A 57,671-nucleotide genomic window follows, 5' to 3' on the forward strand; every position below is an offset into this window, starting at 1 on the left:
GGCATCTTGCAGCAAAGCACCGCCGATGGGCAGCAACAGCCTGTTCTGCTGTCAGTACGCTGCCGGCACGCGCCCGTGCAGTGGCAACAGCCCGGGCAGGCATTGCGGCCAACGTTGCAGCCGGTGGTCGTCGCCGTTGAACACCGTCTGGCGCGCACCGCGGTAGTGGCAGGCCGCCACGCGCCAGTCCAGCACCTCGTCGGCGGTGCCCAGCACCAGCCAGTAGTTGGCCGCATGCAGCCGCTCCGGGCGGATGGCCTGCAGCTCGGCCATGTGCTGTTCGGTCAGCACATAGTCTTCGCCGGTGTAGGGGTTGTGCTGCGGACCGAGAAAGCGCGCCAGATCGTGCTCCGGATAGATCGCCGGGTTGATCAGCACCGCCGGCAGCCGGAAGCGCTCGGCCAGATGGGTGGCATAGAAACCGCCCAGCGAACTGCCGATCAGCACCACCGGCTCGCGCACTGTCGTCAGCCAGCCGGCCAGCTGCGCGATGGCGGTGGCCGGATACGGCGACAGCTGCGGCGCGGAAAACGCATGCGACTGGCCGCAGCCGGCCAGAAAGTCGCGCGTCTCGCGCGCCTTCAGCGATTGCGGGCCGGACTGGAAACCGTGCAGATACAGGTAATGGGTCATGATGGCAACAGGCGGGAAAGATGGCGCAGTGTACGCCAGGCGCCGGCGCTCAGCGCGGCTTCCACTGGTAGCGTTGCAGGATGCGCAGCACCTCGCCCTTGCGCTCCAGCGCGGCAATGGCGCGGTTCAGCTGCGCCACGCTGTAGCGCGATCTGGGCGCCACCGCGCAGTAGGTCTGGTGGGTGGACACCAGCCACGGCTGCACCTTGATGCGCTGCGCCGCGGCGGCATTGTTGCGCGCCCAGCCGGCCAGCTCCAGCTCGGAGGTGATGGCGACATCCACCGCGCCCATGCCCAGCGCCTTGAGGGTGGAATCCAGCCGCGGATGGTCCACCCGCGCCGCCACGCCGTCCTGCCACAGCGGCTGCAGCGTCGGGTAGTGATAGCCGCGGATCACGCCGATGCGCAGCCCGGCCAGGTCCTGCTGCGCCACCACCTGCCGCGGCAGCGTGGTGCTGGTGACCACGCGCTCCACCTGCGGATAGAAGTCGCGGGTCCAGCCCAGCCGGTTGGCGTTGCCGAACCACGCCGGGTTGGCATTGCACACGATGTCCACCGTGCTGGCCTCCACCGCCGGCTCCACCCGGTTGCGCGACAGCAGCTGAAAACGCGCGCCGGTGGCCAGCTCCGCCGCCAGCGCCATGCCAAGATCATAGCTAAGACTGGGCGCCAACTCGCGCGCCGCATTCAGCACCACGATGGGCGGCGCATCCGATTCGGCCACCCCGATACGCAGCTCTGCCGCCTGGCTTGCGCCGATGGCAAAAAGCAGGGCCAACACCAGCGTGGTCGATTGCTGCGGCATATGCGGCTCCCGGTCTTTTTTATATTGTATTGTTCTAAAGAATGAGCTTATCCGATTGTTTCGCAATGATAAGATGAAGCTCTTTTGTCTACGTAGTTTTACCTAATAAAAGCAGCTTTCGCCATGTCCACACACGCTCCGCACCCTGTTTTCGACCTGCTGGCCCGCCGTATCCTGATTCTGGATGGCGGCATGGGCACCATGATCCAGCGCCACCGGCTGGAAGAAGCCGACTACCGGGGCGAGCGTTTCCAGGACTGGCCCCGCGATGTGAAAGGCAATAACGACCTGCTGGTGCTGACCCAGCCGCAGATCATTGCCGGCATCCACCAGGCCTATCTCGACGCCGGTGCCGACATCATCGAGACCAACAGCTTCAACGCCACCGCCATCGCCATGGCCGATTACGGCATGGAAGCATTGGTGTGGGAGCTGAACTTTGCTGCCGCCAAGCTGGTGAAAGAGCTGTGCGTGACGATGACTGCAGCCAACCCGGACAAGCCGCGCTTCTGTGCCGGCGTGCTCGGCCCCACCAGCCGCACCTGCAGCATCAGCCCGGACGTCAACGATCCGGGCTACCGCAACGTCACCTTCGACGAGCTGGTGGAAACCTACACCGAGGCCATCGACGGTCTGGTCAAGGGCGGCGCCGACTTCCTGCTGGTGGAAACCATTTTTGACACGCTGAACGCCAAGGCGGCGGTGTTCGCGATCCACAAGTATTTCGACGAGCGCCCGGACACGCTGCGGCTGCCGATCATGGTGTCCGGCACCATCACCGACCAGTCCGGCCGCACCCTCACCGGCCAGACCACCGAGGCGTTCTACAACAGCCTGTCGCACGCCAACGCGATGAGTTTCGGCCTGAACTGTGCGCTGGGTCCGGATTTGCTGCGGCCGTACGTGGAAGAAATGTCGCGCATTTCGTCCACTTTCGTGTCGGTGCACGCCAACGCCGGCCTGCCCAACCCGCTGGCGCCCACCGGCTACGACCTGACGCCGGAAGACATGGCGCCGCAGGTGCGCGAGTGGGCGGAAGCCGGGCTGGTGAACATCATCGGCGGCTGTTGCGGCACCACGCCGGAACACATCGCCGCCATCTACCAGGCGGTGAAAGACCTGCCGCCGCGGCCGCTGCCGCAGATCGAACCGAAGTGCCGGCTGTCCGGGCTGGAGCCGTTCAACATCGGCGACAAGGACCTGTTCGTCAACGTCGGTGAGCGCACCAACGTCACCGGCTCCAAGGCGTTTGCCAAGCTGATCCTCAACGGCGACTACGCCACCGCGCTGGACGTGGCGCGGCAGCAGGTGGAAAACGGCGCCCAGATCATCGACATCAACATGGACGAGGGCATGCTGGACGCCCACGCCGCCATGGTGCGCTTCCTCAACCTGATCGCCGCCGAGCCGGACATCAGCCGCGTGCCGATCATGATCGACTCGTCGAAATGGGAGGTGATCGAGGCCGGCCTGAAGTGCATCCAGGGCAAGGGCATCGTCAACTCCATCTCGATGAAGGAGGGCGTCGACAAGTTCATCGAGCAGGCACGCCTGCTGCGCCGCTACGGCGCGGCGGTAATCGTGATGGCCTTCGACGAGGTCGGCCAGGCCGATACCTACGCCCGCAAGATCGAGATCTGCGAGAAGAGCTACCGCATCCTGGTGGATGAAGTCGGCTTCCCGCCGGAAGACATCATCTTCGACCCCAACATCTTCGCGGTGGCCACCGGTATCGAGGAACACGCCCGCTACGGCCTGGACTTCATCGAGGCCACCGGCTGGATCAAGGACAATCTGCCGCACGCCAAGATTTCTGGCGGCGTGTCCAACGTGTCGTTCTCGTTCCGCGGCAACAACAAGGTGCGCGAGGCGATTCACGCCGTGTTCCTGTACCACGCCATCAAGCGCGGCATGACCATGGGCATCGTCAACGCCGGCGCGCTGGAAGTGTATGACGAGGTGGACGCCGAGCTGCGCGAGCGCATCGAGGACGTGGTGTTGATGCGGCCAACCGCTGACGGCGCCGACAGCACCGAAAACCTGATCGCGCTGGCGGAGAAGTTCAAGGGCGACGCGGTAGCCGGCAAGCAGGGCGAGGACCTGGCCTGGCGCGAGCTACCGGTGGAAAAACGCCTGGAACACGCGCTGATCAAGGGCATTACCAGCTACATCGAGCAGGATACCGAGGAAGTGCGCGCCAAGAGCGAGCGCCCGATCCACGTGATCGAAGGCCCGCTGATGGACGGCATGAACGTGGTGGGCGACCTGTTCGGCGCCGGCAAGATGTTCCTGCCGCAGGTGGTGAAATCGGCGCGGGTGATGAAGGCGGCGGTGGCCTATCTGGAGCCGTTCATCGAGGAAGAAAAAATCCGCCTCGGCCTGCAGGATGCACCGGCCAAGGGCGTGATCATCATGGCCACGGTGAAGGGCGACGTGCACGACATCGGCAAGAACATCGTCGGCGTGGTGCTGCGCTGTAACAACTACAAGGTGATCGACCTGGGCGTGATGGTGCCGTGCCAGAAGATTCTGGACGCCGCCATCGAGCACAAGGCCGACATCATCGGCCTGTCCGGCCTGATTACCCCCAGCCTGGAAGAAATGAGCCACGTCGCCAAGGAAATGCAGCGCCAGGGCTTCGATATTCCGCTGCTGATCGGCGGCGCCACCACCAGCCGCGTGCACACCGCGGTAAAGATCGCGCCGCATTACAGCGGCCCGGTGATCTACGTGCCGGACGCCAGCCGCGCGGTGGGGGTGTGCTCCAACCTGCTGTCCGACACCCTGCGCGATCCGTTCGTGAAAGAAGTGGCCGACGATTACGCCAAGGCGCGCGCCATTTTCGAAGGTCGTGGCGATGCCAAGCTGCTGCCGCTGGCCGAGGCGCGCGAGCAACGCCACCGCATCGACTGGGCCGGCTACACCCCGCCGACGCCGAAATGGCTGGGCGTGCGCCGCTTCGAACACTATGACCTGGCCGAGATTGCCCGCTTCATCGACTGGACGCCGTTCTTCCAGAGCTGGGAGCTGGCCGGCCGCTTCCCGGCGATTCTCGACGACGAGATTGTCGGCGAATCCGCCCGCGCGCTGTGGGCGGATGCGCAGGCGATGCTGCAACAGATCATCGACGAGAAATGGCTGGTGGCCAACGCGGTGATCGGCCTGTTCCCGGCGCGCAGTGTGGATGTGGACGATATCGAGATCCTGGACCCGGACACCCGCGCGCCGCTGATGACCTGGGTCGGCCTGCGCCAGCAGCTGGTGAAGACCGACAAGGACGGCAACAGGAACCCGGACTGGGCGCTAGCCGACTTCATCGCCCCGGCCGACAGCGGCGTGGACGACTACATCGGCGCCTTCGCCGTCACCGGCGGCCTGGGCATCGACCCGCACGTGGCGCGCTTCGAGGCGGCCAATGACGACTACTCGGCAATTCTGCTCAAGGCGCTGGCCGACCGCTTTGCCGAAGCCTTTGCCGAGCTGATGCACCACCGTGTGCGCACCGAGTTCTGGGGCTATGCCGCCGGCGAGGCGCTGGATAACGAGGCGCTGATCGACGAGAAGTACGTGGGCATCCGCCCGGCGCCGGGCTACCCGGCCTGCCCGGACCACACCGTGAAGCGCGAGCTGTTCGAGCTGATCAACGCCCCGGCCATCGGCATGACGCTGACCGAGGGCTACGCCATGCTGCCGACCGCGGCGGTGTCCGGCTTCTACTTCAGCCACCCGGACAGCCGCTATTTCGGCATCGGCAAGATCAGCCGCGATCAGGTGGAAAGCTACGCCCAGCGCCGCGGCGTCAGCCAGCAACAGGCCGAGCGCGACCTGGCGCCCAACCTGGGCTACAACGCCTGAGCCTCCTCTGCGGCCAACGTTGGCCGTAGCCACAAACGGCAGGCCGACTGGCCTGCCGTTTGTCATTTATCGCTACTATGTAAGCTGTTAGCCACTTACTTCACCCCTACCACGGCCGCGCCCCAGCCGGGCGCGCCGTCACCGACACAGGAAGCGTCAGCATGGGAAAAGGCCGACTGGAAGCATTCAGCGATGGCGTACTGGCCATCATCATCACCATCATGGTGCTGGAACTGAAAGTGCCGCACGGCAGCGACTGGGGCGCGCTGGCGCCGCTGCTGCCCAGTTTCTGGAGCTATGTGCTCAGCTTCATCTACGTCGGCATCTACTGGAACAATCACCACCACCTGCTGCATGCCGCCAGCCAGGTATCCGGCGGCGTGTTGTGGGCCAACCTGCACCTGCTGTTCTGGCTGTCGCTGCTGCCGTTTGCCACCGGCTGGATGGGGGAAAACCACTTTGCGCCGCTGCCCACCGCGCTATACGGCGTGGTGCTGCTGATGGCCGCCATCGCCTACTTCGGGCTGCAGCAATGCATCGTGGCACTCGATGGCAGCAACTCGCCGCTGCAGCGCGCGCTGGGGCGCGACTGGAAAGGCAAGCTGTCGCCGCTGCTGTACCTGAGCGCGATCCTGGCCTCGTTCTGGATGCACTGGCTGGCGCAGGGCATCTACGCGCTGGTGGCGCTGCTGTGGCTGATTCCCGACCGCCGCCTCGAGCATGTGGTCACCCGGCACTAGTCACGGCCGGGTTGGCGCGGCATCGGCGCCACACGCCACCCACACCGCCGCCGCACGGCACTTGATCTGGCACAGGTAAAGCAGGCATTGCCCGGCGCGACGGCGGCGCGAATTGATAAAGCTCGCTTACAATAGCTGTCATGCCTAATCGACTCTCTCGCCTGTGCCTGCTGCTGACCGTGCTGGCAGGGCAGCCGGCCAGCGCCCAAGCGGCACTGCAGCCGCTGCTGCTGGCCCTGGGTGAACACAAGCCGCCCTACATCCTGCAAGACAAGAATGCCGGTATCGAATACGAGCTGACCACCAGCGCCCTGCGCCTGGCCGGCTACGAGCCGCAGGTACTGTTCATGCCCAACCAGCGCGCGCAGCTGGCACTGGCCGACGGCCGGGTGGATGCCGCCATCTCGCGCAATGGCCCGTTCGTGTCCGTGCCCTACATCGCCTATCACAATATGGCGATCTCGCTGTGCACGCCGCGGCTGCGGCTGGACAATATCGCGGCGCTGGGGCGCTTCCGGGTGGCCGGCTTCCACAATGCGCAGCGCTTTCTCGGCGCGGAGTTCGCCGAGATGGCGCGCAACAATGCCGACTATGTCGAGGTGTCGCCACAGCCCATTCTGGGCAACCTGTTGTACAGCGGCCGCGCCGATGTGGTGATCTCCGATCTGTTCATCTTCTTGCAGCTGCCATTGCCGCCCAACTTGCCGACCAGCAGCCGGCAACAGCCAGTGTGCAGCCACGCGCTGTTTCCGCCGACGCTGTATTCGCTGTCGTTCCGTAACCCGGAAGCCCGGCAGCGCTTCAACAGCGCCATCCGCCAGCTGGCCCGCAGCGGTTTTTATGAACAGCTGGCGCAGCGCTACAAGCTGCAGGACAAGCAGGGCCGCGCGCTGTTCAGCCCGGACACCATTGTCCGCACCCCGCAAGGCGGCCAACCCTGGACGCTGTCCAGCGTCGCGCTGCTCAAATAAGCCACCGCGGCGCGGCCCCGCCCGCGCCGCCACTGTGGCGTCCACGCACCTCCCCCGCACCAGCCGTTGTGGCGCCGTGCCGACACTGGCGGCAGTTTCTGTCCGCAGCGGTGCGGCCAACTTGTTGCCTTTCCCCCACTTTCTATACTCCAGCTAAGCGCTGCTTTTCTGTCATGTTGTTGTCGCGAAAAGGATGCCAAACATGAAGAACAACACCATCCTGGCCTGCCTGCTGTGCGCCGCACTGGCAAGCCACGCCGCCGCACTGGATCTGTCGGTTGGCGCCGGCAGCAACGGTGAAGGCGCCAACTACTTCCGCCTCGGCGGGCAGCAGGCGTTCGATAACAGCTGGTGGCAAAGCCGCCATGGCCGGCTGACCGGCTACTGGGACGCCGCCGTCAGCTACTGGCAGGCACGGGAAAGCCAGGACAACCAGTCACTGTCGCTGTCGCCGGTGCTGGTCTACCAATTCCACGGCGACGGCATCCGCCCCTTCATCGAAGCCGGCATCGGCCTGGCCGCCTTCCGCCACACCCGGGTGGATGACCACCAGCTGGGCAGCGCGCTGCAGATGGAAGACCGCCTGGGTGTCGGCCTGCGGCTGGGCGACGGCCATACCCTGGGCCTGCGCGCCATCCATTATTCCAACGGCGGGCTGCAGCAGCCCAACGATGGCATCGAAGGCTATTCGCTGTACTACCAGTGGCAGTACTGAACGCCTGCGGCCAACCTTGGGGGGCCTGGGCCTGCGGCTGGCGTCATGCCGCGCCATAGGCGCGGCTATGGCGCGCAGCAGCGGTGGATCACCTGCGCCAGGGTGGCAAAGTGGCGGCCGATATCGGCCTCGTCCACGTGGGCGTAACCCAGCAGCAGGCCGGGCTGCGCATTGCTGCCGCGGTAGTACTGGCTGAGCGGCCGGGTGAGGATGCCGGCGGCCATCGCTGCCGCGCACACCGCCAGATCGTCGCTGCCCGGTGGCAGCCCCAGCACCAGGTGCAGGCCGGCGGCGCCGTCGTGGATCGGCAGCCGCTCGCCGAAATGCTGGCGGATGGCAGTCAGCAGCGCCTGCCGCCGCCGCGCGTACAGCTGGCGCATGCGGCGGATGTGGGCGACAAAGTGACCCTCGGCGATGAAGTCGGCCAGCACCGCCTGGGTCAGATACTGGCCGCCGCGGTACAGCTCGGATAGCCCGGTCTGGAAGCTTTCCACCAGCGCCTCCGGCACCACCATATAGGCCAGCCGCAGCCCCGGGTAGATCACCTTGGAAAAGGTAGCCAGGTAGATCACCCGCCCGTGCGGGTCCAGCCCCTGCAGCGACGGCAGCGGCGGGCGGCCGTAACGGAACTCGCTGTCGTAATCGTCTTCCACGATCCAGCTGTTGTGCCGCCGCGCATAGGCCAGCAGCCGGCGTCGCCGCGCCAGGCTCATCACCGCCCCCAGCGGATACTGGTGCGACGGCGAGGCGTAGATCAGCTTCGGTTCGCCCTGGCGCGCGCCCTCGTCCACCTTCAGCCCCTGCTCGTCCACCGCCACCGGTAGCGTCTCCAGCCCGGCGCTGCGCCACACGCTGTGCACCCCCCAGTAGCCCGGCTCCTCCACCCAGGCGCGCTCGCCGGCATCGGCCAGCAGCAGCGCCACCAGCTGCAAGGCGGCGTGGGCGCCATTGGTGACGATGATCTGCTCCGGCGAACAGCGCACCCCGCGCGAGCTGCGCAGGTAGTCGGCCAGTTGCTGCCGCAGCGCCGGCAGCCCCGGCCCCACCGCGTAGGTGAGCAGGTCCGGCTGCGGCTTGCGCCACTGGCGGTTGTGCAGCCGCATCCAGATGCGCGCCGGAAAGGTGCGCACCTCCGGCACCCCGGGCATGAACGCCCCCCATTGCCGCTCGCCGGCGCCGGCCTGCGCCACCAGCGCCTGGCCGCGCGCCGAGATCGCCGGCCGCAGCGCGCTGGGCGGCGCCGGCGGCTGCAGGCTGTCGCGGCCCACCAGCCGGTCCGGGCGGGTATCCAGCACGAAGGTGCCCTGGCCGACGCCGGCGCTGACATAGCCCTCTGCGGCCAACCTTTCGTACACGTGGATCACCGTGTTGCGCGCCACGCCCAGCTCGATCGCCAGCTGCCGCGACGACGGCAGCCGCAGCCCCGGCGGCAGCTGCTCCTGCAGCATGGCGTCGCGCAGCAGGCGGTACAGCTGCTGGTTGTTGGCCTCGCGGCTGTGCGGGTCGAACTGCTGCTGCACCAGGTCGCCCAGCAGTGGCGAACTGGCAGCCGCAGCGGGAAGCGGCAGCCATGTCATGGGTAATTGGCTCCATCAAAAAAACAGGATTGGGTCTAATTATATCGCCAATGGCCCCTTACACTGCCGCCCTGCATTCCCCCCGATGCAGCAATAACAACAAAACAACAAGGGCCGCCCCCGGCCTACCCTGGACCAATAGAGAGAAAGATTGATGAGCGCTCCCTCCTCCGGCTTGAGCCACGGGCTCAAGCAACGTCACGTCACCATGTTGTCGATTGCCGGCGTCATCGGCGCCGGCCTGTTCGTCGGCTCCGGTCACGCCATCGCCGAAGCCGGCCCGGCCGTGCTGCTGGCCTATGCCATCGCCGGCCTGCTGGTGGTGATGGTGATGCGCATGCTGGGTGAAATGGCGGTTGCCTCGCCCGATACCGGCTCGTTCTCCACCTATGCCGACCGTGCCATCGGCCACTGGGCCGGCTACATCATCGGCTGGCTGTACTGGTGGTTCTGGGTGCTAGTGATTCCGCTGGAAGCCAACGCCGCCGCCACCATCCTGCACACCTGGTTTGCCGGCGTGCCGATGTGGCTGTTCGCGCTGGGCATCACCATGCTGTTGACCATCACCAACCTGTTCAGCGTGAAGAACTACGGCGAGTTCGAGTTCTGGTTCGCGCTGGTAAAAGTGGTGGCCATCGTCGCCTTCCTGGCCATTGCCGGCGCCGCCATCTGCGGCCTGATTCCGGGCAGCCAGGTCAGCGGCGTGAGCAATCTGTTCAGCCACGGCGGCTTCATGCCCAACGGCTTCGGCGCGGTGCTGGGCGCCATGCTCACCACCATGTTCACCTTCCTCGGCACCGAGATCGTCACCATCGCCGCGGCGGAATCCGACAACCCGCAGCAGCAGATCACCAAGGCCACCAACTCGGTGGTATGGCGTATCTGCCTGTTCTACCTCGGCTCCATCTTCGTGGTCACCGCGCTGGTGGCGTGGAACGATCCGTCGCTGCCGCTGCAGGGCTCCTACCAGCGCACGCTGGAGCTGATCGGCATCCCCAACGCCAAGGCCATCGTCGACGTGGTGGTGCTGGTCTCGGTGGCAAGCTGCCTGAACTCGGCGCTGTATACCGCCTCGCGCATGCTGTACTCGCTGTCCAGCCGTGGCGATGCGCTGCGCCAGTTCGGCGCGGTGGCCAGCAACGGCACGCCGCAGAAAGCGGTGCTGGGCTCGATGGTGGTGGGCTTCCTCACCGTGATCGCCAACTACCTGATGCCGAAGGAAGTGTTCGACATCCTGCTGGCCACCTCCGGCACCATCGCCCTGCTGGTTTATCTGGTGATCGCCATCTCGCAGCTGCGCATGCGTAAACAGCTGATCGCCCGTGGCGAAACCCCGGCGTTCAAGATGTGGCTGTTCCCGTGGCTGACCTGGGCGGTGATCGTGTTCATCTGCGCCGTGGTCCTGCTGATGGCCTTCCGCCCGGACCACCAGATCGAAGTGATCGGCACCGGCGTGCTGACGCTGGCACTGCTGGTGGTGGGCTGGGTACGCTCCCGCCTGTTCGGCACCCCGTGGCGTCGCAGCAGCACGCTGCGCCCGGCCGCCAGCCGCGCCTGATTTGTTTGACCCTGCTGTGTCACAGCACTCGCCCGTCGCCGCTGCGACGGGCATTTTTTTGCTTACCGCCCGCTACTGCCGGGCGTTCCGCAGGCAAGGAACAAGGTTGGCCGCCAGCCGGCAGCAAATGACGGAACGCCCTGCGGGGCTTACGCGCTACCACAAGTAGCTTGGTGTCGAGCGCAGCGAGGGCCAACACTCAGCGTGCCGGGTTTTGTATCCGCTACGCGGATGTTGTTTGACGTCGCCGGTTCCGCCCGGCGGACGGGCCAGGGGGCGTGCCGCCGCCCCCTGACAACCCCGCTCGCCCTAGTGGTCCGCGAAACCCCGACCAAAACGGCATTCACCAGACGCCGGCAATTTGCCGTTTGCTAACGTCAAACAGCTCAGCTGCCGTCTTAACACCTGGCGAACACCATTTTGGCCGGCGCTCCCCGTAGGGCAATCTGGCGCCACACCACGTTGGCCGCATGCTTTTTAGGCTTGATCGCCAAGACGGTATCTGCATCTTCACGCCGCAGCATGAAAAAAGCCGCCCACCCGAAGGTGAGCGGCTTCACACAGCTCAGCCGGCTCAGCGTGCCGCCAGCCGCTGCAGGATGTTGGAAAATTCTTCCATGAACGAGTCGAAACGCCCGGCCAGGCGATCCACGTCGGCGGCGAAGCGGTTGTAGGCCACCACCGCCGGAATCGCCGCGAACAGGCCGATGGCGGTGGCGATCAGCGCCTCGGCAATGCCCGGCGCCACGGTGGCCAGCGTGGCCTGGCCGGCGTTACCCAGCCCGATGAAGGCGTGCATGATGCCCCACACCGTGCCGAACAGGCCGATATAGGGACTGACCGAGCCGACGGTGGCGAGAAAGCTGTTGTGGTGATCCAGCGCGTCCAGCTCGCGCTGCGCGGCGGCGCGCATGGCGCGGCGGGCGCCGTCCAGCTGCTCGGACGACTCCACCCCGGCCTGGCGGCGCAGCTTGAGGAATTCGGCGAAGCCGGCCTGGAACAGCTTCTCGCTGCCGGCGGCGTCGCTGTTGACGCGCGAAGTCTCGTACAGGCTGCTCAGATCCACGCCGCTCCAGAACTTCTGCTCGAAGTCCTGGGTGGCGCGGCGCGCACGGCGCAGCACCGCCAGCTTGTTGAAAATGATGCCCCACGACAACAGCGACAACAGCACCAGCCCGGCCATGACTAGTTGCACCGGCAGACTGGCATGAACGATCAGGCTGAAGATGGAAATTTCCTGCACATTGGCTCCTTGCGATCAACGCAGCACGCGGCCGCTGTCCAGATCGATGATGGTGGATGGTTTGCGGCGCTTGCCGATGCGGCCGGACAGCGTGTGCACGCGCTCGCCAAAGGCGGTGCGGCAGGCACGCGCGGTACGCAGTGATTTTTGCCCGGCGCGGTTGGCCGAGGTGGACACCAGCGGCGAACCCAGCGCCTGGCACAAGGCGGCGGCCGGGCCATGGCCGGTGACACGCACCGCGATCTTGTCATGGCGGCCGCGCAGCAGGTGCGGCACCCGGCGCGAGGCCGGCAGCAAAAAGGTATACGGTCCCGGCCAGTACTGGTTGACGACCGCCAGCTGCGCCGGTGTCAGCGGCCGGATCAGCGGCCGCAGTTGCGCCAGGTTGGCCGCAATCACGATCAGGCCCTTGTGATTGGGGCGCGCCTTGATCGCCAGGATGCGGCGGATGGCATGGACGTTGAACGGATCACAGCCAAGGCCAAAACAGGATTCGGTGGCATAGGCCAGCACCCCGCCATGGCGGAAGCGGGCGCGGGCGGTATGCAGCGCGGCGGCGCGGGGAAGTTGCGGCAACAGTTTTCTCACAGCGGGTAACAATAGGGACCACGGAAGACAGACCGCGCCGCAGCGCGCCGGGTTCCCGTTCAATCAGGCAGATAACGGGCGTTGATTTTAGCGACAGTACCGTCTTTCTGCATCTTGCGCAGCGTATCGTTGAGCTGGGACACCAGCTGGTCGCTCATACTGACATTGCAAGCCAAGTAGAGAAATGTGGTGTTGAAGGTGAGTACCGGACGAATATTGCTGATTTTCTCGCGTGCCAGCAGCAGAGCACCGCTGTATTTGCCGGTGGCCCAGTAGTCGATGCGCCCGGCCAGCAGCTTGCGCACATTGTGTTCGTCCTGCGTGGCCAGGTCGACGTCGAAGTTGCGCGCAATCAGGTACTGCGCCAGCGCATCGCCGGCATAGCCGCCCAGCCGGAAGCGACGCGCGTCTTCCAGATTGTTCAGCACCCGGAGATTGTCACTGCGCGCGTACAGCACCCAGGAAGTCTCCGCCACCGGGCCGATCCACTTGAACTGGCCCTCGCGCTGATCGGTACGGGTAGTGGCATACACACAGGTAGCCGGCTCCAGCACCGCGCGGTTGTAGGCGCGCAGCCACGGCAGCAGCTCAATGCTGTAGCGGATACCGCTGCGCTGCATCAGCTCGCGCACGATATCAGTGGCCGAACCGCTGATCTGCTTGGCCGGGGTCAGCATATTGAACGGCGGATAATCCTCGGTCAGCAACCGTAACTGCAGACTATCGGCAGCCTGGCTGCCGCCGACCAGCAGCAACAGGCCGAATAGTAGGCTGCGCATGGTGATCCCCCCCGACACTCTGTATTTTGAGTGTAGACAGCAAAACGGCGCCCGCAGGCGCCGTTGCAGCGACAGGCAACACCACTGATGCCGCACGGCCAGGTCCGGCAGCGGCGGCCCGTTCCGGCGACGCGACGGCTCCAGCGGCCTCCTGTTTATACGACAAAGCCCTTGCGCCAGGGGCAAGGGCTTTGTCTGCACTCAGTACGGCGCCCGCAGACGCCGTAGTTGCCGCCAGGTTGGCCGCTTACTTCTGGCGACCGATGGCGCGGTTGCCGATGTCGCGGCGCAGCTGCTTGCCGGCAAACTGGATCTGATCGGCCACGGCGTAGGCTTTCTGCTGTGCCATCTTCACGCTGTCGCCCAGCCCCACCACGCACAGCACGCGACCGCCGCTGGTCAGCAGCTGGCCGTCGGCATCGGCGCTGACGCCGGCATGGAAGGTCATGGTGTCGTCGCTATTGGCCGGGACGTTGCTGATCAAGTCGCCCTTGCGCGGCGCATCCGGGTAGCCATGCGCCGCCAGCACCACGCCCAGAGCCACGCGGCGGTCCCAGTCGGCCTCCACCGTGTTCAGCTTGCCGTTGACGCCGGCTTCCAGCAGCACGGTGAAGTCGGACTTCAGGCGCGCCATGATTGGCTGGGTTTCCGGATCGCCGAAGCGGCAGTTGAATTCGATGGTGAACGGGTTGCCATCGGCGTCGATCATCAGCCCGGCGTAGAGGAAGCCGGTGTAGGCGTGGCCGTCGGCCTTCATGCCGCGTACGGTCGGCAGAATGATTTCGCGCATCACGCGGGCGTGAATTTCCGGGGTCACCACCGGTGCCGGGCTGTAAGCACCCATGCCGCCGGTGTTGGGGCCCTGGTCGCCGTCTTTCAGCCGCTTGTGGTCCTGGCTGGTGGCCATCGCCAGTACGTGCTCGCCGTCCACCATCACGATGAAGCTGGCTTCCTCGCCCTGCAGGAAGTCCTCGATCACCACGCGGGCGCCGGCATCGCCCATCTTGTTGCCCACCAGCATGTCGTCGATGGCGGCATGCGCTTCGTCCAGCGTCATCGCCACCACCACGCCCTTGCCGGCGGCCAGGCCATCGGCCTTGATCACGATCGGCGCGCCCTTGCGGCCAACGTAGTCATGCGCGGCGGCGGCATCGCTGAAGGTCTCGTAGCCGGCAGTGGGAATGCCGTGGCGCTGCATGAAGGCCTTGGCAAAATCCTTAGAGCTTTCCAGCTGCGCGCAGTATTGCGTCGGGCCGAAGATCTTCAGCCCGGCGGCGCGGAAGGCGTCCACCACCCCGGCGGCCAGCGGCGCTTCCGGGCCAACCACGGTCAGTTCCACCTTCTCGGTGCGGGCAAAGGCCACCAGCTCGGCAATCGCGGTGATCGGCACATTGGTCAGATGCGGATCCAGTGCCGTGCCGGCATTGCCCGGCGCCACGAAGACTTTGGACACGCGGCGGGATTGCGCAATGCGCCAGGCCAGCGCGTGTTCGCGGCCACCAGAACCGATTACCAGGATTTTCATGCTGTGTGCTCTCCATCATGGCGGCAGCGGGCCCAGCCCTGGCTGCCGCCGCGTTGTGCTAACTCATCGCCCGGGCTTGTCGGAAAACTGCCAACGCGCCCAGGTAAACAATACGTTGCCGGCCCCTGCCGCCCCCGGAATATAGGTGGCCTGCAGCGAGAAGCGGCCATACTCCGCCGATACGGTCGGCAGGATCACCGGCAGCGGGACATAATGGTAATCGCTGCGCATGGTCACGCCGGCGGTGAAGCCGGCGCCCAGGCGCCAGTCGCCTTGCGGGCGCCACATCTTCTGGTAGCCATAGCCGACGATGGGTTCGACGTCGTGATGCGAGTCGAGAAACGCCATCGCGTACCAGGCATGCCAGTCGCCCTCGGCGTCGTAGTGATACTTGCCGACGCCCAGCCCCCACGGGTTTTCGTTGTAGCCGTCAATCTTGTCCGCGGCATACATGGCGCGGTTGTGCCAGGTATACAGCGGCACGTACAGCTCATACTGCGACGACTGCCAGGTGGCCGCCATGTTCGCCATTGCCTGATCGCTCAGCCGGCGGGTGCGATCCAGCACGCCGGACGAATCCTCCGGCGCCTCGGCCACCGCCATGGAGGCGTCACTGGCCACCGCCGGCACGCTGGCGGCCGACGCCAGCAACGCGAGGACAACAATACGACTTACTGCTTTCACTGCTTAACCTTTCCTCTCCGCCGCGGCTACGCGCGCGGCCGGGATCAATCGCAAACCCGGCATTTTACTGCACCGCAACATACGGACGGAATACAGTTAGGCAACAGTGTGTTAACAAAGGTTGGCCGCATGCGGCCAACCTTGATCACGCCAGCTTAGTGGCGGAAGTGGCGCACGCCGGTCAGCACCATGGCGATGCCGTGCTCGTCGGCGGCGGCGAACACTTCGTCGTCACGCATCGAGCCACCCGGCTGGATGATGGCCTTGATGCCCTGCTCGGCGATCACGTCGATGCCGTCGCGGAACGGGAAGAAGGCATCGGAAGACGCTACGGCACCCTGCAGGGTCAGGCCGGCATCCTGCGCCTTGCGCGCGGCGATACGGGTGGAGTCGACGCGGCTCATCTGGCCGGCGCCGATACCGGCGGTCTGGCCGTTTTTGCAGAACACGATGGCGTTGGACTTCACGTACTTGGCCACGCGCCAGGCGAACAGCAGGTCGGCCATTTCCTGTTCGGTCGGGGCACGCTTGGTCACCACGCGCAGCTCGTCGAGGCCGACGTTGCGGATGTCCGGGGTCTGCACCAGTACGCCGCCGCCGACGCGCTTCAGCTCGAAGCGGTTGGCACCGGCTTGCAGCGGAATCTCCAGCACGCGCACGTTTTTCTTGGCCGCGATCAGCGCCTTGGCTTCATCGGTAAACGCCGGCGCCAGCAGTACTTCCAGGAACTGGCCGGTAACCGCTTCCACGGTTTCGGCATCCACCGGGCGGTTGAAGGCGATGATGCCGCCGAAGGCGCTGGTAGTGTCGGTGGCGAACGCCAGCTTGTAGGCGCTCAGGGTGTCGGCGGCGATGGCCACGCCACACGGGTTGGCGTGCTTGACGATGACGCAGGCCGGCGCGTCGAAGGTCTTCACCGCTTCCCACGCCGCATCGGCGTCGGCGATGTTGTTGTAGGACAGTTCCTTGCCCTGCAGCTGGCGGTAGTTGGCGATGGAGCCGGCAGCCGGGTCCAGGTCGCGGTAGAAGGCGGCGGCCTGGTGCGGGTTCTCGCCGTAGCGCATGTCCTGCACCTTCACGAACTGGGCGTTGAGGCGGTTCGGGAAGGCAAAGCGTTCCGGCACGCCGCTGTCCACGCCTTCGGCCAGGCTGGTCAGGTAGTTGGAGATGGCGCCATCGTAGGCGGCGGTATGGGTGAACGCCTTCTTCGACAGGTTCAGGCGGGTGAGCTTGGACAGCTTGCCGCCATTGGCCTGCATCTCGTCCACCAGCGCCGTGTAGTCTTCGGCGTCGGTGACGATGGCCACGTGCTGCCAGTTCTTGGCGGCGGAGCGCACCATGGTCGGGCCGCCGATATCGATGTTCTCGATAGCGTCTTCCAGCGGGCAGTCATCCTTGGCGATGGTGGCTTCGAACGGGTAGAGGTTGACGCACACCAGATCGATGTTGCCGATGCCATGCTCTTTCATGGTAGCCACGTGTTCCGGCAGATCGCGACGGCCGAGAATGCCGCCGTGCACTTTCGGGTGCAGGGTTTTGACCCGGCCATCCAGCATTTCCGGGAACCCGGTGTAATCCGATACATCGATCACCGGCACGCCGGCATCGCGCAGCAGCTTGGAAGTGCCGCCGGTGGAGAGGATTTCGACACCAAAGCCAGCCAGTGCCTGGGCAAATGCCAGCACGCCGGTTTTGTCAGAAACGCTGATCAGCGCACGTTCGATCTTGGTCATGGTTTTCTACCGCCTTCAAAGTAAAACGTGGCAACGGGCGAGCCCGCGGCCAACTCAAATCTTGCTGTTTACCGGCCGGCGCCACGGCGCCTGCCAGTGCTGGTGATCCCGTCCCCCGCCCCTGCCTTGCAGGGGAGTTCGCTTGCCAAAATAAAAGCCACCCGGATGCACGGGTGGCTGCTAGGTCAGATCAGGTCGTACGCCTTCATTTTCTTGCGCAGGGTATTGCGATTGAGGCCGAGCAGTTCGGCGGCGCGCGTCTGGTTGCCCTGGGTGTGGGTCAGCACCACTTCCAGCAGCGGTTTCTCCACGCAGGCCAGCACCATGTCGTAGATGGCGGCCGGGGTTTCCCCGTCCAGATCGCGGAAATACTGTTCCATCGCCAGGCGCACGCTCAAGGAAATATCGTCATTGTTTTGCATGATGTTATCGACTATTCCGGGTTCTCAATCGGCCACCGCGTCAGCCTCGGCCACGCTGTCTGCCAGGTATTCCAGCCGCTCGGAATGCTCCGCCAGCCAGTTAAAGTAATCTGCCACCGCCACTTGCTGTTCGGCGGTGCTTTCCAGCCGGTACATCGCCTGGCGGAAGTCATTGCTGCCGCGCAGCCCCTTGGTGTACCAGGCAATATGCTTGCGCGCGATGCGGCAGCCGCTGTATTCGCCGTAGAAATCGTACAGCTCGCTCAAGTGCGCCTGCATCACCGCGCCGATCTCGGCGATACGCGGCGGCGGCAGGATGTCGCCGCTGTCCAGGTAATGCTGGATCTCGCGGAAGATCCACGGCCGGCCCTGCGCGGCGCGGCCGATCATGATGGCGTCGGCACCGGTGTAATCCAGCACGTACTTGGCTTTTTGCGGGCTGTCGATGTCACCGTTGGCCATCACCGGGATACGGATCGCCTGCTTCACTTCGGCAATGGTGTCGTACTCGGCGGCGCCGCGGTACATGTCCTCGCGGGTGCGGCCGTGCAGCGCCAGCGCGGCAATGCCGGCATCCTCGGCCATGCGCGCCACCTGCAGTGCGGTCTTCACGTCCGCGCTCCAGCCGGTGCGGGTCTTCAGCGTCACCGGCACATCCACTGCCTTTACCACTTGTTCCAGGATGCGGCCAACGTTGGCCAGGTCGCGCAGCAGCGCCGAGCCGGCGGCCACGTTGCACACCTTCTTCGCCGGGCAGCCCATATTGATGTCGATGATCTGCGCGCCGTGCTCCACGTTCAGCCGCGCGGCATCAGCCAGCATCTGCGGCTCGCCGCCGGCGATCTGCACCACGATGGGCTCCACTTCGCCTTCGTGATTGGCGCGGCGCAGGGTCTTGGGCGTGGTCCACAGCGCCTTGTTGGCGGTGATCATCTCAGACACCGCCATGCCGGCGCCCATCTGCTTGCACAGCATGCGGAACGGCCGGTCGGTGACGCCCGCCATCGGGGCCACGATCAGGCGGTTCTTGAGCTGGTATGGGCCGATTTGCATTGCAAAAGAAAGGGATGGCAGCGGAAAAGGGTCGCCATTGTACTGCCTTTTATCGCGACGGTAAAAAGCTTTTTGCCTATTTTTTAAGCTATGACAATCGCCAGCAACACTGCGCGCCGGCCGGAAAAGCGAAGCGCCCGTCACGGGCGCGATGGCCGCGCAGTGCGCAGCCGGAATGGAGGGTGGGAAGCCGGTCGATAAGCCGGGTTTTGTCGTTGGACAGTCATTCCTCTAGTCTTGCCGTTACCGACAAGCTCAAGCAACCTACCCGGGTACAGCGCGGGCCACGCCAATGTACCCCTATTTGGTCTTGCTCCGGATGGGGTTTAGCCTGCCGTCCGTATCACTACGTCCGCGGTGCGCTCTTACCGCACCTTTTCACCCTTACCTGTGCCGCTGTCCAGCGTGCTGGCGAACCAGCGCTAATACAAAACGTACGCTGCAAGCAGCGCGTATTCTGCCCTGAACAATGATGTTGCACCCTTGCGGGTGTCACATCCGGCCATCGGCGGTTCAGCTCTCTGTTCCACTTTCCGTCGCCTCACGACGCCTGGCCGTTAGCCAGCATCCTGCCCTGTGGAGCCCGGACTTTCCTCCCCGTGCAAGCACGCGGCGACTGCCTGGCCGACTTCCCGGCGCGGATTGTACCCCATGCGCTGTCATAAAGCTGCCGGCCCTGACAAATATCAACCGGCGGCGCTGGCGCCATTCCTATAATCGCCCCACCCACCCGCCACACAAGAAGCACACACATGCATCGCGCCCAGAACAAGCTGGCCCGCCTCCAGCTATTCGGCATGCTGGGAGCGGTCACGACCGTCGTCGTGCTGCTGGCCGGCTTTTTCTTCTACCAGCACTGGCAGGATTACCAGGCCAACCGTGCGGCCAACCTGCGCCAGGGCGAACTGCGCAGCCAGGCCTTCATGCGCGCCTGGGGCGAGCATGGCCGCCTGATGCTGGAAAGCCTGCACAGCCAGACCGACACCATCCTGCGCCAGCGCATCCGCGAACAGGTGGATACCGCCCACACGCTGGCCACCGCGCTGTACCAGCGGCAGAAAGACAGCCGCCCGCCCGCCCACATCCAGCGCGACATCATCGAGGCTCTGCGGCCGCTGCGCTATTTCGATGGCCGCGGCTATTTCTTTGTCGACAGCATGGCCGGCGACTGCCTGCTGCTGCCCACCGCGCCGGAGCGCGAAGGACAGTCGCTGCTGGACAACCGCGACGACCAGGGCACCTACATCATGCGCGCGCTGATCCAGGCGGCAGGCAGCCGGCAGCAGCGCGGCTTTGCCAGCTACCGCTGGTTCCGCCCGGGCGAGCGGGTGATGTCGGAAAAAATCGCCTACGTGCGCTACTTCGCCCCCTACCACTGGCTGATCGGCGGCGGCGAATACGTGCACAACGTGGACACCGACCTGCAGCAGCAGGGCCTGGCGCTGCTGGCGCGGCAGCACGTGGTTGGCCGCAGCGGCTTTGCCGTGTTCGACCAGCAGGGCAAGGTGCTGCTGAACTTCGACGGCAGCCCGCCGCGCCAGGACGGCAGCAGCATGCTGCAGGCGCTGGCCGCCAATGCCCGCAGCGGCAGCGTGTTCAGCTTCGAGCAACAGGAAGGCGCGCGCCGCGTCGCCTACACCGCCTACCTCACCGTGATGCCGCAGTGGCAATGGCGCGTGCTGGCGGTGGCGCCCACCGAGCTGCTGGCCGACAGCGGCAACCGCGACGACGCCAGCCTGCTGGCCGCCACCACCCGCAACCGCATCATCGCCACCAGCGCCATCTTCGCCATCACCCTGCTGCTGGCGCTGCTGTTCTCGCTGTACTACTCGCGCTGGATGCGCCGGCTGGCCAACGACTACCGCCTGCGGCTGGAAGAAAAACAGCGCCAGCTGGAAGCCGGCGCCCGCGACATCGAGCTGACCCGCCACATGAGCGACAGCGCCGCCGACATCATCGTGCTGCGCAACGCCCACGGCCAGGTGGTGTACCAGAACCAGCGCGCGCGCGACTGCTTTACCGCGCCGCATGCCCAGGCGCTGGAGCAGCTGTTCTCGGTACTGACCTGCGACCACCTGCAGCACGAACTGGTGCTGGACAGCCGCCACGGCCCGCTGAGCGTGGAGGTGCAGTACTCCAGCGTCAGCTTCGGCGGCGAGCGCTTCCACTGCGCCACCGCCCGCGACATCAGCGCCCGCGTGGCGCAGCAGCACGAGCTGCGGCTGGCCGCCAAGGTGTTCGAGGCCAGCACCGAGGCGATCCTGATCACCGACGCCACCAGCCACATCGTGGCCGTCAACCGCGCCTTCAGCACCATCACCGGCTACAGCGAGAGCGAGGCGCTGGGCCACACCCCGGCCATGTTCTCGTCCGGCCGTCACGACCGCCAGTTCTACGAAGACATGTGGAACCACCTGCGTGCCCGCGGCCAGTGGGCCGGCGAGATCTGGAACCGCCGCAAGAACGGCGAGGTGTACCCGGAATGGCTCACCATCAGCACCCTGCGCGACGAGCACGGCCAGCTCACCCACTACGTGGCGCTGTTCGCCGACATCAGCGAGCGCAAGGCCGCCGAGGCGCGGGTGCAGCACCTGGCCGAATACGACTACCTGACCGACCTGCCCAACCGCCTGCTGCTGTCCGACCGCCTGCAGCAATCGCTGCGCGTCGCCCAGCGCAGCAGCCACAAGGTGGCGGTGCTGTTCATGGACCTTGACCGCTTCAAGAACATCAACGATTCGCTGGGCCACGCTACCGGCGACGCGCTGCTCAAGGCGGTGGCGCAGCGCACCCGCGGCGAACTGCGCGACATGGACACCGTTGGCCGCACCGGCGGCGACGAGTTCGTCATCATCCTGCCGGAGCTGGCCGACAGCGCCCAGGCCGCCAGCGTGGCCGAGCGCATCCTGGAAGCGCTGCAGGCACCGTTCTCGCTGGACGGCCACCAGCTAGTGGTCAGCGCCAGCATCGGCATCGCCATCAGCCCGGACGACGGCAACAGCGCCGAACTGCTGCTGAAAAACGCCGACATGGCGATGTACGACGCCAAGGCCGGCGGCCGCAACAGCTTCCGCTTCTTCACCCGCCACATGACGCAGGAAGCCAACCAGCGCCTGCTGCTGGAAAGCCGCCTGCGCCAGGCGCTGAGCGGCGGCGAGCTGCACCTGGTGCTGCAGCCCAAGTACCGCATGCGCGACCGCCGCCTCACCGGCTTCGAGGCGCTGCTGCGCTGGACCGACCGGGACGGCCGCAGCACCCCGCCCAGCCGCTTCATCCCGGTGGCAGAAGACTCCGGCCTGATCGTGGACATCGGCCTGTGGGTGCTGCGCGAAGCCTGCCAGGTGGCGGCGCAGTGGCCGCGCGATGCGGCCGCGCCGCTGACCATCGCCGTCAACGCCTCGCCGCGGCAGCTGGCGCAGCCGGGCTTTGCCGCCGAGGTTGGCCGCATCCTGCACGACTGCGGCCTGCCGGCGGCGCAGCTGGAAATCGAGGTCACCGAGAATGCACTGCTGGAAAAAACCGGCGTGGTGCAGCAGACGCTGGCGCAGCTGAAACAGCTGGGCGTGCACCTGGCGGTGGACGATTTTGGCACCGGCTATTCCAGCCTGGCCTACTTGAAGAACTTCGCCCCCAACACGGTGAAGATCGACCGCTGCTTCGTCACCGACCTGCAGAGCCGCCACGACAACGCCGCCATCGTGCTGGCCATCATCACCCTGGCCAAGAGCCTGGGCATGGAAGCGCTGGCGGAAGGGGTGGAAACCGAGGAAGAGTTTGCCGCCCTGCTCACCCTGGGCTGCGACACGGTGCAGGGCTACCTCACCGGCAAGCCGCTGCCGCTGGACGTAGCGGCAGCGCTGGTGGCGGCAGAGGTGACCAGCGTCGAGTAGTCATGCCGGGAGGAGGTCACTCCGCCATCTAGTTGGCCGCATGTTGGCGGATCGCCCCTGCGGGAAAGCGGCCGATTCAAAGCGTAGCAAGCCTGCGGCCAACGTGGCGCGGCAGCAGCAGGCCCGACGCAGAGTGCCGGCGACGGCAAACAGCATCCGCGCAGCGGATACAAAGCCAGACGCGGCAAGCGCTGGGCTTGGCTAGGTGGCGCCTCCGCCCTACCAAGCTGCTGCCCACCTTCAATCAAACCGCAGCGTATAGCGCAACTCGCTGGATGCCTCGCGCCCGGCGCGGGCGATCAGCGACAGTTTCTGCGACAGCTGGTAGCTGATGCGCACCGCCTGCTCCGCGCTCTTCAGGCCGTATTCGTAGCCGACGTACAGCTCGCGCGTCAGCTGCTTGCCCAGCGTCACCACCTGCTCGGCCGGGTTCACCGTGCCGTCGCTGCTGGTGGCGGCGCGCGACTGCACCCCGACGTCGTCGAACAGCCCGACGCGGTCGTTGAGCATGCCGGCCAGCAGGCCGCCGGCCGAGGCGCCGCCCATGCCGTTGCTGCTGTCGCCCACCGTGGCGGCACGGCCCAGCACCAGCCACGACAGTTTGTCCTTCTCCGACATCGCCTCGTCCGCCACCAGCTTCACCGACGGCAGCAGCACCGAGCCGCTGATCTCCACCCCGGCGCCGACGCTGGAATTGCGCCGCGTGGCGCGGATGTCCAGCGACGGGTTATCCAGCGCGCCGTTGAAGGTGATCAGGCCCTTGTCAATATCCATGTCCTGGGCGTAGGCCTTGAAGCGGCCCTTGTCCACCCGCACCTGGCCGCGCGCCTGCAGCTCGCCGCCGGGTTCGGCCAGCAGCCGCACATTGCCGCCCAGCCAGGCATCCAGCCCATTGCCGCTGAAGCGGAAGTCATTGCCGAGGCCGATGTTCAGGTCCACGCCCAGTGGCAGCGTGGTGTTGCTATCGGCCACCACCTCGCGCCCGACCACGACCACATCGGACGACAGCCGCGGCCCGCCCAGCTTGGGCAGCTCCAGCCGCGCCTGGTCCACGCCCAGCTCGCCGCGCAGGAACACCTTGCCCTGCTCCAGGGTGATGCGGCTGTTGCCGGATACCGTCAGCCGCCGCCCCGGGCGCTCGATCAGCGCGAAGCGCGTCAGCCGCAGGTTGACGGCGGCACCCGGCTGGTCGCCATCCAGCGACAGGCTGCCGCTGGCCTGCAATTCACCACGCTTGCCGAAGCTCAGCTTGTCCACCAGCAGCGTGCGCTGCTGCAGCCGCGCCGCCAGCACGCCGTCTTCTAGGCGGATGCCGTTCTTGCGCTCGCTGAAACGCAGTTGCTGGCCAGTGATGTCGCCGTGGTACAGCGGCGCCAACAGCGGGCCGTTCAGGCGCACGTCGGCGCTCAGCGCGCCGTCCAGATCGTAGCCATTGCCCAGCCACTGCTGGAAGGCGCCCAGCGTCGGCACCGCCAGCTGCACGCGGGCGGCAATCTGCGCCGCGTCCAGCGTACCGCTGGCCGGCAGCTGCAAGGTGCCCTCGCCGCTGACGCGGCCGAAGCGGCTGTCCAGCTGCAGCCGCAGCGGCGCCGCCGGCCCCAGCCCCAGTTGCAGCTCGGCGCGCGTCAGACCCAGCGGCTGCGGGCTGCGCTGCGGCTGCGGCAGCAGCACGTCGCCGCGCTCGCGGCGCAGGTTGAGACGGCCCTGCGGCCAACCTTGCTGCCCGCTCAGCGCCCAGTCTGCGGCAAACACCAGATCCTGCTGCAGCAGCAGCTTCAGCCACGGCGACAGCGCCGCCAGCGCCAGGTTGTTCACCCGCCCGCTGCTGCGCCAGCCGCTGGCGCGTTGCCAGCTGCTGTCATCCAGCTGCCATTGCGTGCCCAGCGCCTGCCAGCGGCTGGCACCCAGCGAGACCGCATCGGCGGCCAGTTGCAGCGCAGTGGGCGCCTCCAGCCGCAGCGCCACGCCGCCGCCGGCCTGCAGGCTGTTGAGGCGGCCCTGCCAGCGCAGGGTTTGCGGCGCCAGCCCGCCGCTGAGCGCCAGCGCCAGCGTTTGCGGCTGGCCTTGCAGTTGGCCGCGGGCATCCAGTTGCAGCTGGTGCGCGGCGCGGTTGCCGCTGGCGCTCAGCTGCAGGCTGTCCAGCAGCTGGCCGCCACCACGCAGCTCGCGCCCGCTCAACTGCACGCGGAACGGGCTGTCCTGCTGCAAGCCGCTGCTGCCCTCGCCCTGCAGGCTGCCAATGCTGATCGCACCCGGCAGCCGCAGCGCGTGCGCCGCCAGTTTGGCGCTGATGTCCGGCTTGGCCGGGGTGCCGGCCAGTTGCAGGCTGGCGCTCAGCTCGCCGCCGAACGCCGGCCCCAGCAGCGATAGCTGCGGCGCCGTCAGCTGCAGCGCCAGCGTGTCGCCGGCGCGGCCGTAGGCGCCGCTGGCCTGCAGCCGGTTACGCCCCAGCGTCAGGTCGGCCAGCAGTTGCGCCACCCGTTGCGGCTGCCACTGCAGGCGGAACTGCCCGCCCAGTGGCGCGCCGCTGAGCTGGCTGCCGGCCAGTTGCAACGCCACATCCCCTTGTGGTGCCGCGGCCAGATTGGCATGGCTCGCCAGCGTGCCGTTGATGCTGCCATGCGGCCAACGGGCGTCGACCCGGGCCGGATCAAAACCCTGCAACTTGCCGCTAAAGGCCAATTGCCGGCGGTCGAACAGCCAGCTGCCCTCGCCCTGCAAGCGGCCCAGCCCGGTGCGCAGCGCCAGCTCCGCCACTTCCAGCCGGCGCGGCGCCTCCGCCAGCCGCAGGCGGCCGTCCAGCCCCAGCTCGCCGCTGCTTAATTTGATGCGGACTTGCGGCAAGCGCGCGCGGCCGGCGGCGTGCAGCTCGCCGTTGATCAGGTGCGATGGCAGCGATGCGTGCAGCTGGCGGCTGTCGATATTGCGCAGCTGGGCATCCAGCGCCAGTGCATCCGGCGCGGCGCTGCCGCTGACGGTCAGCTCGCCACCGGCCAGCTGCGCCTGCAGGCCGGGCAAACGCAGCGTGTCGCCATCGATGCGGAACTCGCCCCACAGCAGCGACAGCGGGATCTGCTGCGCCGACAGCGGCCCCGGCGCGCTGTTGAGCAGCGAAATGCCGCCGCGCACCGAATCGGCATCCTGCGGCACCACGCTGACCGCCAGTGCCAGCCGTGCCTGCGGCAGCCCCGGCAGCAGTGCCTGCGGGTTGACGCCGCCGACACGCGCCTCCAGCCGGCGCAGGCGCTGCAGCGGCACCGCAGCAAACGGCTGCAGTTCGCTGCTGAGCTTGATCAGCAGGCCTCGGGCGGCGATTTCACCCGCCAGCCGCGGCTGCAGCAGCGAACCGGCCAGCGCCAGCTCGCCGCGCGCGCGCACGCCCTCCAGCACGCCCTGGTAACGCAACTGGCCGGCCAGCTGGAATGGCGCCGCATCCAGCACGGTCAGGCCGACGGTGGCCCCGCCCCACGGCGTGTCCAGCTGGCGCAGGCTCAGCCGGTGGCGGCCGGCGTCATAACGGTAATCGGCACGCAGCGCCGACAGCAGCGGCTGCCCCGGCTGGCTGAAGCTGTCGATCGACAAGGCATCCAGCCGCACCGGCAGCGGCAGCGCCAGCGAGCGCGGCACCTGCGGCGGCGCGGCCGGTTTAGCGGCCGGCTTGCCGGCATAACGGATGTCGCCGATGGCCAGCTGGCGGATATGCAGTTGCCCGTGCCACAGCGCCGTCGGCTGCCAGGCCAGCTGCAGCCGGCTGATGTCCAGCCGCGTGCCAGCCCGCTGCCAGCGCACTTGCTGCAGGGTAAAGCCCTGCCACAGCGTGCCCTCGCTGCGGCCAACCTTGAGGCTGCCGCCGCTGAGGCTGTCGGCCCAGCGCCACAGGGTGGCAAAACCGGCCTGGCTGGTGGTGAGCCAGATCAGCAGCGCGGTGGTGCTCAGCAGCAACAGCAGCGGCGTGGCCAGCAGCCACGGCCACCAGCGGCGGCGGCGCGGCGCGGGCGGCACCGGTGGCGGTGCGGCGGCGGTAATGGAGTCGAGTTCGGGAGGCGTCATCTGCGGCATCAGAACGCCAAACCCAGGTTGAGGTTCCAGCGCCAGCGCTTGTCGCGGTTGCCGTGGGCGATGTCGAACGCCAGCGGCGCCAGCGGACTGAGCCAGCGCGCGCCCACGCCGTAGGCGGTGGCCAGGTTCAGCTTCTGCCACGACTGGGCGGCATCGCCGGCATCGACAAACACCGCCGCGCGCCAGTTCTGCGTCACCGGATACTGGTATTCCACACTGGCGGTGGTCAGCACGCGGCCGCCGCTGATGCTGCCGTCGCTCTCCTCCACCCCCAGGCTCTGGTATTCGTAACCGCGCACGCTGTTGACACCACCGGCCTTGAACAGCCGCGAGGTCGGCACTTCGGTGGTGTCGGCGGCAAACACCTGGCCGCCTTCCAGCCGCGACACCAGCGTGCCGCGCAGCCAGTTAGGTGACCAGTAATTGGCCAGCCGCACGTAGCCGCGCTGAAAGCGGGTGTCCGAGCCCAGATCGCCCACCGTGGCCGCCACTTGTGCCTCCAGCAGGTAGCCGCTGCTGGGACGCAGCAGGTTGTCGATGGCGCGCTGCGTCCAACCGTAGGAGGCAATCAGCGATTTGCTGTCGCGGGTGAGTACATTGTTTTCGTGCTCCTGTTCCAGCACGTATTCCAGCCCCAGCCGCGATTCGACATTGCCGTTCTGGCGGATGCGGAACACGCCCAGTTCGCGGCCGTCGGTCAGCACGCCGTTGCTGTCCTCATGGCTGGCGTGCAGGTTGATGGCGTGCGAATAGCCGCCCACCTGGCGCGGAAAACCCAGCCCCAGGTCCAGCTGCTGCTTGTCGCGCTTCCAGTCCAGCACCACCGAGCCGGTATAGCCACGGCGGAACAGGTTGTAGTGTTCGTAGCCCAGCCGCACGCCGGGGCCGTCGCCGGTGCTGTAGTTCAGGCCCAGGTCCAGTTTCTGCCGCTGCACCTCGCTGACGGTGACGCCGATCGGCACGCTGCCGTCCTGCAGCTGCTCCCACAGCGGCGCCACCACCACGCCGCTGTAGTGGCTGTCTTTTTCCAGGCTGCCCTGGTAATCGAGAATGTCCTGCTGGCGGAAATCGCTGCCCTCGCTGAAGTTGGCCTGGCCGCGGATCACGCTTTCCGGGTAGCGCTGCGCGCCGCTGACCTGCAGCGCGCCGTAGCGGATGCGCGGGCCGCTATCGATGGTGACGCTGAGCGTGGCGCGGCGGCTGGCCGGGTCGATCTCGGCGCGCGAGGCGGCGATGCGCGCCTGCGGAAAGCGCTCCAGCAGCAGGGGGCGCAGCGCGGCCTTCTTGCTGTCGTCCCAGTCGCCCTGGCGGAACACCGCACCCTGCGGCAGACTCCAGGCCGCCTCGGCGTCGGCCACGAAGCGCGCGTAGTCGGCCTCCTGCGTCACCGCGCCGCGGTACTGCAGCGTCACCTGCGTCACCGTTACCGGCAGCCCGGGGCGCACGCTCACCCGCACCCGGTTAGCGTCGCGGCGCACTCTGACTTCCGGTGCAAAATAACCCTCGGTTTCCAGCAGCGTTTTCACCTCGCCGGGCGTGGTTTCCAGCATCGCCGCCAGGTCGCGCTCCTGCAGCGTGTCGTCGGCACGCAGTTGCACCAGGTCGAGGTTCTCCTCCAGCAGCGGCTGCAGCAGCAGCGGTGCATCGATCTCGACCTGATAATCCAGTGCCAGGGCAGGCAGCGGCAGGCACAGCAGCAACAGGGGCAAATAGCGCATCAACAAATATCCGGGGTGAATCGCGCTATGGTAGTGCAGATGCGCAAGCAGCGTCAGCCACCGCCGGGGCGCCGCGCCGGCTAGACCCGGCCCACGCGGCCGGCGATCACCAGCGCGATGCCGCCCAGGATCGCCAGCGCCGCCAGCCCGGTGCGCCAGTCCAGCGCCTCGCCCAGCAACAGCCAGCCGGCCACGGCCGCCAGCAGCGGCACGCTCAGCTGCACCGTGGCCGCGGTGGCGGCGCCCAGGCCGCGCAGCGCGGTGTACCAGATGGCATAGCCGATGCCGGAGGCTAGCGCGCCGGAAGCCAGTGCGTAGGCGACGCCGTCCCACGCCGGCAGCTGCGCCGGCGGCCACAGCAGCATCGGCAGCAGCGCCAGCGGCACCGCGCGCAGGAAGTTGCCCGCCGTCAGCTGGGTGGGGTCGCCGCCACGGCGCCCCAGCAACGAGTACACGCCCCAGGCCACGCCGGCCAGCAGCATCAGCAGCATGCCGGCCAGCGGCGGCGCCGACACCCCCGGCAGCAGCAACAGCAGCAGGCCGCCCAACGCACAGCCAAAGCCCAGCCACTGCCGTGCGGCCAACCTTTCACCCTGCCACAGGCCGTAGCCGATCATGCTGGCCTGCACCGCGCCAAACAGACACAAGGCACCGGTGGCGGTGGGCAGGTGGCGATAGGCGAACGAGAACGCCGCCGCATACACAAACAGCGCGCCGGCGCCGGCCCAGCTGCCGCTTTTTGGCCACACCCGATCACGGCCGCGTACCAGCAACGCCAGCACCAGCGCGCCGCTGGCCAGCCGCAGCAGGGTGAAGCTGGCGGCATCGATGCGCGTGGTCGCCAGCGCCAGCCGGCACAGCAGCGAGTTACCGGCAAACGCCAGCATCGCGATCCAGGTCAGCAGCAGGGTGTGGGCGCGTGGCGACAGCGGCATGCTCGGCTCCGGTAATGACGATAGCGATGGCGCTACCATAGCGCATATTTCAGCGCCGGCATGGCGGCGGCGGGCAGCAGGCGGCTGCGACTTTGGTGCTAGCGCGCAAGCTGTTACTGCTTATAACAGGATAACCACCCGTCTTGTACCGGTACCCAGGCCCGGTTACGGTGGTGGCACTCAACCCCGCGGAGCCCCGCCATGCAAGCCCACCAGCAAGCCACTACCCAGCAGTTCGACCCGCAGGCGCAAGCCTATCTCAGCAGTGCCGTGCACGCCGCCGGCCCCGATCTGGCGCAGGCGCGGCAGCTGGTAGCGGCCAACGTGAGCGCACAGGCGCAGGCGCTGGATGTCGGCTGCGGCGCCGGCCACCTGGCCTTCAACCTGGCACCGCTGCTGGCACAGATCACCGCGCTGGACCCGGCCCCCGCCATGCTGGACACCGTGCGCGCCGCCGCCGTGGCCAACGGCCTGGGCAACCTCGTCACCCAGCCCGGCCACGCCGGCGCGCTGCCGTTTGCCGATGCCAGCTTCGAGCTGGTGGCCAGCCGCTACAGCGCCCACCACTGGCTGGATCTGGCCGCCGGTGTCGCCGACATGCGCCGCGTCACCCGCCGCGGCGGCCATGTGTTGATCATCGATGTGCAGGCGCCGGCAGACGCGCTGGCCGACACCCATCTGCAATGCTGGGAGCTGCTGCGCGACCGCTCGCACGTGCGCGACCGCAGCGACAGCGAGTGGCGCACGCTGCTGGACGACGCCGGCATCGAGCTGCTGGCGCATCACAGTTGGCCGCTGCGACTGGAGTTTGCCAGCTGGGTGACACGCATGCGCACGCCGCCGGAGAAGGTCGCCATGCTGCGCCAGCTGCAGCAGGAAGCGCCGCAGGAGGTGGCCAGCGCGTTGCAGCTGGAAGCCGATGGCAGCTTTACTGCCAGCACCGGGCTATGGTGGGGCCGCGTGCGCTAGCCGGCGCAGCCAGCGCGGACGCCATCGCCGGATACCCGGATAGCAGCTGGCACGCAGCCGGCTGGCATCGGCCACCGCGGCCCAGCGCTGGCACTGCCGGCAGCACACGCGTGGACGGCCAGCCCGATGGCACAACGTTGGCCGCAGGCCCTGGCGCCAGAAGGCCGCAGGCAGTGTGGCGCTAATGTCCGCCGCCCGGCAGGGCGACCCGCCAGCACAGCCCCGTGCCGTTGGCATCGGTCACCGTGGCAGTGACAAGCGACACCATCGCCGCATCTTTTTGCGCATAATTCGATGTAGCCGTCACCCGAGAGTAGCCGCCCATGAAACGCCGCCTGCTGCTTGCCCTGCTCCCGCTCAGCCTCGCCCATGCCGCGCCGTTGCCGGTGATGGTGGAAGACGCCGCCAGCCCGTGGTCCAACAGCAATGGCAGCGGCTACGCCAACGCCATCGTGCGCGCCGCCTTTGACGCCGCCGGTGTACCGATCAAGCTGATCGTGGTGCCCTATGCGCGCTGCAAGGCCAGCGTGCTGGCCGGCGAGGCGGCGGCCTGCTTCAACATGGCGTGGGAGCCGGCGCTGCGCGGCCAGGTGACGTTTTCCAGCCAGCCCATCTTCAGCTCCGAGGCTCGCGTCTACACGGCCAGCGGCAACACCCGCGCCGGCGCCGCCAGCCTGGACGAGATACCGGCGGGCAGCAGTATCGGGCTGGTCAACGGCTATGAGTACCCGCGCAGCCTCGACAGCATCGGCAGCCGGCTGCGCATCGACTACGCCAACAACGAAAGCATGCTGCTGCGAAAGCTGCTGGCCGGGCGCATCCAGTACGCGGTGCTGATCATCGACGCCAAAAAGACCGAACAGCGGCTGCTGACCGGTGCCGGCATCGCTCCGCAGCAGCTGCGCTACCTGTTCACTGCCGGCAGCCAGGGCTCCTACATCGGCTTCAGCAGCAAGCATCCGCAGGGCGAACGCGCCCGCCTGCGCTTTGAGCAAGGCATGCAGCAGATCCGTGCCCGCATCCCGCAGATCATCGCCGGCGATGGCGCGGCACCGTTAAGCGGCCACTAATCCTGGCCGCCTACAGTGCCGGCATCTCCACGCCGCACAGGAAGCCGCACCATGACCGCCATCCGCAACACCACCCGCCTGGGCCTGGCCCTGCTCGCCATCGCCTGTCTGGCCACCACCCCGGCCCGGGCCGGTGAAATCAAGACCGTAATGAAGGACATGAAGACCACCATGAAGGCCGCTCTGGCCAGCAGCAGCATGGCGGACTTCAACAAGTACTTCGCCCAGCTGCAGAACGACGTCAACAAGGCCGGCACGCTGCCGCTGAAAAAGAACCAGCCCAGCTACGACAAGGGTATCAAGGAGCTGCAACAGCAACTGGCCGCCGTCAGCCTGGCGGTAAAAGCCAACGACCTGCCCGCCGCCAAGGCCGCACTGCAGAAGACCGACCCGATCAAGAAGCACTATCACAAGCTGCTGAACTGAGCCGTGCGGCCAACGTTGGCCGCATGCCGGCGCGCTTAGCCGCCGCATAAGCAAACAGCCCCCGTCGCAACGGGGGCTGTTTGCTGGCGCCCCAGCGCCATCTGGCAGCGCCGGGCACGCTGGCGGCGGGGCCAGCTCAATGGCCGGAGGTTTTGGACATTGCCTGCAGCACCACCACACCGGCCACGATCAGGCCGATGCCGAGATAGGCCGGCCCATCCAGCATCTGCTTGTACAACACCTGCCCCACCAGGGCCACCGCCACGATGCCGACGCCGCACCAGATGGCGTACACCATGCCCACCGGCAGGGTTTTCATGATCTGCGGCAGCAGGTAGAACGAAATCACATAGCCCACCACCACCAGCACGCTGGGCAGCAAACGGCTAAAGCCGTCGCTGGCTTTCAGGCTGCTGGTTGCCACCACTTCGGCCACGATGGCAATCGCCAGCATCAGATAGCTGTTCATCCTGCACCTCCTTCCGGCCGGCACGACACAGCGGGGCCGCTACCCCGTCTGCCCGCAGACCAATTGCCGCCATCGTATATCTGATATTCAGGTACATTAAAGATAGAAACCATCTGAAAGACAGATAGATGAAATGGACGCTGGAACAACTGGCCACCTTCGTCGCCGCGGCCGAGGCGCCATCGTTTTCTGCCGCCGCCCGCCAGCTGGGGCGCGCCCAATCGGCAGTCAGCACCGCGATTGCGCTGTTGGAAGCCAGCCTGGACACCGAGCTGTTCGATCGCAGCGGGCGGCTGCCCACCCTGACCAGCGCCGGCAGCGTGCTACTGGCCGAAGCGCAGGAATTGCTGCGGCAATGCCGCCATTTCGATAACCGCGCGCTGACCCTGGCCACCCGCCGCCCCGAGCAGCTTACGCTGGCTCTGGACGAAGGCCTGCCCTACCCTGCGGAACTGGAGCTGGTACAGGCGCTGGACCAGGCCTTCCCGCAGCTGGAACTGACGCTGTGCCATGGCTCGGCGGCCAACATTGCCGAGTGGCTGCGCGCCGGCCACGCCGATGTCGGCCTGGCGTTCCGCCGCATCCCCGCCGACGCCACGCTGGCCTCGGAACCGGTGGGCGCGGTGCCGCGGGTGCTGGTGGTGGGCAGCAAGCACCCGCTGCTGCAAGAGCCGGCGCTCAACCGCCAGACGCTGGCACGCTACCGCCAGCTTCTGGTGACGCCGCGCTTTGTGCTGGACGACGCCGACGAACGCATCAGCCCGCAACTGTGGCGCACCGACAGCCTGTACGTGATTGCCGAACAGGCCGCCATGGGCCAGGGCTGGGCAGTGCTGCCGCTGAACATCGCGCGCTACCCGACGCTGAACGGCCAGCTGGTGGAAATCCACGCCCAGGACCTAGCCTTCCCGGCGCTGGAAGTGCACCTGTACTGGCGCGCCGGCCAGGAAGATGCCCCGCTGCTGCGCTGGCTGCGGCGCTATATGGCGAATGCGGTGTTTGCGCGCAGCGTGGGCTGAGGCGGGCGAAGCGTGGCCGCAAGGATGGCGGCGCAGTGGTCGCACATTAGCCTGCCGCCTTGCCGCCAACGTTGGCCGCAGGCCGCGCCGCACGACCAAGCAAAGCGCCAGGCCACGGTACACGGCCATCCGCCACCCCGGTAGCGCACGACAATTGCATGAGCGATGTATCATGCCATGGTCAAGTCATATCGATTCAAGGTGGGCAGCCATGCAGGACAGACAAATGACCACACAGGTGCAGTGCAGCTGCGGTCACACCTCGCACATCACCATGGCCGGCAAAACCGCCAGCTACTGTCCCAACTGCGGTTGCCGTGTTTTCTCGCCAGCCGCCAAGGGCGAGCCATCCCAATGGACCATCGGCAGGCTTGTGCCGTGGGCGCTGGGCGGCCTGGCCAGCATCTGGCTCCTGCAGCACTGGCCGCACAGCGCCATACCCGACCAGCCGCCAGCAGTAGTCGTGCCACCGCAAATCGCCCAAGTCATCCCCACCCCTGCGCCGCCGTTGCCGCCGCCTGTCGCCATCATGCAAGGCGATCAGGAAATGTGGACACCGGCGCCAAGGATTGCCCCGTTTACCGTCAAGACGCCTGATGGCAGCAACAGCTACTACCTGAAGCTGGTGGATGCCAATACCAACCAGCCGGTGATCAGCCTGTTCGTATTCCCGGCGCAGGAGTACCACACCACCGTGCCGCTGGGTGCCTACAAATTACGCTACGCCTACGGGCCTATCTGGTACGGCACCGAGCAATTCTTCGGTCCGCAAACCATCTTTAAGGAGGGAGATCGCGTGTTCAACTTCACCCAGGAAAACAACCAACTCAAGGGGCATATCGTCAGCCTAATCAATCAGCCGATGGGCAATATGTACCCACAGGAAATTTCGCGACAGGCGTTTTAGTAAGAATCTCAAGATAAACGGCAAGCGGCACCAGATGCGACAGATCGCCTGTCTTAGCTGAAAATGAAAAATGGCCTCCGAACTTGGAGGCCATTTGCTAAGCTGAGTACAGAGAGCAGAATCCCAAAAATCTAGAAAAGTGGAATATATCTAGATATTCGTGGGATCCTACACAATTACACGTCAATATTCCGTGCAATCAACGCGTTACGTTCGATGAATTCGCGACGTGGTTCCACGTTGTCGCCCATCAGGGTGGTGAATACATCGTCGGCGGCCATGGCGTCTTCGATTTTCACTTTCAGCAGGCGGCGCACGGTCGGGTCCATGGTGGTTTCCCACAGCTGGCCCGGGTTCATCTCGCCCAGACCCTTGTAGCGCTGGATGGACAGGCCCTTGCGCGCTTCGGCCAGCAGCCAGTCCAACGCATCGCCAAATTCGCTTACCGGCTTCACGGTTTCGCCGCGTTTTACTGTGGCGCCTTCGCGCAGCAGGCCCTGCAGCATGTCACCGGTTTTCACCAGCACTTCGTAGTCGGCGGTATCCAGGAAGTCCTGATCCAGCACCGTTACCTGCACGTTGCCGTGCAGTTTGCGGGTGATCTTGATCATCCATTCGTCGTTCTTTTCGTCGCGCAGCACGCTGAGCGCGATCAGTTCTTCCGGCAGCACGGCAGCCAGGGCGCTGCGGGCGGCATTGGCGACGGCTTCGCTGTCCAGCGCGATGCGGCCAACCTTCAGCAGCGCGTGCAGCACCAGCGGATCCACCACGCGGCTTTCGCGCTCGATGGCGGCGCGGGCCTGCAGGTACTGGCGCGCAATCTCGGCCAGGGTGTCGCCGGACAGTGCGGCTTCGCCTTCGGCCGGTACCAGTTCAGACTTGTCCAGCGCCAGTTGCAGCAGGTACTGGTTCAGTTCGAAGTCGTCCTTCAGATAGCGTTCCTGCTTGCCGTGCTTGGCCTTGTACAGCGGCGGCTGGGCGATGTAGATGTGGCCGCGCTCCACCAGCTCCGGGGTCTGGCGGTAGAAGAAGGTCAGCAGCAGGGTGCGGATATGCGCGCCGTCGACGTCGGCATCGGTCATGATGATGATGCGGTGGTAGCGCAGCTTGTCCGGGTTGTATTCGTCCTTGCCGATGCCGCAGCCCAGTGCGGTGATCAGGGTGGCCACTTCCTGGCTTTGCAGCATCTTGTCGAAGCGGGCGCGCTCGACGTTGAGGATCTTGCCCTTCAGCGGCAGGATGGCCTGGAACTTGCGGTCGCGGCCCTGCTTGGCGGAGCCGCCGGCGGAGTCACCCTCGACCAGGTACAGTTCGGACATCGCCGGATCTTTTTCCTGGCAGTCGGCCAGTTTGCCCGGCAGGCCCAGACCGTCCATCACCCCTTTGCGGCGGGTGATCTCGCGCGCCTTGCGCGCGGCTTCGCGGGCGCGGGCGGCTTCCACAATCTTGCCGGTGATGATCTTGGCTTCGTTGGGGTTTTCCAGCAGGAAGTTCTTCAGCGCTTCGCTGACCACTTCGTTGACCACCGGGCCGATTTCGCTGGACACCAGTTTGTCCTTGGTCTGGCTGGAGAACTTCGGATCCGGCAGCTTGACCGACAGCACGCAGGTCAGGCCTTCGCGCATGTCGTCACCAGTGGTGTCGACCTTGGCCTTCTTGGCCACTTCGCTCTCTTCGATGTAGCCGTTGAGGGTGCGGGTCATCACCTGACGTAGCGCGGTCAAATGGCTGCCGCCATCGCGCTGTGGGATGTTGTTGGTGAAACACTGCACGTTTTCCTGGTAGGAATCGTTCCACTGCATCGCCACTTCCACGGTCATACCGTCTTTTTCGCCAATGCCGTGGAACACTTTCGCGTGCAGCGGATTCTTGTTGCGGTTCATGTAGCCGACAAAACCGGCCACGCCGCCGGAGAAGGCGAAGTTCTCTTCCTTGCCGTTGCGCTCGTCGATCAGGGCGATGGCGACGCCATCGTTGAGGAAGGACAGTTCGCGGATGCGCTTGGCCAGGATGTCGAAATGGAATTCGATCTTGCCGAAAGTGGCTTCGCTGGCGTGGAAGGTCACCTGGGTGCCGCGGTGGTTGGTGTGGCCGGTCATGGTGAGCGGGGCCACGGCTTCACCGTGGTTGAACTCCATTTCGTGCACCTGGCCGTTGCGCCAGATCTTGAGCTTGAGCCAGTCGGACAGCGCATTCACCACCGATACGCCCACGCCGTGCAGGCCGCCGGAGATCTTGTAGCTGTTGCTGTCGAACTTACCGCCGGCGTGCAGGATGGTCATGATGACTTCTGCAGCGGAGCGGCCTTCTTCCGGGTGGATGTCGGTAGGGATGCCACGGCCGTTGTCTTCCACCGAGATGGATTCATCGGGGTGAATGGTGACTTTGATGGTGTCGGCGTGACCGGCCAGTGCTTCGTCAATGGCGTTGTCCAGCACTTCGAACACCATGTGGTGCAGACCGGTGCCGTCCTGGGTATCGCCAATGTACATGCCGGGGCGCTTGCGGACTGCGTCCAGTCCTTTAAGGACCTTGATGCTGTCTGCGCCGTATTCCTGTTCGCTCATAAAACCACTCTTGTCTTGATTCGTCCGGGGCTTGGTGCCCTACCGGCTGCGGCCAACGTTGGCCGCAACAGCGCGCGCGGGGCGGGCCCCACGCGCTTGCCCACGCATCAGATGCGCATCGGCATCACGATGTACTTGAAGTTGCTGTTGTCCGGGATGGTTACCAGCGCGGAGCGGGTGCCATCGCCGAAGGCCAGCTGCAGGGTGTCGGCCGGCAGGTTGGTCAGTACGTCCAGCAGGTAGTTGATGTTGAAGCCGATTTCCAGCTCGCCGCCCTGGAAGGCGATTTCCAGCTCTTCTTCCGCTTCTTCCTGCTCGCTGTTGGTGCACAGGATCGACATCGCGCCCGGCTTGAGTACCAGCCGCACGCCACGGAATTTCTCGTTGGCCAGAATGGCGGCACGCTGCAGCGCCTGCAGGAAGGTAACGCGCTCGATCAGGAAGATCTTGTCGTTATCCAGCGGGATCACGCGGTTGTAGTCCGGGAACTTGCCGTCCACCACCTTGCTGATGATCACGGTGCTGCCAAAGCTGAAACGCACCTGGTTGGACAGCAACTCGATGTTGATCTGCTCGTCGCTATCCTGCAGCAGCTTGTACAACTCCAGGATGGTCTTGCGCGGCAGGATCACTTCGCTCTTGGCCAGCGTGGCGTCGATGTCGGCGCAGGCAAATGCCAGGCGGTGGCCGTCGGTGGCGATCAGGCGCACCTGGTTGCCCTCGGTCTGCAGCAGCAGGCCGTTGAGGTAGTAGCGGATGTCCTGCACCGCCATCGCGTACTGCACCTGGGCGATCAGGCGTTTGAGGTCGCGCTGGCTCAGCTGGAAGCTGGCTTCGGCGGCGCTGCCGGCCGTCAGCAGCGGGAAATCGTCCGCCGGCAGGGTCTGCAGGTTGAAGCGGCTCTTGCCGGCTTTCAGCGTCAGGCGGCCGGCATCCTGCTGTTCCAGGGTCACGGTGGCGTTGCCCGGAATGGCGCGCAGGATATCCTGCAATTTCTTGGCCGAGGTGGTCAGGCGGAATGCCTCACCAGCCATGTCGTCCGGGCTGGCGGTGGTGATCTGGATCTCCAGGTCGGTGGCGAGGAAGCTCACCGCGTCGGCCTTTTTCTCGATCAGCACGTTGGACAGGATCGGCAGGGTGTGACGGCGCTCGACGATGCCGGTTACAGCCAGCAGGGGTTTGAGCAGCGCGTCGCGTTCGGCTTGCAGAATCAGCATGTGCAGACTCCCGGGGTTACGGTTCGTTTATCAGTATCAGTTACGCAGCATGGCCAGCAGCGTATCGTAATCGTGCGCTATGTCACCGTCACTACCGCGCATTTCGGCAATGGTCTTGCAGGCATGCAGCACGGTGGTGTGGTCGCGGCCGCCAAAGGCGTCGCCGATATTGGGCAGGCTCAGCGAAGTCAGCTCCTTGGCCAGCGCCATCGCCACCTGGCGCGGACGGGCGATGTCGCGGCTGCGTTTCTTGCTGTGCATGTCCGACAGCTTGATCTTGTAGTACTCGGCCACCGTTTTCTGGATGGCATCGATGGTGACCTGGCGGTTGCCGGCGGCCAGAATGTCCTTCAGCGCCTCTTTTACCAGCTCCATGGTGATCGGCTGACTGGTAAAGCGGGCATAGGCCACCACGCGCTTCAGCGCGCCTTCCAGCTCGCGCACGTTGCTGCGCACGTTCTGGGCGATGAAAAACGCCACGTTGTGATCCAGCTTGGTGTTGTCGGCCTCGGCCTTCTTCATCAGGATCGCGACGCGCATTTCCAGCTCCGGCGGCTGGATTTCCACGGTCAGGCCCCAGCTGAAGCGCGAGATCAGCCGCTCTTCCATGCCTTCGATCTGCTTGGGGTAGCTGTCGCAGGTCATGATCACCTGCTTGCCGCCCTCGATCAGCGCGTTGAAGGCGTAGAAGAACTCTTCCTGGGTGCGGTTCTTGCCGGCAAAAAACTGGATGTCGTCGATCAGCAGCAGGTCCAGCGAGTGGTAGTAGCGCTTGAACTCGTCGAACGCCTTGTGCTGATAGGCGCGCATGATGTCGGCCACGTAGCGCTCGGCATGGATGTAGCGGATGCGCGCCTGCGGGTTCTTGGCATACACGTGGTTGCCGATGGCCTGGATCAAGTGGGTCTTACCCAAGCCCACGCCGCCGTAGACGAACAGCGGGTTGTAGGCGGCATCGCCCGGGTTTTCGGCAATCTGCAGCGCGGCGGCGCGCGCCAGCTGGTTGCCCTTACCGGTCACCAGGGTGTCGAAGGTGAACGCCGGGTTGAGGCGGGTGCTTTCGTGGCCGCCGCCGATGGCCTTCAGCGCGGTCTGCTTGGGCGAGGCCGCCACCGCCGGCGTGGCCGATTTGTCGGCGCCGACATCGACTGCCGCCACGTTGGCCGCAGCCGCCGGGGCACTGCCGCCACGCGCGCTGGCCTTGGGCGGCGTCAGCGTGGCTGGCGCGGCGCCGGCCGGGGCGCCGATGCGCAGCTCCACCGGCAGTTCGCCCAACAGTTCAATCGCCAATGCCTCGATACGCGCCAGGAAGCGATCCTTGATGAACTGCAGGATGAAGCGGTTGGGCGCATACAACACCACCGCCTCCTCGGCCACTTCGGCAGCCAGAGGGCGGATCCAGGTGTTGAATTGCTGCGAGGAAAGCTCTTCCTCAAGCCGCGTCAGGCACAGGGGCCAGAATTGTTCCGGTTCGGTCATCAATGAGTCATTAAAAACAAAATCCCGCCGCAAACATTTTTTGAAGCGGCGGGAACAGCTGCCGGCTTGTGGCCGACAACATTTTATTTGGGGTTCTGCTGAGGGGGCCGGGCTGCTCGTTGCCAGTAGCAGGCAGCGGGGGACAGACTCGGCAGCAGAGCGGCATCTGCAAGAGGGGTAATTCTATAGTGTTTGATCAAAGTTATCCACAGCACTGCAAGCTTTTTACGCAACCCGCCGGCCAGACCAATGGCATTGATCGATAAAAATCAAACAATTGTTCTGTGGCGTGCCAGATCAAGCAAGCCGCGCCGCGGCGGGTCGCTGCCTCGACAAGGTTGACAAAAGGTGGTTTTATCTGTGTAATCACGCGTTTATTTCCGTTTCGAAACAGGAAAATCATCATGAAACGTACTTACCAGCCGTCCAATACCCGTCGCAAGCGCACCCACGGTTTCCTCGTTCGTTCCAAGACCCGCGGTGGTCGTGCCGTTCTGGCCGCCCGTCGTGCCAAGGGTCGTAAGCGTCTGGCTGTATAACGCTTGGATCACACCTTTCGCCGTGCGCACCGGCTTTTGAAAACGGATGAGTTCTCATCCGTTTTTCATTTGCGCAACGCACGCAGCAATACGCTGTTCCAGGTGTATGCCCGGCCCAACGGCCTGGATCACCCGCGGCTGGGGCTGGTAGTCGGCAAGAAGGTCGCCAAGCGCGCCAATCGCCGCAACTACATCAAGCGCACGGTACGCGAGTGGTTTCGCCTACACCGCGACACACTGCCGCCGATGGATTTTGTGGTGCGTTCACGCCAGGCATATCACCGTGACGAATACCATGACGCCATCGCAGCGTTGGCCGCACTCTTTGCTAAACTAGCGCGATGTCGCAACTCCTGATCCTGCTGGTGCGTTTTTACCAGCTGGCCATCAGCCCGTGGCTTGCGCCGCGGTGCCGCTACCAGCCGACCTGCTCCAGCTACGCCATCGAGGCCCTGAGAAAGCATGGCGCGCTCAAGGGCGGCCTGCTTGCGACACGACGGATTTGCCGTTGTCACCCCTGGGGCGGCAGCGGCTATGACCCGGTTCCCTGACCTTTCCGGTAAGTAAGATGGACTCCAAACGACTGATCATCTTCATCGCGCTGTCCTTCGGCATTCTGCTGCTGTGGCAGAACTACTTTGCGCCGAAGCCCACCGCCAAACCCGCCGTGCACCAACAGGCCAGCGCGGCAGCCTCCAGCAATGCCGACGTTCCGGCCACTGCAGCCACCCCGGCAACCGACAGCAGCAAGCTGGCGCGCGGCCAACGAGTGGTAGTGGACACCGACGTACTGCATGCCGAGATCGACACCAACGGTGGCGACCTGCGCAGCCTGCAGCTGAAAAAGCACAACGCTGCCGAGGACGCCAGCAAGCCGTTCGAGCTGTTCACCGACAAGGGTGAGCGCCTGTACGTGGCACAGACCGGCCTGATCGCCGCCGGCAACGCCGCGCTGCCGACCCACAAGACCGTATTCAGCGCCGCGCAGACCAGCTACACCCTGCAAGGCGACAAGGTGGAAGTGAAGCTGACCGCCCCTGACGCCAATGGCGTGAAGGTCAGCAAGGTCTACACCTTCAAGAAGGGCAGCTACCTGATCGACGTGCGTTACGACATTGCCAACGGCACTGCCGCACCGCTGTCCACCACCGCCTACTACCGCCTGCTGCGTGACGGCAAGGCACCGGAAGGCGAAGGCCGCTTTGCCCACACCTTTACCGGCCCGGCGGTGTACACCGCAGAAAACGCCTTCCAGAAAGTGGACTTCTCCGATCTGGACAAAGGCAAGGCCGAGTACACCAAGAATGCCGACAACGGCTGGGTGGCCATGATTCAGCATTACTTCATGAGCGCCTGGATTCTCAAGCCGTATGAAGGCAGTGCCGTGTGCGCCAACGCGCAGGCATGTACCTTCCAGCTGGAGCCGAAAAACGGCAGCTACTCCGCCGCCGTGATGGTGAATGTGGCCCCGATCGCCGCCGGCAAGACCGCGTCGTTCACCGTGCCGCTGTATGCCGGCCCGGAGGAATACAACATCATCACCAAAGTGGCCGACGGCATGGCCTACGCCAAAGACTTCGGCAAGGTGCATATCTTCGCCTCGCCGCTGTTCTGGCTGCTGACCAAGCTGCACGCCATGGTGCAGAACTGGGGCTGGGCCATCGTGTTCCTGACCCTGCTGGTGAAGGCCGCCTTCTACCCGCTGACCGCCGCTTCCTACCGTTCCATGGCCAAGATGAAGGCGCTGGCGCCGCGTCTGGAAACGCTGAAGCAGCAACATGGCGACGACCGCATGAAGTTCCAGCAGGCGGTGATGGAGATGTACAAGACCGAGAAGGTCAACCCGCTGGGTGGTTGCCTGCCGATGCTGATCCAGATTCCGGTGTTTATCGGTCTGTACTGGGCGCTGCTGGCTTCCGTCGAGCTGCGTCAGGCCTCCTGGATGTACATCGTCGATCTGGCCCGCCCGGACCCGTACTACATCCTGCCGGTGCTGATGGCAGTGAGCATGTTTGCGCAGACCTTCCTCAACCCGCCGCCGGCCGATCCGATGCAGGCGAAGATGATGAAGATCATGCCGCTGGCGTTCTCTGCCATGTTCTTCTTCTTCCCGGCCGGCCTGGTGCTGTACTGGGTAGTCAACAACCTGCTGTCCATCAGCCAGCAGTACTACGTGAACAAGAAGATCGAAAACGCCCGCAAGGCGGCACTGCAGTCGTAAGCTGCGGCCAACCTTGCAAGGTAGAATCCAAGCCCGGCCACATGGCCGGGCTTTTTGATGTATCAACAAAAGACCATCCTGCAAGCGCATCGCGTGTGTTTGCATGATGGCCTTACGCAGAAAGACAGCATGAATCTCGCCTACACCCCCAGCACCATCTGCGCCGTTGCCACCGCCCCCGGGCGTGGCGGCGTCGGCGTGGTGCGCATCTCCGGCCAGCAACTACTGCCGTTCGCGCAGGCCATCAGCGGCGGCAAGACACCCAAGCCGCGCTATGCCACCTACACCGATTTCTACGCCGCCGACGGCAGCGCCATCGACAACGGCCTGCTGCTGTACTTTCCCGGCCCGAACAGCTTTACCGGCGAGGACGTCATCGAGCTGCAGGGCCACGGCGGGCCGGTGGTGCTGAAGATGTTGATCAGCCGCTGCCTGCAGCTGGGCGCGCGCCTGGCCGAACCGGGCGAATTCACCAAGCGGGCCTTCCTCAACGACAAGCTGGACCTGGCGCAGGCGGAAAGCGTGGCCGACCTGATCGACGCTGCCAGCGAGAGCGCCGCCAGAAGCGCGCTGAAATCGCTGAAGGGCGCGTTCTCGCACGAAATCCACGTGCTGGTGGACGAGCTGATCAACCTGCGCATGCTGGTGGAAGCCACGCTGGACTTCCCCGAGGAAGACATCGACTTCCTGCAGAAGGCCGATGCGGTGGGCCGGTTGCGCAATCTGCGCGGCCAGTTGCAGACGGTACAACGCACCGCACGCCAGGGCGCGCTGCTGCGTGAAGGCATGCACGTGGTGCTGGTGGGCCAGCCCAACGTCGGCAAATCCAGCCTGATGAACGCGCTGGCCGGCGACGACATCGCCATCGTCACCGACATCGCCGGCACCACCCGCGACACCGTGCGCGAGGAAATCGTGATCGACGGCGTGCCGGTGCACATCATCGACACCGCCGGCCTGCGCGATACCGACGACGTGGTGGAGCGCATCGGCATCGAGCGCACCTGGCAGGCGGTGGAACGCGCCGATCTGGCGCTGGTGCTGATCGACAGCCGCGAAGGCATCGTCACCGAAACACAGGCCATCCTCGACAAACTGCCGCCGCGCCTGCCGCGCGTACACGTGTTCAACAAGGTGGACCTTGCCGGCGGCGAGGTTGGCCGCAGCGAAGAAGACGGCCACCCGGTAGTACGCCTGTCTGCCCGCACCCACGCCGGCGTGGACGACCTGCGGGCGCTGCTGCTGGAGATGATCGGTTACCAGGGCGAGGATGCCGGCGTGTTCCTGGCCCGCGAACGCCACCTGGACGCCATCGCCCGCGCCGCCGACCACCTGGCACTGGCCGAGCAGGACTGGCAGCTGGTGGAAATCTTCGCCGAGGAACTGCGCATGGCACAGAACGCGCTGTCGGAAATCACCGGCCGCTTCACCCCCGACGACCTGCTGGGCGTGATCTTTTCGCGCTTCTGCATCGGCAAGTAAGCCATGACCATCCTGGTAACCGGCGGCGCCGGCTTCATTGGCGGCAACTTCGTGCTGGACTGGCTGGCCGGCTGTGACGAGCCGGTGGTCAACCTGGACAAACTGACCTATGCCGGCAACCTGCTCACCCTGCAGTCGCTGCAGGGCGATGCGCGCCACCACTTCGTGCGCGGCGACATTGCCGACAGTGCGCTGTTGCGCCAGCTGCTGCAGCAATACCGCCCGCGCGCGGTGCTGAATTTTGCCGCCGAAAGCCATGTCGACCGCAGCATCCACGGCCCGGACGATTTCATCGCCACCAATATCGTCGGCAGCTACCGGCTGCTGGAAGCGGTGCGCGACTACTGGCAGCAGCTGCCAGCCGGCGAGCAGGCGGCGTTCCGCCTGCTGCAGATATCCACCGACGAGGTGTACGGCTCGCTGGCGCCCGGCGACGCCGGCTTCAGCGAACAGCACCGCTACCAGCCCAACAGCCCCTACGCCGCCAGCAAGGCAGCGGCGGACCACCTGGTGCGCGCCTGGCACCACACCTACGGTCTGCCGGTGCTCACCACCCACTGCAGCAACAACTACGGCCCGTACCAGTTCCCGGAAAAGCTCATCCCGCTGGTGCTGCACAATGCGCTGGCCGGCCAGCCGCTGCCGATCTACGGCGATGGCCTGCAGGTGCGCGACTGGCTGTACGTGGCCGACCACTGCGCCGCGCTGCGCATGGTGCTGGCGCACGGCCAGCCGGGCGAGCACTACAACATCGGCGGCAATGCCGAGCTGCGCAATCTGCAGCTGGTGCATACGCTGTGCGTGCTGCTGGACGAGCTGCGCCCCGACGCCGCGCCCTACGCGCGACTGATCCGCCATGTGGCGGACCGCCCCGGCCACGACCGCCGTTACGCGATAGACGCCGGCAAGCTGCAGCGCGAGCTGGGCTGGCAGCCGGCTGAAAGCTTCGCCAGCGGCATCCGCAAGACCGTGCAGTGGTACCTCGATAACGCCGAATGGGTACACAGCGTCAGCAGCGGCAGCTACCGCAACTGGACACAGCACCAGTATGGAGCCAGCTGATGCGCGCCCCTGCCCTGCGGCCAACCCTGCCAAGGTCACAGCCATGAACCAGCCCCGCAAAGGCATCATCCTGGCCGGCGGCTCCGGCACCCGGCTGTACCCGGCCACGCTGGCGGTGAGCAAGCAGCTGCTGCCGATCTACGACAAGCCGCTGATCTACTACCCGCTGTGCACGCTGCTGCAGGCCGGCATCCGCGACATATTGATCATCTCCACCCCGCAGGACACGCCGCGCTTTGCCCAGCTGCTGGGCGACGGCAGCCAGTGGGGCATCAGCCTGCAATACGCGGTGCAGCCCAGCCCGGGCGGCATCGCCCAGGCGCTGCTGATCGGCGAGACCTTCCTGGCCGGCGCGCCGGCCGCGCTGATCCTGGGAGACAACCTGTTCTACGGCGACCACCTGCCGGCCGTGCTGCAGGCTGCCAGCCAGCGCCACGATGGTGCCACGGTGTTCGCCTACCACGTGCACGACCCGGAACGCTACGGCGTGGTGAGCTTCGATGCCAGTGGCAAGGTGCTGGCGATTACCGAAAAGCCGTCACAGCCGGATTCGCGCTACGCGGTGACCGGGCTGTATTTCTACGATAGCCAGGCGGTGGATATTGCCCGCGGCATCACGCCATCGGCACGCGGCGAGCTGGAAATTACCGACGTGAACAATGCCTACCTGCAGCAGGGCCGGCTGGCGGTGCAGACGCTGGGCCGTGGCTACGCCTGGCTGGATACCGGCACCCACGATGCCATGCTGGAAGCCAGCCAGTTCATCGCCACCCTGGAAAAGCGCCAGGGGCTGAAAGTGGCCTGCCCGGAGGAAATCGCCTACCGCGCCGGCTGGATCGACGCCGTACAGGTGGCAATGTTGGCCGCAGCGCTGCAGCACAACGACTATGGCCGCTACCTGCTGGGCCTGCTGCAACACCGGGTGTTCTGACCATGCATGTGATCGATACCGCCATCGCCGATGTGAAACTCATCGAACCGGTCGTGCATGGCGACGCGCGCGGTTTTTTCTTCGAAAGCTTCAACCAGCGGCAATTCGACGCCGCCATCGGCCGGCAGGTGCACTTCGTGCAGGACAACCACAGCCGTTCGGCACGTGGCGTGCTGCGCGGCCTGCACTACCAGCTGCAACAGCCGCAGGGCAAGCTGGTGCGCGTGCTGCAGGGGGCGATTTTCGACGTGGCGGTGGACCTGCGCCGCGGCTCCGCCACCTTCGGCCACTGGCTGGGGTACGAGCTGTCCACCGACAACCGCCTGCAGCTGTGGCTGCCGGAAGGCTTCGCCCACGGTTTCATGGTGCTGGGCGACTACGCCGAGGTGCTGTACAAGACCACCGACTACTACGCGCCGCAGCACGAACGCTGCATCCGCTGGGACGACCCGGACCTGGCGATCCGCTGGCCGCTGGACACCGCCCCGGTGCTGTCCGCCCGCGATGCACAGGGCACAGCCCTGCGCGCTGCCGAGCTGTTTGCCTGAGCGATCCTCCTGCCAGGTTGGCCGCAACGCCGGCAACGGTGGCGTGATGCCGTGCTTGAAAGCCGGTGCCTCCGAACCCATTTCCCAGTCATTGCCTACGGGAGATCACCATGACCACCACCACCGCCCTGCACTTGGTCTGTCCACACTGCGCCACCACCAACCGCGTACCGGCCAGCCGCCTTGCCGACACCCCCAACTGCGGCCAGTGCCACCAGCCGCTGCTGACCGGCCAGCCGCTGGAGCTAACGGTGGACAACGCCGAGCAGCACATCTCGCGCAACGACATCCCGGTGGTGGTCGATTTCTGGGCACCGTGGTGCGGCCCGTGCCAGATGATGGCCCCGGCCTTCGCCCAGGCCGCCAGCGCCCTGCCGCAGGTGCGCTTCGCCAAGATCAACACCCAGAACGAAACCACCCTCGGCCAGCGCTTCAACATCCGCAGCATCCCGACTCTGATCCTGTTCATTGGCGGCCGCGAAATCCAGCGCCAGGCCGGCGCCATGGACACCGTCAGCATCCAGCGCTGGATTGCCGCCGGTTTGCAGCAGGCGGGGCGGTAAGCAAAAAAGGTTGGCCGCAGCACCGATGGGGTGTGCGGCCAACGTTTGGTGGTTGCCGGGAACTGCAGACAGCGTTTCAGCTTGCCTATGCTCGCTGACAGGACTTTCCCGAAACAAAACTCGGGGTTGCTGGCGCCTAGATATCCGCCATCTGTCCAACCGTATCCTTGATACTGCCAATCACTGTCGACTGTTGTTCGGTTGCCGCCACAGCATCCTGAATGATGCTGCGGATTGAAGTAATTTCGCTCATCACACTACCCAGCGACCCCGCAGCCTGCCCGAAGGTCTCGCGCGTGATCTGCGTTTTACCCTCCGCCGCGTTGATCTGCCTTGAATTCACCTCGATCAGCGATTGCACTTCGTTGATGGCGAGCGAGGCCTCCTCGGTAGCGCGTGCAGTCCGTTCCGACAACTTACGCACCTCGTCTGCCACCACCGCAAATCCACGCCCGGTTTCCCCGGCGCGCGCCGCCTCGATAGCGGCATTCAGTGCCAACAGATTGGTCTGATCGGCAATATCCTTGATCGTCGAAGTGATGTTGCCGATCGTCTTCGACTTATCCAACAGAAACCCGAGCTGGCTGTTGGTTTCGGACGTAATACCAGACAACTCCTGAATCTGCTGGTTTGCCGCCTCCACGATCTGCACCGTCGAACGGGTTTCGCTCAAGATGCCATCGGTCATCCGCGAAATCTGCAGGCTTTGTTCTGCCACTCCCTTGATGGCGGAGGCAGTTTCCACCAGGCTGCCGGACACGGACAACACTTGCTCATGCAAGGCTTCCCGCTGGGTCTGCACGGCTTTGGCGAGTTCAAACTTGCGCGACACATCCGAGGCAAACTTGATCACGAAGCTGACCTTGCCCTCGCGGTCCAGAATCGGATTGTAGGTCGCCTCCAAATGCAAGCACTGGCCGCTCGCCGTGACCCGCTCAATCTCTCCAGAAAAAAACTCTCCCGCCGACAGCTTGCTCCAGAATTGCTGATAGTCGCGACTAGCGACATAGTCTGCCGAGCAGAAAATGCGGTGATGCTTGCCAATAATGTCCTCACGCCGGTAGCCCATTGCCCGCAGAAACAAATCGTTGGCATCGATGATGGTGCCATCCGGGGTAAAGCGAATGCTCGCCATTGACTTGTTCAGCGCTGCGATGATGCCTTTGGCCTCCTGCAATTCTTTATTGACGCTGTCCAGCTCCCGCTTGGTTTTGCTGGTGAACATTTTTTTCTCTCCCTGAAGATAATCTCGTGTTGCGTCAACAACCAGTCCAGGCGGCGGCTAGAACCGCTCGGACAATCGCCAGCTCGTCATGTGGGCACCATGTGCCGGCACCACTCAAGACAGTTCCGGCCTACCACCGCACATAGCTTCCAGCCCGAATATCAAACAGCATCCTGCCCTAGCTGCATATCATTTCCTGTCTGACATATTGGATGTGCGCAGTATATTGCGCTTAACGTATCCATATTTGCCACATCGCACATCGCAACCAGCTGGCTACTGCCCGGAAATGACGTGGCAAGCAGAAAATATCGGCAGCGCTGCACTCAACCCGATCCACTTGTGTCCACTATCGGCAGATAGCAATACATTTCGTTAAGCCATAAAAAAGGGCAAGCCGTAAGGCTTGCCCTTGTCGTCTGCGCTGCGGCCAACCTTGGCCGCAGGCACACGTTTACTTCTTGCGTTGCGGCGGCAGATCGGTGCAGCTGCCGTGCGCCACTTCGGCGGCCATGCCGATGCTCTCGCCCAGGGTCGGGTGCGCATGGATGGTCTTGCCGATGTCGGTGGCGTCGCAGCCCATTTCGATGGCCAGGCAGATTTCACCCAGCATGTCGCCGGCGTGGGTGCCAACGATGGCGCCGCCGATCACCTGATGCGTCTCGGCGTCGAAGATCAGCTTGGTGAAGCCTTCGTCACGACCGTTGGCGATGGCGCGGCCGGAGGCGGCCCACGGGAACACCGCTTTTTCGATCTTGATGCCGTCACGCTTGGCCGACTCTTCGGTCACGCCGACCCACGCCACTTCCGGATCGGTGTAGGCCACGCCCGGAATCACGCGCGCGTCGAAGTAGGCTTTCTGCCCAGCGCAGTTTTCCGCCGCCACGTGTGCCTCGTGCACCGCCTTGTGCGCCAGCATCGGCTGGCCAACGATGTCGCCGATCGCGTAGATGTGCGGCACGTTGGTGCGCTGCTGCTTGTCGACTTCGATGAAGCCGCGGTCGGAGACGGCCACGCCGGCGTTTTCGGCGCCGATCAGCTTGCCGTTCGGCGCGCGGCCGGCGGCAACCAGTACTAGGTCGTAACGTTGCGGCTCGGACGGGGCCTTGGCGCCTTCAAAGGTGACGTAGATGCCGTCTTCGCGGGCGTCGACGGCCACGGTCTTGGTGCCGGTCATGATGTTGTCGAAGCGGTGGGCGTTGTACTTCTCCCATACCTTCACCAGATCACGGTCCGGACCCTGCATCAGGCCGTCCATCATCTCGACCACGTCCAGACGCGCGCCCAGCGTGGAATACACGGTGCCCATTTCCAGGCCGATGATGCCGCCGCCGATGACCAGCATCTTGTTCGGCACGGCTTTCAGTTCCAGCGCGCCGGTAGAATCCACGATGCGCGGATCCTGCGGGATGAACGGCAGGTTCACCACGCGGCTACCGGCGGCGATGATGGCGTTGTTGAACTTGATCACCTGCTTGGCGCCGGTCTTGTCCTGGCCTGTGCCGTCGGTGGTTTCCACCTGCAGGTGGTAGGGGTCGAGGAACTGGCCGACGCCGCGCACCACTTGCACCTTGCGGGCCTTGGCCATGCCGGCCAGACCGCCGGTCAGCTTGCCGATGACTTTTTCCTTGTAGCCACGCAGCATGTCGATGTCGATTTCCGGCGCGGCAAACTTGATGCCGTTGGCAGCCAGGTGTTTCACCTCGTCGATCACCGCGGCGTTGTGCAGCAGCGCCTTGGACGGGATGCAGCCAACGTTCAGGCACACGCCGCCGAGAGTGGCGTAGCGCTCGACCAGCACCACTTTCAGGCCCAGGTCGGCAGCACGGAAGGCGGCGGAGTAGCCGCCGGGGCCGGCACCCAGTACCAGCACGTCGCAGTCGATGTCGGCAGTGCCGGCATGGCTGGCGGCTACCGGTGCCGCCACAGGAGCGGCGGCGGGGGCAGCGGCTGGCGCAGCAGCAGCCGGGGCGGCCGCCGGCGCAGGGTTGGCCGCAGCGGCAGCGCCGGCAGCCTCGATCACCACGATCACGTCGCCTTCGGAGATCTTGCCACCGACGGCGGTGCGCACTTCCTTCACCACACCGGCCGCTTCGGCCGGCACTTCCATGGTGGCCTTGTCGGTTTCCAGCGTGATCAGGCTGTCGTCTTTGGCAACGCTGTCGCCGACTTTCACGAACACCTCGATCACGTCCACATTGCTGTGGCCGCCGATGTCCGGCACTTTCAGTTCAATCAGATTGCTCATGGCTTCTCATCCATAACGCTTCAGGGCAGCCAGCAGGCTGCCACTGGCAAGATTGGGCGGGCGCGTCGGCCCGCCGATGCAGCGCAGCAGCAAGGTTGGCCGCGGCCAACCTTGCCGGGTGCGGCCCGATTACAGGATCAGGCGACGCACGTCGGACAGCAGCTTGCCCAGATGCACGGTGAAGCGAGCGGCAGCGGCGCCGTCGATCACGCGGTGGTCGAAGGACAGGCTCAGCGGGCACATCAGGCGCGGCGCGAATTCCTTGCCGTTCCACACCGGCTTGATCTGCGACTTGCACACACCGAGGATGGCCACTTCCGGCGCATTCACGATCGGGGTGAAGCTGGTGCCGCCGATACCGCCCAGACTGGAGATGGTGAAGGTAGCGCCCTGCATGTCGGTCGGCTTGAGCTTGCCGTCACGCGCCAGCGCGGACAGGTCGGTCAGTTCCTTGGCGATCTGCTTGATGCCCTTCTGATCCACGTTCTTGATCACCGGTACCACCAGGCCGTTCGGCGTGTCGGCGGCAAAGCCGATGTGGTAGTACTGCTTCAGCACCAGGTTGTCGCCATCCAGCGAGCTGTTGAACGCCGGGAAGGCCTTCAACGCCTCGGCGGCGGCCTTGATGATGAAGGCCAGCGGGCTGATCTTCAGGCCGGACTTCTCCCATTCCTTGCCGATGGTCTTGCGGAAGTCTTCCAGCTCGGTGATGTCGCACTCGTCGTTGAACGTCACGTGCGGGATCATCACCCAGTTGCGGCTGAGGTTGGCACCGGACAGCTTCTGGATGCGGGTCAGCGGCTTGGTTTCGATCGGGCCGAACTTGGCGAAGTCCACCTTCGGCCACGGCAGCAGGTCCAGACCGCCACCATTTGCCGGCGCCGCGGCCGGGGCCAGTGCCGCCGGGTTCTGCATGACGGCCTTCACAAAGCCCTTCACGTCGGCATCGACGATGCGGCCCTTACGGCCGGAGCCGTTCACCTTGGACAGGTCCACGCCCAGCTCGCGCGCCAGCTTGCGCACCGACGGGCCGGCATGCGACTTGGCAAAGCCGGCTTCGTTGAAGGCGGCAGCCACGGCAGCGGCGACCGGAGCCACTACCGGTGCAGCGGCAGCGGCAGCAGGAGCCGGTGCCGCAGCCACCGGCGCAGGCGCGGCGGCCGGGGCCGGAGCGGCGGCAGCCGGGGCAGCGGCAGCGCCGGCACCTTCCACCACCACGATCAGATCGCCTTCGCTGATCTTGTCGCCGACTTTCACTTTCACTTCCACCACGCGGCCAGCGGCGGTGGCGGGCACTTCCATGGTGGCCTTGTCGGTTTCCAGCGTGATCAGGCTGTCGTCCAGCTTGATCTCGTCACCGACTTTTACCGCTACCTCGATCACGTCCACACCGCTGTGGCCGCCGATGTCCGGCACGCGGATTTCGCTGCGGCCAACGTTGGCCGCAGCCGCCGGGGCCGGCGCGCTGGCAACCGCAGCCGGGGCGGCCGCAGGCGCGGCAGCCGGCGCAGGCGCCGCAGCAGGTGCTACCGCGGCCGGAGCCGGAGCGGCGGCGCTGGCGCCCACTTCGATGATGGCGATCACATCGCCTTCGGAAATCTTGCCACCCAGCACGGCGCGTACTTCTTTCACCACACCGGCAGTTTCGGCCGGCACTTCCATGGTGGCCTTGTCGGTTTCCAGGGTGATCAGGGAATCATCCACCGCCACGGTCTGGCCCGGCTGGATGAATACTTCGATGATGTCTACATTGCTGTGACCGCCGATGTCGGGCACTTTCAGTTCGATCAGATTGCTCATGAGCTTTCCATTCGTAGGGCGGGCACCCGCTGGGGCACACCGCCGATATTCGGCTACACGCTGGCGCTGACGCCAGGTACGGCAGGGAAACAAGCAGGCGGTACGCGCCGCAACGGCGCGCCCGCCCGGGCTAGCGGCTTATACCTTCCAGCTCGGCAGCTTGTTCACGTTGATGCCGTACTTGGCGATGGCTTCCGCCACGCGGCTGGCGTCGATCTTGCCTTCACGTGCCAGGGCCGACAGTGCGGCCACGGCAACGTAACGGCGATCCACTTCGAAGAACTCGCGCAGCTTGGCGCGGCTGTCGGAGCGGCCGAAACCGTCAGTACCCAGCACCACGTAACGGCCAGGCACGTATTCACGAATCTGGTCGGCGTAGTTGCGGATGTAGTCGGTAGCGGCAATCACCGGGCCGGAACGGCCAGCCAGCTGCTGCTCGACGTAGGACACGCGCGACTCGCCCACCGGGTGCAGCAGGTTGTGGCGCGAGGCTTCCATGCCGTCACGACGCAGCTGGTTGAACGAGGTCACGCTCCAGATGTCGGAGGCGATGCCGAAGTCGTTGCGCAGCAGGTCGGCGGCGGCAATCACTTCGCGCAGGATGGTGCCGGAGCCCATCAGCTGTACTTTCACCGCCGCGTCGCCACCGTCCTTGAACAGATACATACCCTTCAGGATGCCTTCTTCGGCGCCCTGCGGCATCGCCGGGTGGGTGTAGTTCTCGTTCATCAGGGTGATGTAATAGAACACGTCTTCCTGTTCTACATACATGCGCTTCAGGCCGTCCTGCAGGATCACCGCCAGCTCGTAGGAGAAGGTCGGGTCGTAGCTGATGCAGTTCGGGATCAGCCCGGCCTGGATGTGGCTGTGGCCGTCTTCGTGCTGCAGGCCTTCACCGTTCAGGGTGGTACGGCCGGCGGTGCCGCCGAGCATGAAGCCACGGGCACGCATGTCACCCGCTGCCCACGCCAGATCGCCGATACGCTGGAAACCGAACATCGAGTAGTAGATGTAGAACGGAATCATCGGGATGCCGTGGTTGGCGTAGCTGGTGGCAGCTGCGATCCACGACGACATCGCGCCCGGCTCGTTGATGCCTTCCTGCAGCATCTGGCCGTCCTTGGATTCCTTGTAGAACATCAGCTGGTCGGCATCCTGCGGTACGTAGTTCTGACCCTGGGTGGACCAGATGCCGTACTGGCGGAACATGCCTTCCATACCGAAGGTGCGGGATTCGTCCGGCACGATCGGCACGATCTGCTTACCGATGTTCTTGTCTTTCAGCAGGATGCCCAGCTGACGCACGAAGGCCATGGTGGTGGAGTATTCGCGCTCGCCGGAATCGCCCAGCTGGCTGTCGAATACGTGCAGGCCCGGGATCGCCAGCGGTGCCTTCACCGGTTTGCGCGCCGGCAGGTAGCCGCCCAGCGCAGCGCGACGTTCGCGCATGTAGTTCATTTCCGGGCTGTCTTCTGCCGGCTTGTAGTACGGTACTTTTTCCAGATCTTCGTCGGACACCGGGATGCCGAAGCGGTCGCGGAACTTGCGCAGGTTGTCCAGTGCCATTTTCTTGGCCTGGTGGGCGACGTTCTGTGCCTCACCGCTGGAGCCCATGCCGTAACCCTTGATGGTCTTGGCCAGGATCACGGTCGGACGGCCGTTGGCGTTGTGGGTGGCTTCGTGATAGGCGGCGTACACCTTGTGCGGGTCGTGGCCGCCACGGTTCAGTGCCCAGATCTCGTCGTCGGACATGTTGGCCACCATCTCGCGCAGCTCCGGGTACTTGCCGAAGAAGTGTTCGCGAACGTAGGCGCCGTCCTTGGACTTGAAGGTCTGGTAGTCGCCGTCGACACACTCGTCCATGCGCTTTTTCAGCAGGCCCTTGGTGTCCATCGCCAGCAGCGGGTCCCAGCGCGAGCCCCATACCACTTTCAGCACGTTCCAGCCGGAACCGCGGAAGTCGCCTTCCAGTTCCTGGATGATCTTGCCGTTACCGCGTACCGGGCCGTCCAGACGCTGCAGGTTGCAGTTGATCACGAACACCAGGTTGTCGAGGCCTTCGCGCGCGGCCAGGGCGATCGCGCCCAGGGATTCCGGCTCATCCATCTCGCCGTCGCCGCAGAAGCACCACACCTTGCGGCCCGGGGTCTTGGCCAGACCGCGGCTTTCCAGGTACTTGAGGAAGCGCGCCTGGTAAATCGCCATCAACGGGCCGAGGCCCATGGACACGGTGGGGAACTGCCAGAAGTCTTCCATCAGCCATGGATGCGGATAGGAGGACAGACCGCCGCCGTCCACTTCCTGGCGGAAGCTGTCCATCTGCTGCTCGCTGATGCGGCCTTCCAGGAAGGCGCGGGAGTATACGCCCGGGGCAATGTGACCCTGGAAGTACACCAGATCGCCTTCCTGCTCGTCGTTGTGGGCGCGCCAGAAGTGGTTGAAGCCGACGTCGTACAGGGTGGCGGAAGACTGGAAGGAGGCAATGTGGCCACCCAGTTCCAGGTCTTTCTTGCCGGCGCGCAGCACCATGGCCATCGCGTTCCAGCGGTTGATCGAGCGGATGCGGTGCTCCATCTCGTGGTTGCCCGGCGACTTCTGCTCTTTGCCCACCGGGATGGTGTTCAGGTAAGCGGTGGTGGCTTCGAACGGCAGGTGAGCACCGCGACGGCGGGTGCGTTCTACCATTTTTTCCAGCAGGTAATGGGCGCGCTCGGCACCGTCATTGTCCAGTACCGATTCGACTGCCTCGGTCCATTCCTGCGTTTCAATCGGATCGATATCGTCAGGGTAGATTGCTGCCATCTCACATCCTCACTGTTATTTTCCTTGCCGCACCCGAGCGGGTGCGACAGGCGGACATTCATCGAAGCCCCCGGTCGAGGCTCCCATTACTGCTTGCGATTATAAACGAACAAAACCGCAAAAAAAATTTGCGAAATCGAAAACATTCTTACACGCGGCAAAGTGTATAGCTTGCCTCTTTCGCGACGGAATAGCCTATTAGGGTTTTCACTCGAAAACGGCTTTAAATACATGGATATTGCGACGCAACATGTTGTTTTTTTGCGATAGATCGGCATGAAGACAGCCACCGGCGATGGCTTTGGCATTGAGAGCGCGCGCAACGCCGCCGCCAGCTTGGCCGTAGTCGGCGCGCTACGATGCCTTGTTCAGCGGCGGGGGTTGCCCGGTTCCGGTTTCAGCTTAGTCGTTAATTCGTTGAGACGGGCTTCGATGGCGGAGCGCAGATAGAAGTCATCGCCGGGCGCCTGGCTGGCCAGTTGATACTGCAGGCGCGCGGATTCGAACTTTTGTTCGTAAAAGAACGCGTTACCCAGTGCCGCGTGATAACGCAGCGCATCGGCCTCGCCATAGCTGCGCGCGGCCAGGCGCCACAACGGCGGGCTGTCCTGATAACGCGCCAGCGCGGCATCGATCGCCTGCCGCGCTTCCGCCTGGCGATGGTCCTGCAGCAGGGTGTCGATCAGCGCCAGGCGCAGCGCGCGGCGGCCCGGATACACCTCCAGTGCCTGCTGCAGGGTTCTGGCCGCCGCCGCGCCATTGCCCGCGGCGCGCTGTAGCTCGCCCTCCAGCAGCGCCAGCGACGGGTGTGCCGGCAGAGCCGCCTGCAGCTGCGGCCACAGCGCCTGCGCCTCGCGCACATTGCCCTGCGCCAGCTGTGCGCGCAGCAGGCCGTACAAGGCGGCACCGCGATTGAGATAGCGGCCGGCGGCCAGCGCGGTGCGGTAGTAGCGCAGCGCCTCGTCGCCGGGCAGAGTCGCCACGCGCAGTTTTTCGCGCAGCAGCAGGAAATCGGTGCTGTCCAGCCGCATCCGCGGCGGGTAGGCCTGCGCCCGCGCCTGGCTCTCGCCAATGCGCTCCAGGGTCAGCGGGTGGGTACGCAGAAAGCCGAAGGCATTGTTGTCGCTGTGGCGCTGCACCTGCTGCAGGCGTTCGAAAAACGCCGGCATGCTGCGCGGGTCGAAGCCGGCGGCGGCCAGGTACTGCATCCCCAGGCGGTCGGCTTCGCGTTCGAAATCGCGGCTGTAGGACAGCTGCTGGCTGACCCCCGCCCCCACGCCGGCATTGATGGCACCAAACGCCACGTCGCTGTTGTTGCTGTGCGCGCCGGCGATGACCCCGGCCAGGATGGCGGCCAACACCCACAGCTGACTCTGGCTGTTGTTCTGGTACATGCGCGCCAGGTGACGCTGGGTGACGTGCGAGATTTCGTGCGCCAGCACCGAGGCCAGCTCGCTTTCGTTCTGCGTCGCCAGCAGCAGGCCGCTGTGCACACCGATCACCCCGCCGGGCAGGGCGAAGGCGTTGATGCTGTTGTCGCGCACCACGAAGAAATTGAACGGCGTGGCCACGCTTTGCGCCGCCGACACCAGCGCCCCGCCCAGGTCGCCCAGGTAGTCGTTCACCTCGGTGTCGTCGATCACGTCGCCGTCGTCCTGCAGCGAGCGCAGGATGTCACGGCCGACGCGGTTTTCCTCGGCCTGCGGCACGGCGGATTCCGCCACCGTACCCAGATTGGGCAGATTGTCGCTGGCCAGCGGCGCGTGCGCCGGCCAGGCCAGCAGCACGGCGGCCAACAGCGGAGAGAGGCGAATAAGCGGTTTCATGCCAGCTATGATAGCCAGATGCGCGGCAAGTTCGGGAACTGGCTGCCGTCAGCAGCACCCGCCGCGACCATCAGATATGAAAATCCGGCACCGGCTGCAGTCCCTGCCACGCCGCATAGGTGGACAGATGCACACGACCGGCAAAGCGCTCGGCCAGCCCGGCGCGGCCGAACACGTCCCACACCGGGCCTTTGACCTCGGCCAGCTGCAGACGGACGCCGCGCAGGCCCAGGGTGTCATCCAGCCGCTGCAGCATGGCCAGCCCGGTGATATCCACCCGGTTCACCGCGCTCATCACCAGCAGCAGGGTGTGCACCTGACCGGCGGCGGCCAACCTGGCCAGCAGCGCATCGCGCACGTGGCGGGCATTGCCGAAATACAGGCTTTCGTCGATGCGCAGGATCAGCACCCCCGGCAGCGTCTGGCACGGGTGGCGCTGCACATTGCGAAAATGGCTGCTGCCGGGCAGCAGCCCCAGCTCGGCCAGGTGCGGGCGGCTGCTTTTCATCAGCCACGCCGCCAGCGAGATCACCACCCCGGCAACGATGCCGCTGTCCACCCCCAGCCACAACACCAGCACAAAAGTCACGGCAAAGGCCACCGCATCGCTGCGCTCGGCGCGCCAGGCGTGCCACAACGGCGCCAGCCGCACCTGCGGCGCCACCGCGGCAATGATGGTGGCCGCCAGCGCCGTCAGTGGCAACGCCGCCAGGCTGCCGCTGCCCAGCCACAGCAGCAGGGCGATCAGCCCGGCGGTGATCAGCGACGCCAGCTGGGTATTGGCGCCGGCCTCGGCATTCACCACCGAGCGCGTCAGG

The 57,671-nt window shown here is 65.4% G+C and carries 45 protein-coding genes, 1 other RNA gene and 1 pseudogene (1 of these 47 running past the window's edge); 20 read left to right on the plus strand and 27 right to left on the minus strand.

What is annotated here, in order from left to right:
- Positions 1-51: 51 nt before the first annotated feature.
- Together ABNW52_RS11495 and ABNW52_RS11500 are read right to left on the minus strand one after the other, a co-directional pair.
- Positions 52-633 carry a YqiA/YcfP family alpha/beta fold hydrolase gene (locus ABNW52_RS11495; RefSeq protein WP_349587791.1) on the minus strand — a complete coding sequence of 194 codons (582 nt, stop codon included), beginning with the start codon at positions 631-633 and terminating at the stop codon, positions 52-54.
- A gap of 49 nt (positions 634-682) precedes the next feature.
- A complete protein-coding gene (locus tag ABNW52_RS11500; protein WP_349587794.1) occupies positions 683-1,438 on the minus strand; it encodes a substrate-binding periplasmic protein in 756 nt (251 codons plus the stop codon).
- A 123-nt stretch (positions 1,439-1,561) separates the two neighbouring features.
- Between ABNW52_RS11500 and metH the strand changes: the two genes are divergently transcribed.
- From metH to ABNW52_RS11520, 4 genes are all read left to right on the plus strand, one after another.
- On the plus strand, positions 1,562-5,293 hold the full coding sequence (gene metH / locus ABNW52_RS11505; RefSeq protein ID WP_349587796.1) for a methionine synthase: 3,732 nt from the start codon (positions 1,562-1,564) through the stop codon (positions 5,291-5,293).
- A 161-nt stretch (positions 5,294-5,454) separates the two neighbouring features.
- On the plus strand, positions 5,455-6,033 hold the full coding sequence (locus tag ABNW52_RS11510) for a TMEM175 family protein (RefSeq protein WP_349587798.1): 579 nt from the start codon (positions 5,455-5,457) through the stop codon (positions 6,031-6,033).
- A 140-nt stretch (positions 6,034-6,173) separates the two neighbouring features.
- Positions 6,174-7,004, plus strand: coding sequence for a substrate-binding periplasmic protein (locus tag ABNW52_RS11515; RefSeq protein ID WP_349587800.1), 831 nt, complete (start codon positions 6,174-6,176; stop codon positions 7,002-7,004).
- 202 nt (positions 7,005-7,206) lie between these two features.
- Entirely contained in the window at positions 7,207-7,719 is a 513-nt protein-coding gene (locus ABNW52_RS11520; protein WP_349587802.1) for an acyloxyacyl hydrolase, read from the plus strand.
- A 65-nt stretch (positions 7,720-7,784) separates the two neighbouring features.
- On the opposite strand, the gene pdxR is transcribed toward ABNW52_RS11520, so the two are convergent.
- A complete protein-coding gene (gene pdxR, locus ABNW52_RS11525) occupies positions 7,785-9,296 on the minus strand; it encodes a MocR-like pyridoxine biosynthesis transcription factor PdxR (protein ID WP_349587805.1) in 1,512 nt (503 codons plus the stop codon).
- 154 nt (positions 9,297-9,450) lie between these two features.
- Here pdxR and gabP point away from each other — a divergent pair, with 154 nt between their 5' ends.
- Positions 9,451-10,854, plus strand: a complete 1,404-nt coding sequence (gene gabP / locus ABNW52_RS11530; RefSeq protein WP_349587808.1) for a GABA permease — start codon at positions 9,451-9,453, stop codon at positions 10,852-10,854.
- 574 nt (positions 10,855-11,428) lie between these two features.
- Here the strand turns inward: gabP and tolQ are convergent.
- The 9 genes from tolQ to rnpB all read right to left on the minus strand — a co-directional run bounded on the left by tolQ (position 11,429) and on the right by rnpB (position 19,513).
- Positions 11,429-12,097 carry a protein TolQ gene (gene tolQ / locus ABNW52_RS11535; protein WP_349587810.1) on the minus strand — a complete coding sequence of 223 codons (669 nt, stop codon included), beginning with the start codon at positions 12,095-12,097 and terminating at the stop codon, positions 11,429-11,431.
- 15 nt (positions 12,098-12,112) lie between these two features.
- Positions 12,113-12,673, minus strand: a complete 561-nt coding sequence (gene tsaC / locus ABNW52_RS11540) for an L-threonylcarbamoyladenylate synthase type 1 TsaC (RefSeq protein ID WP_349587812.1) — start codon at positions 12,671-12,673, stop codon at positions 12,113-12,115.
- A gap of 71 nt (positions 12,674-12,744) precedes the next feature.
- On the minus strand, positions 12,745-13,464 hold the full coding sequence (locus ABNW52_RS11545) for a substrate-binding periplasmic protein (protein WP_349587815.1): 720 nt from the start codon (positions 13,462-13,464) through the stop codon (positions 12,745-12,747).
- A gap of 247 nt (positions 13,465-13,711) precedes the next feature.
- On the minus strand, positions 13,712-14,989 hold the full coding sequence (gene purD / locus ABNW52_RS11550) for a phosphoribosylamine--glycine ligase (RefSeq protein WP_349587817.1): 1,278 nt from the start codon (positions 14,987-14,989) through the stop codon (positions 13,712-13,714).
- Positions 14,990-15,052: 63 nt separating this feature from the next.
- On the minus strand, positions 15,053-15,673 hold the full coding sequence (gene pagP / locus ABNW52_RS11555) for a lipid IV(A) palmitoyltransferase PagP (RefSeq protein ID WP_349587819.1): 621 nt from the start codon (positions 15,671-15,673) through the stop codon (positions 15,053-15,055).
- Between the two features lie 155 nt (positions 15,674-15,828).
- The gene (gene purH, locus ABNW52_RS11560; protein WP_349587822.1) at positions 15,829-17,406 is read right to left on the minus strand and encodes a bifunctional phosphoribosylaminoimidazolecarboxamide formyltransferase/IMP cyclohydrolase; all 1,578 of its coding nucleotides are present in this window, start codon (positions 17,404-17,406) and stop codon (positions 15,829-15,831) included.
- Positions 17,407-17,591: 185 nt separating this feature from the next.
- Positions 17,592-17,828, minus strand: coding sequence for a helix-turn-helix domain-containing protein (locus tag ABNW52_RS11565; protein ID WP_174873430.1), 237 nt, complete (start codon positions 17,826-17,828; stop codon positions 17,592-17,594).
- A gap of 24 nt (positions 17,829-17,852) precedes the next feature.
- The gene (gene dusB / locus ABNW52_RS11570; protein WP_349587824.1) at positions 17,853-18,881 is read right to left on the minus strand and encodes a tRNA dihydrouridine synthase DusB; all 1,029 of its coding nucleotides are present in this window, start codon (positions 18,879-18,881) and stop codon (positions 17,853-17,855) included.
- A gap of 182 nt (positions 18,882-19,063) precedes the next feature.
- Positions 19,064-19,513, minus strand: an RNA gene (rnpB, locus tag ABNW52_RS11575) — RNase P RNA component class A.
- A gap of 120 nt (positions 19,514-19,633) precedes the next feature.
- On the opposite strand from rnpB, the gene ABNW52_RS11580 reads away from it, so the two are divergent.
- Positions 19,634-22,771, plus strand: coding sequence for a bifunctional diguanylate cyclase/phosphodiesterase (locus tag ABNW52_RS11580; RefSeq protein WP_349587827.1), 3,138 nt, complete (start codon positions 19,634-19,636; stop codon positions 22,769-22,771).
- Positions 22,772-23,011: 240 nt separating this feature from the next.
- Here the strand turns inward: ABNW52_RS11580 and ABNW52_RS11585 are convergent, their stop codons facing one another.
- The 3 genes from ABNW52_RS11585 to ABNW52_RS11595 all read right to left on the minus strand — a co-directional run bounded on the left by ABNW52_RS11585 (position 23,012) and on the right by ABNW52_RS11595 (position 29,483).
- The gene (locus tag ABNW52_RS11585) at positions 23,012-26,821 is read right to left on the minus strand and encodes a translocation/assembly module TamB domain-containing protein (protein WP_349587830.1); all 3,810 of its coding nucleotides are present in this window, start codon (positions 26,819-26,821) and stop codon (positions 23,012-23,014) included.
- Between the two features lie 8 nt (positions 26,822-26,829).
- Positions 26,830-28,548, minus strand: a complete 1,719-nt coding sequence (locus ABNW52_RS11590) for an autotransporter assembly complex protein TamA (protein WP_349587833.1) — start codon at positions 28,546-28,548, stop codon at positions 26,830-26,832.
- A gap of 80 nt (positions 28,549-28,628) precedes the next feature.
- A complete protein-coding gene (locus tag ABNW52_RS11595; protein WP_349587835.1) occupies positions 28,629-29,483 on the minus strand; it encodes a DMT family transporter in 855 nt (284 codons plus the stop codon).
- A gap of 201 nt (positions 29,484-29,684) precedes the next feature.
- On the opposite strand from ABNW52_RS11595, the gene ABNW52_RS11600 reads away from it, so the two are divergent.
- The 3 genes from ABNW52_RS11600 to ABNW52_RS11610 all read left to right on the plus strand — a co-directional run bounded on the left by ABNW52_RS11600 (position 29,685) and on the right by ABNW52_RS11610 (position 31,948).
- Complete coding sequence (locus ABNW52_RS11600) at positions 29,685-30,452, plus strand: class I SAM-dependent methyltransferase (RefSeq protein WP_349587838.1); 768 nt, start codon at positions 29,685-29,687, stop codon at positions 30,450-30,452.
- Between the two features lie 323 nt (positions 30,453-30,775).
- Complete coding sequence (locus ABNW52_RS11605; RefSeq protein ID WP_349587840.1) at positions 30,776-31,522, plus strand: substrate-binding periplasmic protein; 747 nt, start codon at positions 30,776-30,778, stop codon at positions 31,520-31,522.
- A 51-nt stretch (positions 31,523-31,573) separates the two neighbouring features.
- Positions 31,574-31,948, plus strand: a complete 375-nt coding sequence (locus ABNW52_RS11610) for a cytochrome b562 (protein ID WP_349587843.1) — start codon at positions 31,574-31,576, stop codon at positions 31,946-31,948.
- Positions 31,949-32,084: 136 nt separating this feature from the next.
- Here ABNW52_RS11610 and ABNW52_RS11615 read toward each other — a convergent pair whose 3' ends face one another.
- Positions 32,085-32,417 carry a DMT family transporter gene (locus ABNW52_RS11615; protein ID WP_349587846.1) on the minus strand — a complete coding sequence of 111 codons (333 nt, stop codon included), beginning with the start codon at positions 32,415-32,417 and terminating at the stop codon, positions 32,085-32,087.
- Positions 32,418-32,545: 128 nt separating this feature from the next.
- Here ABNW52_RS11615 and ABNW52_RS11620 point away from each other — a divergent pair, with 128 nt between their 5' ends.
- Positions 32,546-33,436, plus strand: coding sequence for a LysR family transcriptional regulator (locus tag ABNW52_RS11620; protein ID WP_349587848.1), 891 nt, complete (start codon positions 32,546-32,548; stop codon positions 33,434-33,436).
- A 226-nt stretch (positions 33,437-33,662) separates the two neighbouring features.
- Positions 33,663-34,343 carry a hypothetical protein gene (locus ABNW52_RS11625; protein ID WP_349587851.1) on the plus strand — a complete coding sequence of 227 codons (681 nt, stop codon included), beginning with the start codon at positions 33,663-33,665 and terminating at the stop codon, positions 34,341-34,343.
- A gap of 176 nt (positions 34,344-34,519) precedes the next feature.
- On the opposite strand, the gene gyrB is transcribed toward ABNW52_RS11625, so the two are convergent.
- From gyrB to ABNW52_RS11645, 4 genes are all read right to left on the minus strand, one after another.
- Positions 34,520-36,910 carry a DNA topoisomerase (ATP-hydrolyzing) subunit B gene (gene gyrB / locus ABNW52_RS11630; RefSeq protein ID WP_349587853.1) on the minus strand — a complete coding sequence of 797 codons (2,391 nt, stop codon included), beginning with the start codon at positions 36,908-36,910 and terminating at the stop codon, positions 34,520-34,522.
- Positions 36,911-37,017: 107 nt separating this feature from the next.
- Positions 37,018-38,127, minus strand: a complete 1,110-nt coding sequence (dnaN, locus tag ABNW52_RS11635) for a DNA polymerase III subunit beta (protein WP_349587855.1) — start codon at positions 38,125-38,127, stop codon at positions 37,018-37,020.
- A 36-nt stretch (positions 38,128-38,163) separates the two neighbouring features.
- Positions 38,164-39,606, minus strand: a complete 1,443-nt coding sequence (gene dnaA / locus ABNW52_RS11640) for a chromosomal replication initiator protein DnaA (RefSeq protein ID WP_349587857.1) — start codon at positions 39,604-39,606, stop codon at positions 38,164-38,166.
- A gap of 202 nt (positions 39,607-39,808) precedes the next feature.
- Positions 39,809-40,012 (minus strand): hypothetical protein, encoded by a 204-nt coding sequence (locus ABNW52_RS11645; RefSeq protein WP_349587859.1) that lies wholly within the window; start codon positions 40,010-40,012, stop codon positions 39,809-39,811.
- Here ABNW52_RS11645 and rpmH point away from each other — a divergent pair.
- From rpmH to trxC, 9 genes are all read left to right on the plus strand, one after another.
- Positions 40,011-40,145, plus strand: a complete 135-nt coding sequence (gene rpmH, locus ABNW52_RS11650) for a 50S ribosomal protein L34 (RefSeq protein WP_088965802.1) — start codon at positions 40,011-40,013, stop codon at positions 40,143-40,145. The genes ABNW52_RS11645 and rpmH overlap by 2 nt on opposite strands.
- Before the next feature lie 3 nt (positions 40,146-40,148).
- Positions 40,149-40,502, plus strand: a complete 354-nt coding sequence (gene rnpA, locus ABNW52_RS11655) for a ribonuclease P protein component (RefSeq protein WP_349587861.1) — start codon at positions 40,149-40,151, stop codon at positions 40,500-40,502.
- A complete protein-coding gene (yidD, locus tag ABNW52_RS11660) occupies positions 40,487-40,696 on the plus strand; it encodes a membrane protein insertion efficiency factor YidD (RefSeq protein WP_349587864.1) in 210 nt (69 codons plus the stop codon). Before rnpA ends, yidD begins: the two co-directional genes overlap by 16 nt.
- A gap of 17 nt (positions 40,697-40,713) precedes the next feature.
- A complete protein-coding gene (yidC, locus tag ABNW52_RS11665) occupies positions 40,714-42,366 on the plus strand; it encodes a membrane protein insertase YidC (protein WP_349587866.1) in 1,653 nt (550 codons plus the stop codon).
- 129 nt (positions 42,367-42,495) lie between these two features.
- Positions 42,496-43,848, plus strand: a complete 1,353-nt coding sequence (mnmE, locus tag ABNW52_RS11670) for a tRNA uridine-5-carboxymethylaminomethyl(34) synthesis GTPase MnmE (protein WP_349587868.1) — start codon at positions 42,496-42,498, stop codon at positions 43,846-43,848.
- A gap of 3 nt (positions 43,849-43,851) precedes the next feature.
- Positions 43,852-44,910, plus strand: coding sequence for a dTDP-glucose 4,6-dehydratase (gene rfbB / locus ABNW52_RS11675; protein WP_349587871.1), 1,059 nt, complete (start codon positions 43,852-43,854; stop codon positions 44,908-44,910).
- Between the two features lie 43 nt (positions 44,911-44,953).
- Positions 44,954-45,841, plus strand: a complete 888-nt coding sequence (rfbA, locus tag ABNW52_RS11680; RefSeq protein WP_349587873.1) for a glucose-1-phosphate thymidylyltransferase RfbA — start codon at positions 44,954-44,956, stop codon at positions 45,839-45,841.
- A gap of 2 nt (positions 45,842-45,843) precedes the next feature.
- Complete coding sequence (gene rfbC, locus ABNW52_RS11685; RefSeq protein WP_349587876.1) at positions 45,844-46,389, plus strand: dTDP-4-dehydrorhamnose 3,5-epimerase; 546 nt, start codon at positions 45,844-45,846, stop codon at positions 46,387-46,389.
- 110 nt (positions 46,390-46,499) lie between these two features.
- Positions 46,500-46,952, plus strand: coding sequence for a thioredoxin TrxC (trxC, locus tag ABNW52_RS11690; protein ID WP_349587878.1), 453 nt, complete (start codon positions 46,500-46,502; stop codon positions 46,950-46,952).
- Positions 46,953-47,088: 136 nt separating this feature from the next.
- On the opposite strand, the gene ABNW52_RS18610 is transcribed toward trxC, so the two are convergent.
- From ABNW52_RS18610 to ABNW52_RS11720, 7 genes and pseudogenes are all read right to left on the minus strand, one after another.
- The gene (locus tag ABNW52_RS18610; RefSeq protein WP_386107808.1) at positions 47,089-47,640 is read right to left on the minus strand and encodes a methyl-accepting chemotaxis protein; all 552 of its coding nucleotides are present in this window, start codon (positions 47,638-47,640) and stop codon (positions 47,089-47,091) included.
- A 135-nt stretch (positions 47,641-47,775) separates the two neighbouring features.
- Positions 47,776-48,177 (minus strand): annotated as a pseudogene (locus ABNW52_RS18615) (PAS domain-containing protein); the annotation flags it as partial.
- Between the two features lie 454 nt (positions 48,178-48,631).
- Positions 48,632-50,425 (minus strand): dihydrolipoyl dehydrogenase, encoded by a 1,794-nt coding sequence (lpdA, locus tag ABNW52_RS11700; RefSeq protein ID WP_349587882.1) that lies wholly within the window; start codon positions 50,423-50,425, stop codon positions 48,632-48,634.
- A gap of 129 nt (positions 50,426-50,554) precedes the next feature.
- Positions 50,555-52,225 carry a dihydrolipoyllysine-residue acetyltransferase gene (gene aceF, locus ABNW52_RS11705; RefSeq protein ID WP_349587884.1) on the minus strand — a complete coding sequence of 557 codons (1,671 nt, stop codon included), beginning with the start codon at positions 52,223-52,225 and terminating at the stop codon, positions 50,555-50,557.
- A 138-nt stretch (positions 52,226-52,363) separates the two neighbouring features.
- Positions 52,364-55,027: a pyruvate dehydrogenase (acetyl-transferring), homodimeric type gene (gene aceE / locus ABNW52_RS11710; RefSeq protein ID WP_349587887.1), complete on the minus strand. Its 2,664-nt coding sequence runs from the start codon at positions 55,025-55,027 to the stop codon at positions 52,364-52,366.
- Positions 55,028-55,395: 368 nt separating this feature from the next.
- On the minus strand, positions 55,396-56,853 hold the full coding sequence (locus ABNW52_RS11715) for a M48 family metalloprotease (protein ID WP_349587889.1): 1,458 nt from the start codon (positions 56,851-56,853) through the stop codon (positions 55,396-55,398).
- A gap of 70 nt (positions 56,854-56,923) precedes the next feature.
- A protein-coding gene (locus ABNW52_RS11720; protein ID WP_349587891.1) for a SulP family inorganic anion transporter crosses the window boundary here: on the minus strand, positions 56,924-57,671 show its 3' end. It continues 962 nt past the right edge of the window; only the last 748 of its 1,710 coding nucleotides appear in the window; its start codon lies off the right edge, out of view; its stop codon occupies positions 56,924-56,926.

Origin of the sequence: Vogesella oryzagri, assembly GCF_040148885.1 — a bacterium.
In the GTDB taxonomy this organism is placed as follows: domain Bacteria; phylum Pseudomonadota; class Gammaproteobacteria; order Burkholderiales; family Chromobacteriaceae; genus Vogesella; species Vogesella oryzagri.

Excerpts from the sequence above, each read along its gene's own strand:
- ABNW52_RS11495 (WP_349587791.1), bottom strand. The coding sequence starts at position 633 with ATGACCCATTACCTGTATCTGCACGGTTTCCAGTCCGGCCCGCAATCG.
- ABNW52_RS11500 (WP_349587794.1), bottom strand. The coding sequence starts at position 1,438 with ATGCCGCAGCAATCGACCACGCTGGTGTTGGCCCTGCTTTTTGCCATC.
- metH (WP_349587796.1), top strand. The coding sequence starts at position 1,562 with ATGTCCACACACGCTCCGCACCCTGTTTTCGACCTGCTGGCCCGCCGT.
- ABNW52_RS11510 (WP_349587798.1), top strand. The coding sequence starts at position 5,455 with ATGGGAAAAGGCCGACTGGAAGCATTCAGCGATGGCGTACTGGCCATC.
- ABNW52_RS11515 (WP_349587800.1), top strand. The coding sequence starts at position 6,174 with ATGCCTAATCGACTCTCTCGCCTGTGCCTGCTGCTGACCGTGCTGGCA.
- ABNW52_RS11520 (WP_349587802.1), top strand. The coding sequence starts at position 7,207 with ATGAAGAACAACACCATCCTGGCCTGCCTGCTGTGCGCCGCACTGGCA.
- pdxR (WP_349587805.1), bottom strand. The coding sequence starts at position 9,296 with ATGACATGGCTGCCGCTTCCCGCTGCGGCTGCCAGTTCGCCACTGCTG.
- gabP (WP_349587808.1), top strand. The coding sequence starts at position 9,451 with ATGAGCGCTCCCTCCTCCGGCTTGAGCCACGGGCTCAAGCAACGTCAC.
- ABNW52_RS11545 (WP_349587815.1), bottom strand. The coding sequence starts at position 13,464 with ATGCGCAGCCTACTATTCGGCCTGTTGCTGCTGGTCGGCGGCAGCCAG.
- purD (WP_349587817.1), bottom strand. The coding sequence starts at position 14,989 with ATGAAAATCCTGGTAATCGGTTCTGGTGGCCGCGAACACGCGCTGGCC.
- purH (WP_349587822.1), bottom strand. The coding sequence starts at position 17,406 with ATGACCAAGATCGAACGTGCGCTGATCAGCGTTTCTGACAAAACCGGC.
- ABNW52_RS11565 (WP_174873430.1), bottom strand. The coding sequence starts at position 17,828 with ATGCAAAACAATGACGATATTTCCTTGAGCGTGCGCCTGGCGATGGAA.
- dusB (WP_349587824.1), bottom strand. The coding sequence starts at position 18,881 with ATGCAAATCGGCCCATACCAGCTCAAGAACCGCCTGATCGTGGCCCCG.
- ABNW52_RS11580 (WP_349587827.1), top strand. The coding sequence starts at position 19,634 with ATGCATCGCGCCCAGAACAAGCTGGCCCGCCTCCAGCTATTCGGCATG.
- ABNW52_RS11585 (WP_349587830.1), bottom strand. The coding sequence starts at position 26,821 with ATGACGCCTCCCGAACTCGACTCCATTACCGCCGCCGCACCGCCACCG.
- ABNW52_RS11590 (WP_349587833.1), bottom strand. The coding sequence starts at position 28,548 with ATGCGCTATTTGCCCCTGTTGCTGCTGTGCCTGCCGCTGCCTGCCCTG.
- ABNW52_RS11595 (WP_349587835.1), bottom strand. The coding sequence starts at position 29,483 with ATGCCGCTGTCGCCACGCGCCCACACCCTGCTGCTGACCTGGATCGCG.
- ABNW52_RS11600 (WP_349587838.1), top strand. The coding sequence starts at position 29,685 with ATGCAAGCCCACCAGCAAGCCACTACCCAGCAGTTCGACCCGCAGGCG.
- ABNW52_RS11605 (WP_349587840.1), top strand. The coding sequence starts at position 30,776 with ATGAAACGCCGCCTGCTGCTTGCCCTGCTCCCGCTCAGCCTCGCCCAT.
- ABNW52_RS11610 (WP_349587843.1), top strand. The coding sequence starts at position 31,574 with ATGACCGCCATCCGCAACACCACCCGCCTGGGCCTGGCCCTGCTCGCC.
- ABNW52_RS11615 (WP_349587846.1), bottom strand. The coding sequence starts at position 32,417 with ATGAACAGCTATCTGATGCTGGCGATTGCCATCGTGGCCGAAGTGGTG.
- ABNW52_RS11620 (WP_349587848.1), top strand. The coding sequence starts at position 32,546 with ATGAAATGGACGCTGGAACAACTGGCCACCTTCGTCGCCGCGGCCGAG.
- ABNW52_RS11625 (WP_349587851.1), top strand. The coding sequence starts at position 33,663 with ATGACCACACAGGTGCAGTGCAGCTGCGGTCACACCTCGCACATCACC.
- gyrB (WP_349587853.1), bottom strand. The coding sequence starts at position 36,910 with ATGAGCGAACAGGAATACGGCGCAGACAGCATCAAGGTCCTTAAAGGA.
- dnaN (WP_349587855.1), bottom strand. The coding sequence starts at position 38,127 with ATGCTGATTCTGCAAGCCGAACGCGACGCGCTGCTCAAACCCCTGCTG.
- dnaA (WP_349587857.1), bottom strand. The coding sequence starts at position 39,606 with ATGACCGAACCGGAACAATTCTGGCCCCTGTGCCTGACGCGGCTTGAG.
- rpmH (WP_088965802.1), top strand. The coding sequence starts at position 40,011 with ATGAAACGTACTTACCAGCCGTCCAATACCCGTCGCAAGCGCACCCAC.
- ABNW52_RS11645 (WP_349587859.1), bottom strand. The coding sequence starts at position 40,012 with ATGATGATTTTCCTGTTTCGAAACGGAAATAAACGCGTGATTACACAG.
- yidD (WP_349587864.1), top strand. The coding sequence starts at position 40,487 with ATGTCGCAACTCCTGATCCTGCTGGTGCGTTTTTACCAGCTGGCCATC.
- yidC (WP_349587866.1), top strand. The coding sequence starts at position 40,714 with ATGGACTCCAAACGACTGATCATCTTCATCGCGCTGTCCTTCGGCATT.
- mnmE (WP_349587868.1), top strand. The coding sequence starts at position 42,496 with ATGAATCTCGCCTACACCCCCAGCACCATCTGCGCCGTTGCCACCGCC.
- rfbB (WP_349587871.1), top strand. The coding sequence starts at position 43,852 with ATGACCATCCTGGTAACCGGCGGCGCCGGCTTCATTGGCGGCAACTTC.
- rfbA (WP_349587873.1), top strand. The coding sequence starts at position 44,954 with ATGAACCAGCCCCGCAAAGGCATCATCCTGGCCGGCGGCTCCGGCACC.
- rfbC (WP_349587876.1), top strand. The coding sequence starts at position 45,844 with ATGCATGTGATCGATACCGCCATCGCCGATGTGAAACTCATCGAACCG.
- trxC (WP_349587878.1), top strand. The coding sequence starts at position 46,500 with ATGACCACCACCACCGCCCTGCACTTGGTCTGTCCACACTGCGCCACC.
- ABNW52_RS18610 (WP_386107808.1), bottom strand. The coding sequence starts at position 47,640 with ATGACCGATGGCATCTTGAGCGAAACCCGTTCGACGGTGCAGATCGTG.
- lpdA (WP_349587882.1), bottom strand. The coding sequence starts at position 50,425 with ATGAGCAATCTGATTGAACTGAAAGTGCCGGACATCGGCGGCCACAGC.
- aceF (WP_349587884.1), bottom strand. The coding sequence starts at position 52,225 with ATGAGCAATCTGATCGAACTGAAAGTGCCCGACATCGGCGGTCACAGC.
- aceE (WP_349587887.1), bottom strand. The coding sequence starts at position 55,027 with ATGGCAGCAATCTACCCTGACGATATCGATCCGATTGAAACGCAGGAA.
- ABNW52_RS11715 (WP_349587889.1), bottom strand. The coding sequence starts at position 56,853 with ATGAAACCGCTTATTCGCCTCTCTCCGCTGTTGGCCGCCGTGCTGCTG.